This window comes from Roseimaritima sediminicola (assembly GCF_009618275.1).
GTDB classification, from domain to species: domain Bacteria; phylum Planctomycetota; class Planctomycetia; order Pirellulales; family Pirellulaceae; genus Roseimaritima; species Roseimaritima sediminicola.
Genome location: NZ_WIAD01000037.1, coordinates 1 through 57,671, shown reverse-complemented (window position 1 = coordinate 57,671; position 57,671 = coordinate 1). Strand labels below are relative to the sequence as shown.

Sequence of the window (57,671 nt, the reverse complement as noted above, 5' to 3'; positions counted from 1 at the left end):
GAACATGCCCATCAACGTGGCCACGCCGGTCACCGATGGCGAGCACCTGTTCGTGTCCTCGTTCTACGATGGCGCCATGATGATTCGCCTGGACAGCGACCGTCCGGCTGCGACGAGGATGTGGCACCGCATCGGTCGCGACGAGCAGAACACCGACGCGCTGCACTGCATGATCAGCTCGCCGTTTCTGCAAGGCGACTACGTCTACGGCACGGACAGCTACGGCGAGCTGCGGTGTTTGGAGATCGCCACGGGAGATCGGGTCTGGGAAAGCGACGCCGTGGTACCGCGAGCTCGCTGGGCGACGGTCCATACGATCCACGACGGTTCGCGGCTGATCATGCTGAACGACCAGGGCGAACTGATCTTCGGGCGGGTCTCGCCCAGCGGTTACAGCGAAGTGGCTCGCACGCAGTTGTTGTCACCGACCAAGATCCAGCTGCCGCGCCGCGGCGGCGTCACCTGGTCGCACCCCGCGATCGCCGACGGCGTGATCTACGCCCGCAACGACGAACAACTCATCGCCGCCTCGCTGCAAGAAGACTAGCCTCGCAGTGGCATAGGCTTCCAGCCTGTGAAGACCGGCGCCCGTGACTCCACGAAGGCGACGCTCCGAAGAAAGGCTCTGCTGCGTTCTGAAACCATTCGGTTTTTGGAACGAAGTTTGCATCACGGTCATTCGAGGGCTTTGTCAGGCCCGAGGGCTTGGCCAAGCCCTTGCGACGACTCGAGCTATCTTCCTTCCAGACTACCATCGCAGAGCTATGCAGTTTTTAAAGCGGACTTTCAGTGACTTTGCCGAGGACAACTGCACCACGCTTGCCGCGGCGCTTGCCTACTACACGGCCTTTGCCCTGCCGCCGCTGCTGTTTCTGCTGCTGACGGTGCTGACCCTTGGTATGTCGACCGTCTACGACAGCAAGCAGGCCGAAGAGCGGGCTGAGCAGACGATCGAAAAACAGGCCGCCGCAATGATCGGCAACCAAGAGATCAGCGACGAGATCGCCGGTATCCTTGACAATCAACAGCAATCCGGCGGCGCATGGTGGAAGTCGCTGGTCAGCCTGGCCGGGATGATCGTCGGTGCGACCGGGGTGGTCGCGGCTCTGCAGGCGTCCTTGAACCAAGCGTGGGAAGTCAAACCTGACCCGGAACAGTCCGGCATCATGACGGTAATTTGGAAGCGGATTTTTTCCCTGGGGATGATCTTGGGACTCGCGTTCCTGCTGATCATCTCCCTGGTTGTCTCCACCGTTCTGACCGGGGTCGGCGATCAAATCGGTTCGATGATCGGCATGTCTGGTGTGACCGCCAAGATAATTAATTTCGTCGTCCAGGCGTTGGTTGTATTCGTCGTCTTCGCAGCGATTTTTAAATTCATGCCGGACGCCAAGGTCCAGTGGCGGGACGTTGGCGTGGGAGCGGCCATCACGATGGTGCTGTTCCTGGTCGGCCGTTACGCGATGCAGTGGTACTTTCAATTCGCCGAGCCCGGTGCCCAGCTCGGTTCGGCCGCCGCGTCATTGGCCGTGCTGTTGGTCTGGGTCTACTACACGTCGCTGATCGTGTTGCTCGGGGCCGAAGCCACGCAGACCTACGCGGCCATGTACGGCTCGGGCATCGAGCCCGAAGACCACGCGGTTCGCGTGGAAGAGAAGATCGATCGTCAAGGCTCGGCGACGACCAGCTGAGCAGGCCGGAGTTTTTCGGCATGGCAACCGTGGAGGCAGCAGCCACGGTTGCCGTGTTGAACCGGGGCGAACGCCCAAACGGCTAAGGAATAGAAACACCCCACGGCCCCAGGAAACACCAAGTGACACTACAACAAATCGACCTTCGCGAATTGTCCGAGATCCGGGGCAACGGTCGCGATGTCCTGACCGCTTACTTTCGCGGCGCCGACGGACTGTCCCAGCTGTCTCACCGCGAGAAACAGATTCGAGATCTGGTCGACGACGCGCTGGAACTGGAAAACTTTGAAGCCAGTCTCTCGAACCTCCGCTCGCTGCTCGAAGACAACGACGTCTCCGACGCGGTCGGCGTCTGCGCGATCAGCAGCGCCGTGCTGGACATCTGCCGAATGTATCCGATCGCGATGGAAGTCCCCAATCGTCTGACCTTCGGGCCCGCGCCCTTCATCCGGCCGCTGGCCGAACTGCAGGACGAGTACGAGACGTTCTTGTTGCTCGCCTGCGACAACGATCGAACGCGCATTTTCACCGTCACGAACGAAGCCGCCGAAGCCGAGTCGGCGATCAAAGGCGGCATCAAAAATCACGTTCGCAAAGGCGGCTGGTCGCAGCAGCGCTACGAACGACGGCGTGACAACCAGCTGGAGCATTACGGGGACGAGGTTGCCGGAGAGCTCGAGTCGTTGATTCGTGAACTCGATATCCGCCGCATTGTGTTGGCCGGTTCGGAAGAGACCATGCAAGCGATCGAAAGCCAACTCCCGGAGCGCATCGGAGAGTTGGTCGTGGGGCGAGAAGCCTTCGATCTCGACCGACCCGAAGATGAGTTGGTCGAAGTCGCCTACGAAGATTATTTCGCTCAAGAACGACGCGACGAGAAGGATCTGTGGAAACGCATTCAGGGCGCCGCCCTGTCCGACGGACGCGGTTGCTTGGGGCCAAAAGAAACGCTTGCCGCCGCGAAGATCGGCCGCGTGGAAACGGCCATCGCCAGTCGTGACCTGCGAACCCAAGCTACCAAGTGTCGGCAATGCGAGGACGTTACCGGAGAATCGGTCGACAAGTGCCCTGGTTGCGGTTCCGGCGACGTGTTCGACGTCGACTACATCGACACCTTGGCTCGGCACTTGGAACTGACCAGCGCCGCGCTCGACTTTGTCGACCCGATCGAGCCCCTGTCGAAGGCGGGTCACGTCGCAGCGCTATTGCGGTATTGATTGGGTTTACACATCGCTTGCAACGCCATCGACGGCCGGGCCACGTTCATCCGCAGGGCAGGTCGCGCCTACCCCCCGAACTGGCTGAGGGTGTTGAAGTCGTCCCAGTTGGGACTAGTATGGGGCCTTGAAAACCGTTATGCGGTCCCTCCGGGCGGGGCATTTTCTTTCGCCCACTTTCCTCCTCAATCGTTCCCACCTTCACTTAGGGGCTTTCAGCGATGTACAGAAGAACTGAGTTCCGGCGTGGCTTTACGCTGGTCGAATTGTTGGTCGTGATCGCGATCATCGGTGTGCTTGTGGGGCTGCTGTTGCCGGCGGTGCAAGCGGCCCGTGAAGCGGCGCGGCGGATGCAATGTTCGAACAACTTCAAGCAGATGGGGCTGGCCCTGCACAACTACCACGATACGCACGGGTCGTTGGTCTATCGCAAGGGCGGCACCTCGGTGAATCGCGGCCGGCGCAGCGGTTTCATCTCCTTGCTGCCTTTCCTGGAAGCGAACAACCAGTGGCAACAGGTTCGCAACGGCACCCCTGCCGAAGGTCCTGAAGGCTGGAAGGGATGGGCCCCCTGGAACACCTCGCCGGATTTCGTCCGCTGTCCTTCCGATTCGGGAATTCAAAGCGGCGGCCGCCGCAACTCCATCGGCTTCGTCATGGGTGACCAGATGAAGAACATTCGTGACGACAGTTCGGCTCGCGGGATGTTCCAAGCCGGCAACAAAGGCGTCAGCTTCCGCGAGGTCACCGACGGCTTGTCCAACACGTTGATGATGAGCGAACGGCTGTGCAACGAAGGCATGCCAAGTGGTCAAAACCCGATTGCCGTCGGTCCCCGCCAAGTGGAAATCAAGCGTGGCTTGGCGACGCCGATCGCCGGGGTCACCGACGCACCGAACCTTTGTTACACCGTGGTTTCCGGAAACTATTTCGCCGACGGAACCACCGTGAACTGCCGCTGGGGACGCTACTGGCAGGACGGCCAGCCGGCCTACATCGGGATCAACACCGTCCTGCCTCCCAACGGTCCGGCGTGTGCCGAGAACGGCTCCTGGGGCGACCAGGACGAGATCATTCTACCGCCATCCAGTCGCCACCCCGGCGGCGTCAATGGTGTCATGGCCGACGGCTCGGTTCGCTTCATCACCGAAACGATCGACACCGGCAACCTGGGCATCGGTCAACCCGACCAAGGGCCCAGCGTCTACGGCGCCTGGGGAGCCATGGGGTCCAAGTCGGGCGGCGAAGTGACTCCGTAGGCGACCCGCTGCCTCCGGTCCGGTTTTCGGTTGCAGTCCGGTTCTCGGTATTTCACACCTCAGACGCGCTTGCCACGGGTAGTCGCGTCTGAGTCTGCTTTTGCTCCGCCACAATTACCCCAACTCATATCTTTCATAGGTTCACCATGCGCTCGCGAAATCCTTTGGCGTTTCATCCTTTGTCGTTCCGGTCCCTGTGTGCGGCTTCCACGCTCGGCTTGGCGCTGCTGGCCCAGGTCGGTTGTGGCGGCCCCGGCAACCCGCCAACCTATCCCGTGATCGGGACGCTTACTCAGGATGGCAAACCGGTCGCCGATGCGACCGTCTCGTTCGTTTCGCTCGATACGAACCAAAGCTCGGTCGGCAGAACCGATGCCTCGGGCAACTTCCAACTGACCACTTTCGAATCCAACGACGGCGCGGTCCCCGGCGAGTACAAGGTGCGAGTCTTCAAGTTCGAACCGACTGAGGAACTCGTGGCGACCGAGGTCGTCAGTTCCGTCGGTGATGACGAGATGGAAGAGATGCCCAGCGACTACACCGATCCGGGAGCGAGCCGCGAACCGGCGGCACCGAAGAACCTCCTGCCGGAGATCTACAACAGTGTCGAGCGGACGCCGCTGAAGGCGACCGTTACCGAAGGCGATAACAAGATCGACCTGAGCCTCGACGCCCGCTAGTTGCGAGCGCGAAGGCACGGCAAGCTGGCAGGATCTGGCAGGTGCTCGCGGTCGCGATGCCTGTGGCAGAGTACAATCTTGCCGAATCAACATCGACTTTCCGCAGGAGCCAAGCATGAAGAACGATTCCCCAAGCCCTCAGGCCACTGGCAAGACGTCGCTCTCTCGGCGTCAATTGCTCAAGAGCACCACCGCAGCCGCTGCGGTAGGTGCGATCGCTTGCCCGGCGTTTGTCCGCGGCGCTTCGCTGAACAGTCGCTTGCAGGTCGCCAGCATCGGTGTCGGTGCGATGGGCGGCCGGACGATGGACAGTGTCGCGTCCCACGGGCAGGTTCAGATCACCGCCCTGTGCGACGTCGATTCGAATTATCTCGGTGCGGCGGCGAAGAAGTATCCGGACGCCTCCCAGCATCGCGACTGGCGGGAAATGCTGGCCGAACGCGCCGACAAGTTCGATGCGGTCACGATCGGGACTCCCGATCACATGCACGCCGCCCCGGCCGTTACGGCGATCCGCGACCACAAGCACGTGTACTTGCAAAAGCCGATGGCGACCACGCTGCACGAGTGCCGGGTGATCACCGAGGAAGCGGCCAAGGCCGGCGTCGTCACCCAGCTGGGTAATCAAGGTCGCTCCAGCGTGCAGAACCGGCACACCGTCGAACTGCTCCGCAGCGGCGTGATCGGCAAGATCAAAGAGGTGATCCTGTGGGAGAACAAGCCGCTCAGCTGGTGGCCGAAGAATACGGACATCCGCGGCGCGGGCGATCCCGTGCCCAAATCCTTGGACTGGGATCTGTGGCTGGGCGTGCAGACGCCGCGGCCCTATTTTGCCAACACTTACCATCCCCAAACCTGGCGGGCCTGGTACGGGTTCGGCGTCGGCGAGATGGGCGACATGGGCTGCCACCATTTCGACACCAGTTTCGATGCCTTGAAGCTGACCGCGCCGCTTCGCGTCCGGCAGGTGACTCCGATTACCACCGGCCCGCTGTGGGGCAAGCGGCGGAAGGTCGAACTGATCTTTCCCGGCACCGACATGACGGCCGGCGAAACGGTCAAACTGACCTGGCACGATGGCGACCTGCGGCCCGATGCGAGCCGGATCCCGTTGCCGGCCGGAGTCGACCAGTTGCCCGAATCGGGAACGTGCTGGATCGGTGAACGCGGCACGATCTTCAAAAACTATCGCGGCGGTTCGCCCGTGGTGATCAGTGCGGAGCATCCCTCGGTGACCCCAGACGCCAGTCATTTGCCAAAGCAGGACCACTACCACGACTGGGTCGATGCGATCCTCCAGGGGCGGCAGCCCTGTGGCGGGTTCGCCCACGGCGGCCCCTTGACCGAGGCGGTGTTGGTCGGGGCGATGGCCGATCGAGTCGGCACGGACTGGCTGCACTGGGACCGCGAGCAGTTGCGGTTCGAGGGCAGCCCCGAAGCCAACGCTCTGGTCCGCCGCACTTACCGCGAGGGCTGGGGCGTGCCCGGTTTGGGCTGAACCGGCCGCCGCCTGGTGTACGGCCGGAAACAACCGACGCGGTCAACCGCCGGTTCGCGTTTCCCCAAACCAACAAAAGCACCGGAGGGTCGGCAGGAGAGCGAAGCCTCTATTGTCAGGCTTGCCTCAAACCGACTTGAAGCGATGCGCGCTTTGGGGCAAGCGGATGTCAGGATTGGCCTCCGCCAAAGCGGCGTACAGTTTGGTGCGACTGTAGTTGTAGTTCTTCAGAAGCTGAATGCTTTCGCCCGACTGCATGTGCATCTTGATGGTGCTGATTCCGGTGGGCGCGGAGTGCGTTTGGCGGATCTCGAGGATCTCGTCCACCGGCACCGAGAAGGAAGTGCTCGGGAACAGCGGGTCCACGATCTCGAAGCGGTCCGCGGTAATGGAAATTCGAAACGCCTCGTTTTGAATCCACAAGCGTGCGGCCATCCCCAACAGGCCTAGCGCAACGACCGGCACCGCGAGGTTCATCCAGAAGAATAGTTGTTCGGTCGCGTCGGTCGGTTCGAGCAATAGACGAGCGGCCGCATACATCCCGAACAGCAGGACCACGTTGAACAGTAACGTGAGCGCGGTCCGGCGCTGTTTTCTTTCGTAACGATAAAGGAAGCGCATCGAAGCATCAGCTCGTGAGGAAGGATCCAACAGCGGGTGCCATGATAGCATCTTCTCCCGCCGCGAAGGATTCGAAACACCCGCGCGGCGCGCGGCCCTGTCCGTCCTGGCTTCGTCGCCCATAGCAACATCGCCCGCCTCCTTCAAAACATTTCGCAGCCCCAGAGCCGAACGAGTCCCAGAGCCGAACGAGTCCCAGAGCCGAACGAGTCCCAGAGCCGAACGGGCCCCAGAGGATACGAAGGCGCGCCGGTTTAGAGCATCCACACCATCCAGATCGCCGTAGCGACAGTGCCGAGGACCAACGCCCAGCCGAGGCGTTTAAGATGCTTGGCGTGGGGCGGGTCGATCAGTAGATACCAGGTTATCAACAACATCGGCAGCGTGACGATCGGGATTGCAAAGCCGCTCAGTGTTGACCCCACGACCAACAGGGAAAGCAGCGTCACGACGGTCCAGGGCAGCGTGCGACGGTGCCGCTTTTGGGCCGCGATCACGCCGCGAACGGCTTGATTCGTCGCGGTGAATCCGAGCAACCAAGTGCCCCAGGCTTCCAACACGGTCGCGAGCGGCAGCGAGCTGGCTAGCAGAATCGGGACAAAGGGCGCCGATAACGCCAGCAATCCCCACAACTGTCCGCCCAGCGTGCGGTGGTGCCCGGCCGCGGCGAGGACAAAACCGACGACCGCTGCGGCGCCGCAACCGACCAATGCCCAGCGTACCGGCGCGTCGCTGGCCGCAACCGCAAGGACTCCGCTGGTCAGCGTGACGCCGAGCATCCAGCCGAGTTGTCGCAGCGCAGCGGGTGTCGTCCGCTGGGCCCGCGAGCCCCGATGGCCGAACGCCACCAACAGCGGTTCGTGGGCCAGGAAGCCGGTGATCGTCGCCACGGCGATCGACAGACCCGCCAGCGTGAGTCCCGCCGGTGTTTGGCCTGCGATCATCAAGGCGGTGATCAAAGGGATGCCGACAACCGCATACGCCCCATGTTCTTTCGGTTGCAACTTGACCTTCGCTGCGACGTGGGCGAGGTTTGGCGAGTGGGCGGTGGCGGAGCTCATGGCGAGACAACCCGTGCATTGGATGGTGGGGACAGGGATGGTGGGGACGGCGGTCGTGAAGACATTGTCGTCGGCGGTGTCGGGGTCGATTGATGTAGGCCGGCAAGCACTCTCGCGGCCGCCTGTTTGCCGCTGGCAATGCATCCTGGCACGCCCACTCCCGTCAAGGAACTGCCGGCCAGAGCCAGCGTCGGATGCGCGTCCAACCGTTCTGTGATCTCGGCGATGCGTCGTGTGTGGCCGACATGGTATTGCGGCATCGCATGCAACTGCCGGGTCAAGTGACGCATGATCGGATCACCGTCGATGTCCAGCAGGTCGGCGACTTCCCAGTGCGCCAGTTCCAGCAGTTGTTCGTCGGGCATGCGAAGCAAGCTCTGCTGCATCGCGCCGCCGATGAACACGCGCATCAACACCGTGTCGCCGGGCGCGCGACCTTCGTACTTTTCGCTGGAAAAACTGCAGGAGAGGATAAAACGTCGTTCCACATGCGGGACCACAAAGCCAAACGCGTTCAAGGGAGCTTTGATTTGGTCTCGCCGGAAAGCCAGCGAAACGACCGCACAGCTGGCGTACTCGATGCTGGCCAGCTGGTCCGCCAAGCGGGGGTCCAGCCGTCGCAGCATCGGGGCGGCATGACGCGCCGGCGAGGCGATCACCACGGCATCGGCCACCCGGCGGCGGCCACCGCGGTCTTCCAAGCACCACCCTCGATGGGTCCTCGTCAGCTTTGTGATCGGCGTATTCAGGTGGACGGACTCGGCCGGCAGGCTGTCCCGGGGCGCGTCGATCAAACGCGACATCCCGCCTCGGAGCGTCATGAATTGGCTGTACCGGGCACCGCCGTGCTTCTGCGGGCCACTGGCTTGGGTTCGGCGAGAGGCTCGCATCCCGCGAATCAGGCTGCCGTACTTGCGTTCCATTTCCAGGAACCGTGGCATCGTCGCCGCGACGCTCAGCCGCGTTGGATCGGCGGTGTAGATCCCGGCACAGGTCCAGAGCGGTCGGCGAGGTCGTGATGAAGTTGTCGGCGGCCCCTTCGATTAAAAAACCGTTCTGCTCGGTCGTTTTGATCACCCCGCCCAGCCGGTCGCCGTATTCGAACAATTGGACATCGAGGTTCGGGTCGAGCTTGCGAAGTTCATGAGCGGTGGCGAGGCCGGAGATGCCGCCGCCGATAACGGCTACGCGTCTAGTGTGGTGGCAGGAGGACATGGTGGGGATCCCTGAAACGCGGGAGGAAGGTATTGACAGTCGGGCTCTTCAGCCATCGGGTTGCCGGTCACGCCGAAGGCTCGGGCCCGCGAACCGCCGCAGACGCTGCGGAATTGGCACACGCCTCATTTGCCTTGCAGTTGGTCGCTGTCGCGGAGCATTTTGAAGGTGGCGGAATGTTGGTAAACATCGACGACGCTTTGTTCGGGAAACTTTCCGCAGTGAATCGGTAGGAAACCCGTCGGAAAGATCTCGCCGGTGTGACTGACGAACATCACGCCTTTGCCGTCGTTGACACCGGCCGGGAGGAACCCCCGCGGCGCCGCTTCGGCACGCTTGGGCGTGTTCTGGATCACGTGCCGCCGGTAGTGCGGCGCTTCGGTCGTCTTGACCATGAACGGCTGCGAAGCGGCTTGCCGGTGCAACCTCGCGAAGGCCGCCTCGCACTCGTCGGCGTTCAGCCGCGCCATTCGGGTCGCCCGGCCCACGGGGATCAGAAAGAACACCGACCAGAGCACGATGCCCAGTTCGCCGAAACGCTCGCCCATCCGCTCGATCTGGTCGACGTTGGCGGGTGAAAGCGTGGTGTTGATCTGCGTTTCGACGCCCAGTTCTCGAGCGATTTTCAGCACCGCAATGCTGTGATCAAAACTGCCCGCGACGACCGCGTACCGAACCAGTTCGTAGATATCGTCGCGCTTCAAGGGATCGCCGCCCGTCAAAATCAACATCGGCGGCTCCGGAAAGGCACCCAGTTGGTCGATCAAGCGTTTGGATTCGGCGGTGCTCAGCTCCCCCGGTGCGGGACGCTTCTGAGCGCACGCCCGGCAATGTTGACAGACCAGGTCGCACGCCCGGGTCAGCTCGTAAAACAACAGCATCGGGCTGTGGTCGAAGGACTTCCGCGAGCGCACGTGCGACGGGCGGGTTGCGGGACGCGAACGCGGGTCAGCCAGCATGGGGGATGTCCTCGGAAAGAAACCGGTAGCCTGGACAGGTCCGCAACTCTATACCTGGGTGTATAGGTTTTGTCGGCCCGGTTACGTGCGGCGAATTGTCCCACGGGCGGCTTAGCGGATGGTCCCCAGAGTGGCTGAGAAAACCGACAGTCCGGCCAACCGCCGGTTCGCGTCCCCTCCGAACCCAAGTCCGTGCGATTCGATTCTCTGCCCACCGCGGCGAACCCATCGCCGACTTGAAGAGATCGGGACCGAGGCAACAAAGCGCCGGCTCGTTGATCGCTACCTTCCGTAGGCCAAAAATCAGCCGTCCCTACCGCGATGCCCGGCGAAGCCCTTTCCTCTAGAACCGCCGAACCTCGCTCCGCCGCGGCTTGTTTCAGAGTCCTCGATTCGCATCTCCACGATCTCGAATTCACCAATCGCGGTGATACTGACCTCTACCGTAGTAGCGGAATTGCTTTCTTCGCATTCTCGGCGAGTATCGCATCGTTTTGCCAACTCTCAAGAATTGGCAACGCTTTCTGTTTCGAAGCGTTCACAAGTCCAAGCGGGAGATATTCACGCCCACGACCATGACAAGGATCGTTCGCGAGTTCGATGACCTTGTCCACGTTCTCGCTTGTGCTAGCCTCAACTAAAGCGGCACCGAGTAGCCACTTCATTTCGGATTCACTATCGTCTGTCGATCTAAACAAGTCGGCAATTTGACCGAACGCAACACCCTTTGAATCTGGTGTTGTAAGCGCTCTGATAATTGACTGCATGATTGGTCGGCTGTAATTCTTGCTTAGGTGCCTAACTAAAACGGGAATTGCCTGTGGATAACGTGACTCGGTATTCACGAGATCAGAAATGGAACGTGGTGGTCCGACATACTTCTGTCCCGGGATGCAATCCAAGCGCACTTGCATTCCGGTCTCGCGAAGCTCGCTCAAAAGTTCCGCTTCTTCCTCTCGCAGTTGCAACTCCGTTTTGGCCCTATCGCGTTCCTTCTCGTCCAGCTTTTTTTGGTACGCCGCATCGTTCGCTAATTCGGCCATAAGCTCAGCGGCAGTCATTAATTTTTTCGTCATTCTAAATCCCCGACAAAGTAAAGGCCCTCCGGGTTTGTTGTGGGAAAGCCAAGGATAGTGGATTTTCGGAGGCACCCGCGGTGGTGTCCGAATGATTTGCCTGTGGTGTCTTCATCCATTACGTTGAAGTTGCCGCGAGAAACGGAAGCAAGCTCTGCGGGGACGCGGGCACGGCCAGGGATATCGCGGTCGAGGTGCGCCCAGTGGTGTCTCAGGCTGGCGGCAAGCATTACCTGCCGCCAGCGTTTTTGATCCGTTAGACCACACCCTTCGGACACCACCGATATGCCTAAGAAAATCCCGCAGTTGGGATGAACCCACGAGAATCCCGGATGGACCATCAAAGAGGCCGACCCCTTTGATCCAGCGGAGCCACCCGGGCCTTGCGGCCATGCGAAAGGTCCATCGAGTCGCTATCAGCTGGGAAAGAAGATCGCGACGGTGGGCTGCAACGAATGCACGTCGGGTGCTGTGGCTGCGCCGGTCTGCGGACTAGGAACCAGGAGTAGGCTGTCTGCTGGACAGCAGGGCGTGGACATGCAGCGGCACCCAAACAAACCACACCGCAACAATCACTCGGGCCGCAGAACCAGCCCGACGGGCGGCTTAGCTCCTGGCGGCGGTGTCAACCGCCGGGTCTCTCGGCGGAGGGCTGTCGCCTTCCGCTGCGCAGCGGCTGCGTTGCCGGCTCCCCGCCGAGTGTTGGATTTGCTAGTCTATGCGGCACCGGCCCAGGTGGTGGAATTGGCAGACACAGGGGACTTAAAATCCCCCGGACGATTACGTCCTTGCGGGTTCGAGTCCCGCCCTGGGTACTGGATGCACTAGCCACCGGACGTCTTGCCTGCCTGGACGTGCTGGGTACCGCACGATGGGAACACAGACTTTGTCGTCGTCTTCTTCTTGGATTCGCTGGGCTCAACTCATTCGCCTGCCGGCCACGTTTACGATCATCGCGGACGTCTCGGCCGCTTTCTTGTTGGTCGCCGGCACGGCCGAGCCCTGGCCGCGCTTTGTCGTCGTGGTGTTGGCTGGGATCCTGTTGTATTCGGCCGGGATGGTCTTGAACGACGTCTTCGACGTGGAGAAGGACCGGGTGGAGCGGCCCAAGCGGCCGCTGCCGGCCGGCGATATTTCGGTCGCTGCCGCCTCGCGGGCCGGCTGGGGCTTGCTGCTCGGCGGCGTGGTGCTGGCCGGGATCAGCGGCTTGATTCCGGCCGAAGGGTATGTGGCGTCTTGGCGCCCGGCGGCGGTGGCCGTGGTCTTGGCCGCGATGATCGTGGCCTACGACGGACCGCTGAAGCGCACGGTCGTCGCGCCGCTGTTGATGGGCGGTTGCCGCGTGTTAAGCTTCCTGCTCGGAGCGAGCGCGGCCATTGCCGGACCGGTTGTGGACCTGGCTGGTTTCGCCCCGCCGCACGTGTGGGCGTTTGCCGCCGGGATGGGCGTGTACATCATGGGCGTCACGACGATGGCGCGGCACGAAGCCGACACCGACGAGCAGCGCCGCGGTGCGACGCTGCCGGTCGGGCTGGTTGTGGCGATGGGCGGAGCGGTGTTGTTGGCGCTGGCACCCACGCAGGCGGTGGGCGATCCGCGGTGGTTCATCTCGCCCGACCGCGGCTTTCCGCTGCTGATCGGATTGATCGCCCTGTCGGTGCTGTCGCGCGGGGTGCGGGCGATCTTTGATCCTCAGCCCTGGTCCGTGCCGCTGTTGATCCGCAGTGCCGTGCTGACGGTGATCCCCTTTTCGGCCGCCATCGCGCTGCTGGCCGCCGGACCGGCTTGGGCGCTGGCGATCTTTCTGTTGGTCGTTCCGGCCATGATCCTGGGCGCTCGGCTGCGGGTCAGCTAGACGGCGCGCGGCAACCGGGGCGTTCGCCCAAACGGCTCAGGGGGTCCAAACTCTGGCGAGTTCGGCTACGGCGCGTGGCTCTCACAGGCTGGAAGCCTATGCCACTGTCCACAGGCTGGAAGCCTATGTCACTGTTCACAGGCTGGAAGCCTATGCCACTGTCCACAGGCTGGAAGCCTATGCCACTGTCCACAGGCTGGAAGCCTATGCCACTGTTCACAGGCTGGAAGCCTATGCCACTGCTCACAGGCTGGAAGCCTATGCCACTGTTCACAGGCTGGAAGCCTATGCCACTGGCTCAAGCGACTGATGGCCGGTTCGTCAAGGCTTTGGCGGCGCGAATTTCGCTTTTTTCGCTCCTAGTCGCTGGACCCTCCCACCGGACACTGCGTATGATTCGGCAGTGAGCAAGCGGAGTGTACCGGCCAGTCCGGGCGTGTCGATTGCAGCCATGCTGTCGGACGTAGGTGTCGCGGACGGCGGAGCTTTTTTTGTGTGGCAAGCTGGTGCGATTCCACCGCCGAGGACCGGGAACGAGCGTTTAAATCGCTAGCAAAGTCACGAGAAATGACCTAGCAGGCTGACATCGGCCGTCCGGAATTCCGAAATACCCTTTCGGTGACGGACGTTTGTGGGTCGCTCTCGCCCTGTGCAGGGTGGCGGCGACTCGAAAGCGAAGGGTCTCGAACGACTGTGGTGGCGTTATCGATTTATGTCTTATTGCCTGATTGTTTTCACAGTCCTTCGCGATCGTTCCTACAATAGTGGTCAGGACGACCACTGCATCCCGCGTTCCGCTCATCGCACAGGCTTCGGCTTGTCGGTGACACCGTTTTGAATACTTGAAGACTCCGCGGCGGCCGGTCACCCCGGTCGGTTCGGAGAAAGACCTTTTGAACAACCCACGATTGGCTCGATTTTCGAGGACAAGGATGCCCCGAACCCGCAACTTCCGATGGCTCCGGTTGTCACCTGCTGACTGGCTCAGCGGTGATGCCTCCACCGGGGTGGACGCTGCGGGAAGCATTCGAGCTGTGGACCTTCCCAGTCCGTTGTCGAATCCGACTTACGACGTAATGATCGAGCTTGGCTCAGGGCCGCGTCCGCGTCGCGTTTGACATATACAGCAAGGAGCCGTGCATGCCTTCCAAAGAGACTCCCAGCGCCCGCCGTGGTAGCGGAACGACTAAGAAGAACGCTTTCTGTTCGTTTTGTCGTAAAAGCTATCGAGACGTCGGACCCCTCGTCGAGGGGCCGGGCGACGTCTATATCTGCGGTGAGTGCATCGAACTGTGCCAGTCGATCCTGGACCAGGAGCAGCGTCGTCGCGGCCCGAGCAAGTCGTTGTTCGGAGACATCGCTTCGCCGCGAGACATCGTCGAACACCTCGACCAGTACGTGATCGGTCAGGAAACGGCCAAGAAAGTGTTGGCGGTGGCCGTCCACAACCACTACAAACGGCTGAACAACGAGTGGGAAGGGTCCCAGGACGTCGAAATCGAGAAGAGCAATATCCTGTTGGTCGGCCCGACCGGTAGCGGGAAAACCCTGCTGGCTCGGTCCATGGCGCGGATGTTGAACGTGCCCTTTGCCATCGGCGATGCGACCACGCTGACCGAAGCCGGATACGTGGGCGAAGACGTCGAGAACCTGCTGCTGAAGCTGCTGCACGCGGCCGATTTCGATCTCGAAGCCGCTCAGCGCGGGATCCTGTACATCGACGAAGTCGACAAGATCGGCAAGACCAGCAACAACGTCTCGATCACCCGGGACGTCTCCGGCGAGGGCGTCCAGCAGAGCCTGCTGAAGATGCTCGAGGGAACCGTCGCGAATGTTCCGCCCCAGGGTGGACGCAAGCATCCCGAGCAGCAGTACATCCAGATGGATACCAGCAATATCCTGTTCATCTGCGGTGGTACCTTTACCGGCATCGAGGACATCATCCGCAAACGCCTGGGCGACCGCAAACTGGGCTTCGGCGGCGGTGCGAGCATGTGCGACGATTCGGACGTCAGCACGCTGTTGAGCCAGGTGCGCAGCGACGACATCCTGGAATTCGGCTTGATTCCCGAACTGGTCGGCCGTCTGCCGGTGGTCAGCAACCTGCTGCCGTTGGACGCTGCCGGACTGGTCCAGGTGATGCGGGAACCCAAGAACGCGCTGACCAAGCAGTATCAGGCCCTGTTCCGGATGGAGAAGTGCGAGCTGGAGTTCACCGACGGAGCCCTTTACAAGGTGGCCCAGAAAGCCATCGACAAAGGCGTCGGAGCGCGTGGTCTGCGGGGCATCCTGGAAGAGATCATGCTGGACATCATGTACGAGTTGCCCGATCAACCCGAGGGCACCGTGTACACGATCGACGAAACGATCGTCGCCGGAAACCGCAAACTGTTTCCGATGAGCAAGAGCGCTTGATCGAAGTAGCTCGGCTGTCCCAGCCGAGAGTCGCATCGAAATCCAGAACAGCTCGGCTCTCACCAGCCGGGCTGTTTTCGTTTGGTTACCACGCGATGCACAAGCTTCCGTCCAAACGTCTCGTGCGCGGTTTGAAAAGACGCCGGTTTCTAGCCGTGTGGCGCTTAGGCGACGGCCCGGCGGCGTGTCCGCAGTTTCCGTAGGGGGTTCCGGAAGAGCCCCGATAAGCCGAGGAAGGATAGGATGCCAATCGACGTCGGCTCGGGAACCGCTGTGGCGCTACCTGCTCTCGCAACGTGAATCGGGGCAGGCTTAGTGCTGATCAACGAAGCATCCTTTTCATTCGCCGCCATTTGTTGATCTCTAACGCTGAGGGTATCCCCAAATCCTAGTGATAGGTCTCCCGCGCCAAGCGTCGTGAAGATTTCGAGCCGGCCCACTAATAAGATTTCGGAAGCGTTCGTCGGAATACTCGCCGGTTCCGTTTCACCGAATTTTGAAAACATCGCAGCACTGATGTTTAGAGCTTCGGTATTGGGAGCGGTGGCCTCCACCGATTTACTACTCAAGCCCGAAGTGAGGAAGAATGGGTTCAACGCCGCCTGCTTATTCACCGCAAGATCCGACGCATTGTCTACTTCACCAAACCAGAAGTCCGTGCCCGCGGTTCCCAAGTCCGAGCCAAGCACGATGTCGATCGAGTAATCGCTGAGTTGATCGCCACCGGTGGGGGACGTTAAGAGGATGTCCACCAACAGCGGGGTGCCCGGCGTGTACTCGGTAGTGTTCGGCTCCATGGACAACACAAAGCCGGCCGAAGCGTTTTGGGCGATCCCCAGGGAACTGAGGCTGAACAGCAGAACGTAGAGCGCGCGTCGCATACCGATTCCTTTCTACCAGACTGAGAATTGAATTCATTTCATTTGGCTGCGGAAAGCTTTAGGTGGGGAGGGTGTCTTTGTTCACCCCCGTTCTTACCGGCCAACCTTGGGGGTATGTTAGGGTGTGCTTGGACGGGTGTCAATCTGATAAGTCCAGCGGTTCTGGGAGAGGCCAGCGGTTTTGGGAGAGGTAATGCTGGCGGGGTCGGAATACGCAAAGCGAAGCAGCGATCGCTCGCCCGGCGGTTGCTCGGCCGTATAATCGGAGCTGTGCGCTTCGCCCCTTTTCCTTTGCCCTCATGCCGATGGGCCCCATGTCGACGGACCCCTCGATTCACGACGCGACGACGCGGTCGATCGGTAGCGATGCGGCGGCTTCGCCACCGCACAATACGCCCGACGCCGCTCGCCCTCATGTCGCCTCTGGCGAATCGATTGCATGCGATTCTCCTGGGCAACCACCGGCGGGTTCTTCGGGCCGCACGCTGGGCGAGTTCCGCTTGGTGTGCAAGGTAGGGCAGGGGGCGCAGGGCAGCGTTTACTTGGCCGAAGATCTTTCGCTGGCGCGGTTCGTGGCTCTGAAGGTCTCGCGGGCTCGCGGCAAAGAAGGGCAGGTGTTGGCGCGGCTGAATCATCCGCACATCGTCCGCGTCTACCGCGAACAGATTCTCGGCGAAGACAAACTGTTGGCGATGCAGTTCGTGCCGGGCCAAAACCTGCTGGGCTGGATCCGCTGGTTGGCCGCCGAGGGCCGCGAGTCGGGGTCCAGCGAAGCGTTCCAGCGGTGGGCGGCCGATGTTCGCATCCCCGAGCCCTTTGCCGACGCTCGCGTGGCCGACGAACCGGCGGCCCGTCAGGTGCCTGCTGGAGATCATGCTCGGACCGCCGTGTGGTTGATTCATACTGTGGCCCTGGCCCTGCATCACGCGCATCGCCGTGGCGTGCTGCATCACGATATCAAGCCGGCCAACATCATGATCGATACCGCGGGCAATCCGCTGTTGACCGATTTCAATGTGGCTTCGCTGAGCGATGAGGTGCGGCGGACGAGCGTGGGAGGCACGGTTCCCTATATGGCGCCGGAGCACCTGCTGACGCTGCAGGCCTGCATGGGCGAGTCTGCGCGGCCCGAGTCTGCGAGGCCCGAGTCTGTGCGGCCTGGGGGCGATGCGATCGATGTGCGCTCGGACGTGTATTCTCTGGCCGTGGTCCTGTATGAATTGCTTTGCGGTCAAGTTCACTGGCAACCCATCCGGCGCGGTTCGTCGTCGCAGCAAGTCGCCCAGTTGTTGGCCGACCGGCAGTTGTCCGGGCCGCCGCCGCTGAAAGCCATTGCCGGGGTCACACCGGCGCTGGCGGCCATCGTCGACAAAGCTCTTCAGCCGGACCCGAACCGCCGCTACCAGGATGCCGACGCCCTGGCGACAGATCTTCACCGGTGGCTCGAGGGACGCCCGAATCGCTACGCCGCAAACCCTAGTCTCGCCGAGCGCGCGCTGCAGCTGGGTCGACGTCGCCGCCGGACGCTGGCGGTGATCGGAGCGGCGGTGGTGGCCGTCCTGCTGCTCTCAGCCACCGTGCTGTGGCGCGAGTCCGCACGGCTGCAGCAGTGCCAAGTGTTGGCCGATCAAGCCGAAGCCCAGCTGGACGAGGGCCGCGCATCGCGGGCAGCCGAGCGTCTGGGGCGCGCCGAGTCGCTGCTGTCCCAGGTCGTGTGGCTGCCGTACTGGTCCGAGGATGCCAAGCGGCGGGCGACCAGCCGGTTGGCCGAAGTGTCCACCCAAATCCACCAGCTGGAACTGCAGCAGTTCCGCGGGCAATTCGGGCAGATCCGCTTGGCGACCCAGCGCTCCGCCGGCCCGACCGACGGGTCGGGCTTGATCGAGAACGCGCTGCGGACCTACGGCGTGCTCGAGCACCCCGAGTGGCAGGATCGGCCGCCCTTCGCCTCGCTCGACGAGACTGACCGCCGGGCCGTCGCCGAGAACATCAGCGAGTTGCTGTTGGTCTCGGTACTGCAGTCGGCCTCGCGCCGGCATCCCAGCGAGCGGCAGCTGGAAACGGTTTTGGAGCGTTTTCCCCGCGAGCACCGGTCGCTGGCGATCGTCCGTTCGCTCTCTTCGATTCGCACGCGCGAGACGGCCGCGGCCAGCGGGGCCTGGGACGTGGAGCAGTTCGAACTGCCGGTGGCGGAGGAGGTAAGCGATCCGTTCGAGGCGTATCTGGTGGGAGTGGTTTGTACGCTGCAGGACGACTACGAGGCGGCGTATTGGTGGTTCGATCGGGCGGTGTCGCTGCGGCCGCCGGGGACGCCACCGCGGTTCTGGGCCCACTACTGGACGGCCATGGCCTGCCAGCAACTGGGCTTATCCGACGAGGCGCTGATTCACTACGGCATCTGCGTGGGGCTGCGTCCGGACTTCTCCTGGCCCGCCTACAACCTGTCGCTGGTCTGTTTGGAGCATGACCAACGACCCTTGGCCAAACAGTTTCTGCGACACGCGATCGAACTGGATCCGCGGTTCGAACCGGCTTATCTGGCCCTGGCCGGGATACTGGTTCAGGAGCGCGACTACGACGCCGCTGCGGCGGTCTACGACCAGGCTTATGCTTTTGCGCCGGACAGCCCCGATCTGCTGGAACTGCGCCGCCGCATCGAAAGTCGACGGTCTGCCGCTACAGGCCCAGCGTCTCGGCCAGCAGCGTCTCGTTAGCGAAAATTCGGTCGTGAGCGACCCGGCGGCGGCGCGGCCGGTGGCTGCGCAGCACGGCCATGGCCGACAGGCTCAAGCCCGTCACCAACACGCTCCAGGGTAGCAGCCGGGTGAGCAGTCCGTTGTGGGGGTCGCGATCCGCTTGGTCGCTCTGCCGGTCCAGTTGCAACTCCTGAAAGATGTCAAAGCCGTTCAGCATGCTCAGCCGGTCGACCGGGTTACCCACGAAGACATCGATCCATTCGTTCAGTGGCAGCTGGCTGGCGCGGCCCGCTTTGGTTACTTGAACCATCACCTGCGAGAGCCAACGCGGCGGGTCCGTTTCCGATCCGGCCGCCTGTCCATCCGCTTCGCCATTGGGCGAAGATGACCGGTACGCCTGAACCGCATCCAGCAGTTCGCAGCGATCGCCTGACTGGGCGGTGATCGCGCTGGCGACAGTCAGAGCGGGGACGGGGCAGGCCGCGGACGGAAACAGCGGAGGCAGTGCATCGATGGGCCGTAGATCGCCGGCCCGCGGCGGCAGTTCGGTCTGGGACCAAGGATCCTCCGTGTCCTCGCTGGTGATCCCGTCGAGGGCATCGTAGACGCCAGCGGCTTTGGTGGCCCCGTCGTCCAGGTCTGCCGCCACGACAGCCGCAGCTTCGGCTCCGGGTTCCAGTAATTCGGCTACGGCCAACTGGCGGACGGTAAAGTCGAGGGATTCCTCGTTGCGCGCGAGCGAATAGCGCGTCGCCACGCTCTGGGTAAGCGGCACCGCCTGCAGTGAACCGCTGCCGATGGTCAGAACCTCCGAGCCGACCCGTTCGGACTCCATCGTCGGATGCTCCGGCGCGGCGGGCTCGCCAGCGAGGTCGCCGAAGCTGCTGAAGCTGCCGAAGCTGCCGATGTCGGCGAAGCTGCTGAAGTCGGCGAAGTCGCTGACACTGTCGATCGCTTGCGTGTGGCGAGTCAACCGACCTGGATCAAAGCTGGTGATCACGAACTCCGCCGCCGACTGTCCGGGTGCCGCCTCCCAACGGGTGACCACCGCCAACTCCGCCACCGGACGATCGTTCACGAACAGCCGCTGGCGATGTTGGACCGTCACGTCATCGGGGTAACTGGAATCGAACGCGGTCAGAATCGCTTCGTCGGCCGGGGCGATCGAACCGGCCGGTTGGTCGGCCAGGACGGGCACCAAAGTGACGTCCGCAGAACCCCAATCCGCCGCCAAAAGAACGCGACGTTCCAACGATTCCAGTCGCGGACGAAAGTGGGCCAAAGATCGATGCGCACTCGAGCGACGGACAGAATGTCCCCTCATCGTGGACCTCCTTGCTGCACAGCCGGCTTCTAGGAAACCAATCACCAACGACGAACTAAAAACTAGAAAACTAGAAAAAGCGTCAAACCTTCCTGTGGAATGCGAATCTACCACAGTTGTGCGAGCTGGCTAGTCAAAAAACAACGCTTTCAAACAGTCGGAGTTGCTAGCAAAATAGCAGGGTCGCCTTTCGCTCCGCCGAAAGTTGCGGGGCGGTGTTGAGACGACTTTCGCGGAGCGAAAGGCGACGCTCGATAACTTTCGCGGAGCGAAAGGCGACGCTCGATAACTTTCGCGGAGCGAAAGGCGACACTCGAATACTTTCGCGGAGCGAAAGGCGACACTCGATAACTTTCGCGGAGCGAAAGGCGACACTACCGGTCGGCGGCGGGAAAGGTGACAATGGTCCCGGTCGGGTGAACGGCTTCGACCAGTTTTGATAACGAGATTTCCTTAGAGAGGTTTGGCGTGCATTTTAAACGTGTGATTCGCAGCGTGACGGTCCGGCGGGTGGCGGTCGCCTTTGTGTTGGGTGCCTCCCTACCGCTGGCCGCCCAAGAACCGTCTTCCGAACCCCCTGCTTCGACGCCCTCCATGAAAACGTTTGACTATCCCGAATCGCTCCGCCAAGACGTCACGGACGACTACCACGGTACCGACGTGGCCGATCCCTATCGCTGGCTGGAAGACACCGAAAGCGAGGCGACCGCGCGCTGGGTCGAGGCTCAGAACCGGCTGACCAATTCCTACCTGGAACAATTGCCGCAGCGGGCTGGGCTGGAGCAACGGCTGGAGCAGCTGTGGAACTACGAACGCTTTGGCATGCCGGTGCACCGCGGCGACACGTTCTTCTATACCCACAACGATGGGTTGCAGGATCAGAGCGTGCTGTACAAGGCGGATTCCTTGGACGCGGATCGGCAGGTGCTGTTGAACCCGAATCGGTTGAGTGAGGATGGCACGGTCGCGCTGGCCGCCTGGCGTCCCACCGATGACGGGCGGCTGGTTGCCTACGCCACGGCCGATGGCGGCAGCGATTGGCGGACCTACCGCGTTCGCGATGTCGCCAGCGGCGAAGACCTGCCCGACGTGATCGAGTGGGTCAAGTTCAGCGGGGTGGCTTGGAACGAAGACGCCAGCGGGTTCTTCTACGGCCGCTACGAGGCTCCGGCCGAAGGCGAGGAATTAACCGGTACGAATTACAACCAGACGTTGTACTTCCACGCAATCGGCACTTCGCAAGACGAAGACGTGATGGTCTACCGCCGGCCCGACCACAAGGAATGGGGATTCCAGCCGGAGGTCAGCGAGGATGGCCGGTGGTTGGTGATCAATAACTGGAAGGGCAGCGAACCGCAGAACCAGATCTTCTTGAAAGACCTCTCGCGCGAGGAGGCGGCTGTCGAACCGTTGATCGAGGGGTTTGATGCCGAGTACTCGTTCATCGCCAGCGATGGCACGACCCTGTACTTTCTGACCGATCACGAGGCCCCACGCCGGCGGGTCATCGCGATCGATGCCCAGCAGCCCCAACGTGAGCATTGGCGGGAGGTCATCCCCGAACAGGAGCACGTGCTGGAATCGGTGAACCTGTTGGGGAAGCGTTTCTTCACCGTGGGGCTCGACGGAGCGGTCGGAGTGGCGCAGATCCACGCGCTCGACGGCACGCTGATCAAACCCGTGCCGCTGCCCGGCCTGGGAACGGTGGGCGGTTTCGGCGGCCGTCGCGATGCGAAACAAACGTTCTTTACCTTTACCAATTACGTCACCCCGCCTTCGATCTATCGTTTTGATTTGCAAGACGATTCGATCGAGCTGTGGCGCAAACCCGAAGTCGACTTTCCCAGCGACCAGTACGAGACCACGCAGGGTTTTGCAACGAGCGCCGATGGCACGCGCGTGCCGGTGTTGATCACCGCTCGCAAAGGCCTCCGCCGCGACGGCACGAACAAGACGTTGTTGTACGCCTACGGCGGTTTTAATATTTCGATCACGCCCCAGTTTTCGCCGGCGGTCGCGGGTTGGTTGGACGCCGGCGGTGTGTACGTGGTGGCGACGCTGCGGGGCGGTGGAGAATTTGGCCGGCAGTGGCATGAAGCCGGGATGCAGGAAAAGAAACAGAACGTCTTTGACGATTTTATTGCGGCCGCCGAGTACTTGATCGCCGAGAAAGTTACCCGCTCGGAGAGTCTGGGGATCTACGGTCGCAGCAACGGCGGATTATTGGTCGGTGCCGTGATGACCCAGCGACCGGACCTGTTCGGTGCATGCCTGCCGGCGGTGGGCGTGATGGACATGCTGCGCTTCCATAAGTTCACGATCGGTTGGGCTTGGGTGACCGAGTTCGGCAGCAGCGACGACCCCGAGCAATTCCAGACGTTGCTGAAGTATTCGCCGCTGCACAACCTTCGGCCCGGCACGTGTTATCCCGCCACGCTGGTGACGACCGCCGATCGCGACGACCGCGTGGTGCCGGGGCACAGCTTTAAGTTCGCCGCCGCCCTGCAGGCCGCGCAGTCCTGTCAGCAACCGGCGCTGATCCGAATCGAGACCCGAGCCGGCCACGGTGCCGGTACGCCGGTCAGCAAGTTCATCGAGCAGTACGCCGACATGTGGGCCTTCCTGCTGGCCAACCTGCGTTAGACCAGTGGCTTAGGCTGCCAGCCTGTGAGTTGCCTTTCGCTCCGTCGAAAGTCGCCCGCGATGCCTACAGCAACTTTCGCGGAGCGAAAGGCGACACTGGCGCCGGCCGCAGCAACTTTCGCGGAGCGAAAGGCGACACTGGCGCCGACTGCAACAACTTTCGCGGCGCGAAAGGCGACACTGGCGCCGGCCGCAGCAACTTTCGCGGAGCGAAAGGCGACACTGGCGCCGGCCGCAGTGACTTTCGCGGAGCGAAAGGCGACACTGGCGACACTGGCGACACTTATCCGTCCTGTTCCAGCCACAGCAGTTGGTGCTCGCGGGTCGTCACCCGCCGCAGACTCAGCAGGACCGCGCCGACGGTGCCCATGGCCACGGCGGCGGCGATCAGGAACATGATCACGATTTGATACCGGACCGCGTCCAGCGGCTCCGCGCCGGCCAGCAATTGTCCGGTCATCATTCCGGGCAGGCTGACGATGCCGGCGACGGTCATCGTGTTCAGAATCGGAATCATCCCGGTTCGGATCGCGTCGCCCGTAATGGGGGCGACGGCTTCGAACCGGCTGGCGCCCAAGACCAGACGGCCCTCGATTTCGCTACGCCGCTGTTGGGTGCCGACGACGAACCGTTCCATTCCCAGCGAGATCCCGGTCAGGGCGTTGCCCAGGATCATGCCCAGCAGGGGAATCGCATACTGCGGATGCCACCAGGGCTCCGGCGTGATCACCAGCTGCAGGGCGAGGACGGTCACGAACCATCCGCTGAAGGCGACCGAAACGATTGCCGCCCCTTGTTTGCCTGGGAAACCGATGTGAGTGCGGCTGGCGGCTGCGCGGCCGGCGATCACGGTCATGATCAGGATCAGCGCGGCGACAGCGGGCCAGGAATCGATCGCAAAGATCGTGTTCAGCAGATAGCCGATCAGCAGCAACTGGACGGTCATCCGCAGCGACGCGACCAGCAAGCGTTTTCCCAGTCTCAGTTGCAGGACCAGCGAGATCGCGCCGTTGATCAGGATCAAAGCGGCCGCCACGGCGACCTGCCACCACGCCAACGAGATGTATTCGGTTTGCATTCGCGTCCTGCTAGATGATCTTTCCGGCTTGCAGCCGCCAGTGGACGGTGGCGATCCGCTGTTGCTGGGCCCGGTCGTGGGTCACCCAGATGGTACTGCGCTCGGGGCGGTCGGCAAGCCACTCGGCGATCCAGCGCTGAGCCACTTCGGTCATCTCCCGGTCCATGGCCGAAGTGGGTTCGTCCAGCAACAACACCCAAGGCTCCAGCAACAGCGCCCGCAGCAGTGCCACCAGCTGCCTTTCGCCACCGCTGAGCCGCCGAGCGGGTTGATCCAGAAAGGTTTTCCCACGGCCGCAGACGCGAAGGTGTTCCAGGGCTCGCGAGCGTGAGAAACGATGGCCCGCCGCCCGGTGGTGTCGCCACGCGTAGGGCAGCCGCAATTGATCCTCAACCGTGCCGGAATCCATAACCGGGTGCTGTAGCAACAGGATCACCGCCGCGCGGTAGGCCGGGATCGCGGACGCATCGAGCGGTTGGCCGTTCCACGTCAGGCGGCCACCGTCGAGCGGGTCGAGGCAGGCCAGCACGCGAAGCAGCACCGATTTGCCGGCTCCGCTGGGCCCCGATAGAGCCACTCTCTGGCCGGCACCCAACCTCAGGTCGACGTCGCGGAGCAAGGCTCGCGGCGGCGATCCGGCCACGCGCCGCAGTCGATGACCGCGCAGTTCGACCGGCGGGGCACTAACGGTGGGAGCAGGCATGGTGACGCCCGTTACAGCTGGTTGGGCCAGTCCACATCGACGCGGCTTTGCAGACGAGCGGCGATCTTTTGATTGCCGCCCAGTGAAGCGCCGAGCCGCTTTAACATGTCCGGCAGGGGAATGTCCTGGGCTTCATGAATCAGAGCCGGTTGTGTACCAGGAAGCACGACACTTGTCACGGGGCCACCGCTGATCCGTTCCAGCCGCGGTTTGAGCTCGCGTTGTTGCTCTTGCGAACCGACGACCAACAGTAATCGCTGTTTGCCTCCCAGGTCCAACAGCGCTGGCCGGGCGGTCTGCAGGGCGGCGGCCAGTGGTTCGTCTTTCTGGGCCGATACGGATTCGCTGGCGTGTGGACTCGCGTCTGGCTCGGCGGCGCGGTGCTGACGGCTGGCCTTCTGGACGGTTCGCAGCAATGACTGCGCATCCGGCGCTTGCTGTACTTCCAGCAGGGGCAAGCACAGCAGGTTTGCCGCGAGCGTATCGTGCAGTTGGTCGACGTCCGCCTGCAACCGTTCTCGTTTCTCGTCGGTTCGTGGAGTCAAGGGGCATGGCGTCAGCGGATCGTCTCCCCCGGGCGAGCCCAGCCGCTGGGCCGCTTGTTCGAGCGTTTCCATCTGGGCGGCCAGTTGCTGAGCAAACTCGCTCAGTCCTTCGGCCACCAGGGCCATCCGGTTCGCCATGCCTTGTTGGGCGGCCTTGTGCAGCATCGCGTCCATCCGGCGGGCCGCGTATTCCATCAGGACTTCCATTTCCGCGGTGCTTTGCGGTTCGCCTTCGGGCAAGCCCGCCGGCGGGGCTGGCCGCGGCGCGACGATGCGAACATTCTCGGCTTCGGCCCGCATCCGCTGGGCCAGACGCTGGACGGTTTCGGCGGCGGTGCACAGATCGATGCGGCGATCTCGCAGGCGAACGGCCAGCTCCTGACGCAGAGCGATCAGGCGAGCGTCGGCCTGTTGGCGATGCGCACGGCCGCCTCGCAACTCTTCCAGATGCGGCGCCAGTTGAAGCTGTAACTTTTCATCGCTTAAAAGCGTTGTGATCGGCCACCGGGCCAGCAGCTTTAACAGCGCCACGCGACGGGCGGCCGCGTCGATCGGCCACTGCTGCCACTGCTGTTGTTCGAAGGAGTCGGTCAGGAAGCCGCACGTGGGTACCAGGCGTTCCAGGATCGAAGGAACCAACGCCCGAGCTTCGTGGATCCGGCCGGTCCACATGCGGAGCAGGTCCGTGACCACCAGCGGGCGGAGTGCGGCGTCGTCCGGGCCGGCGTGAGGCGAAAGTTTCACGATGCCCAGCGAGCGGATGGCCGGTTGTGTGATGCCGATTGTCGCGGGTTTTGCCGGTTTTGCCGGTTTTGCCGGCTCGGCCGGTTCGGAGTTTTCCGGGTTTTCGTGGCGGGCGGCGGCCAACAGGTTTCGCATGCCCTGGCTGCTGTACCAGATGTATTCGGCGATCGTCGCTGCGGCCCAGTCGTTGCCGTCGGTGCGTTCGTCGCCCGCCAAAACGTAGCTGGTTCGCAGCGGCGAGCGGGCCGCCGGAACGCTGGGCCAACCGGCCCCCTGGTCACCGGGATAGCCGTTTTCGGGGCGCAGGTAGAAGGCCAATTCGTTCAGCGCTGCTGCGGCATCGGCGTTGCCCAAGGCGTTGCGGGAAGGCGGTCCGGTCGTACTGCCGGCCATCAACGGAATCACTTCGCTTTGTTCCAAACCGGACTGATCCAGCAGGTGTCTCAGCAGGTAGGCGATGTCCAGCAACATGCCGCTGCCGGTGCCGCCGGTCAGTGATCCGGTCAGGTACACCGTGGGCGGTTCCGGCGAATCGGCCGCCGTCTGAGCGATGGCTTCGGCCAGGGCGGTTCGGATGGCTTGCCCATGATCGACCATCGCCAGGCGGCCCAGGGGACGCATGCCCTCGGTGCTGCGGCTGCGCGGAACGTTGTAGATCCAGCGACGGCTGATACTGCGAAGGTGATCCGTGCCGGCCTGGCGATACTGTGCGGGCGAGCGCAGGGGTGCATAGACGGTGCGGCACGGCGAACGACCATCGGGTCCTTCCAGCGAACGCAGCAGGTGCAGTTTCTCTTGGTCGGTGTCGATCAGGATCGAATCGATCCGCTCGGCCGGTTCGCGTTCGCAACCGCGGATACGCTGATGCAACTCCAGCAAGACGTCGGCCCCCAGCCCACCGACGGCGACCACCAGCGCGCCCGCCCTACACGTATCGTTGACGACCGAGGTGGACAGTCCCGGCAGGTGCTCCACCGGGGCGCTGGCCGGTCCGCCGGCGGGTTCGAACATCCCGGTTTGCGTATCGCTTCCGATCGGTTGGGGACGGCCGGAGGGGCGTACACGAACATCCTTGCCGCGGGCGCTGGCCAGGGCTTCGACCAGTTCGCGGCAGCCGGCGTAACGTCGCTGGGGGTCTTTCTCCAGAGCGCGCGCGAGGATCGGTCGGTCGCAGGGCGGCAGGGAATCCAGATCGGGCGTGCTGTGGATGTGCTGGGTCGCGAGCTGCGCGATCGTGCGTCCGCTGAAGGGGCGTTTGCCGGTCAGCAGTTCCTGGTACATCACGGCCAACGAATACTGGTCGCTGTGCCGACTGGGCCGCCCATCGAAAACTTCTGGCGGTGCATAGACCGGCGTCAGCCCGCCGATCATCGAACAAGCTTCGTCGCGGAGATCCTTCAATAAGCCGAAGTCGGCGACTTTGACGTGGCCTCCCACCAACAGCAGGTTGCCGGGTTTGATATCCAGGTGTTGCAGCTGGAATTTTTCGTGCAGGTAATCCAGCGCATCGGCGGTGTCCCGCAGATACGACAGCAGGGCGGCCCGGGGAATGCCGCAGGAACCGCGTTCGATCTGCCGGTTGTAGACGTCCTCCAGCGAACCATCGGCCAGCTCCGACACGATGACCAAGCGATCCTCGACGAACTCGTACCGTTCCAGGGTCAGCAGAAACGGATGATTGACGCCCGTCATATGCTCCAGCGAGCGTAGTTCTCGGCCGGCACGCTTTTCATCGCGGGCGCCGAAGACGAACTTGATGGCTTTCAGAAACCCGCCCGGCGCAATCGCGCTCCAGACTTCGCCGAACCCTCCTTTGCCGATGGGCTCCTGCAGCACATAGCCGGCGATCGGTTCGTAACCGGCGCACAACGTATGGATGCCCTGGCCAGAGGCTTCGGGCGTTCTCACGCGTCCGGCCTTGGGCTGCGTGGGCGGGGCGGCAGCGACGCGGGGCAGGGCGGCCGGCGAATTGCGGTCGGCGTCGCGCGGCGGGGGTAGCAAAGGCGAAGCGGGGGCGTCCGCCGACGGCAGCGACGGCGAACTAAGCGGTGGCCGATTGGGGGTGGTCATGGAAGAGAAACCCTACAGTTCGCTGAAGTAACTCAGGCAGGCTTTGTCGAGAAATTCGGGACGCAACTGTGGCGACAGCTTGCGGTACTTGCAGAAATTGTTGACCTGCGTCAGCAGATCCCGCGGGTGGCAGCGCCGCAGCGGACGACCTTCCTGGCGGTAGCGGGCGAGGAGATGTTCGGCCGCTTGACTGCCGTGGGAGAATCCAAACGACTCAGCTACGGCTTTGGTGATACCGCGAAATTCTTCTTCCGACGGATCGTCCACAAAAATCTTGTAGGGAACGCGGCGCAGGAACGCCTCGTCGACCAATTGATCGGGATTCAGGTTTGTCGAGAAAATAATTAATTGTTCGAACGGCGTTTGAATCTTCTTGCCGGTGGGCAACGTCAGGAAATCGTGACGGCTTTCCAGTGGCACGATCCAGCGGTTCAACAGCTCCTCGGGCTGGATTCGCTGGCGGCCAAAGTCGTCGATCAACAAACAGCCACAGTTGCTTTTCAGCTGCAACGGCGCTTCGCAGACGTTGCTGCGTTTGTCATGCCGCACCTCCAGGTTGTCCATCACCAACTCGCCTCCGACAACCACCGTCGGACGTTGGATGCGGAGCCAGCGACGGTCCCACTCCTGAGCCAGCACGGTGCCTTCGTCGACCGGCACGGGAGCTTCGCGGTGGAAGGCGTCGTCCTGCAGTTTGATCAGGTTGCCGTCGTCGAGGATCGCATGCGGGATCCAGATCTCCTGGCCCAGGCACTGGGTCAGGCAGCGGGCGATGGTCGTTTTGCCGTTGCCCGGTGGTCCGTACAGAAACAGTCCGGAGTTGCTGTTGATGGCCGGGCCGAGTTGATCCAGCAATTCGTCCTGGTAGGAAATGCGCTGCAGGGCATGTTGCAGTTGGTCGCGATCGATCGGGTCCAAGCCGGCGGCCTGCGCTTCGACGCTGAGCACGTAATCGGCCAGCGGCACCGGTGCCGGTCCGGTGTAGGAGCACTGCTGCATATGGACCTGAGCGGCGCGTTGCCCGTTTTCGGTCAGCGAATAGTAGTAGTCGTTGAAGGGGGCCGGACGCACGTGCGTGACCAGTTTGCGGGTCCGCAGTCGTTCCAGCAGCGGTTCGATCACGCGAAACGGCAGCCCCGTGCGTTCGCTGATCGTACGACCGCTCAGCGTCCCGATGGTCAACACGGTTTTCAGGATCAGCGCCTCGATAAACGATTCGCTCAATCCCGTTTCGCTCAGGTCCCGAGGCGTTACCGGCCAGAACGTGTCGTCGGACAGCAGGCCATGCAGGAGGCCGGATTCGATCGTATGGGTGTCTCGCAGCGCGGCAGACATAACTGGACAGTTCCGATTGTGGTTTTTCGAAGGTGACCGTGCGACACCTTGCGTGCCGCACCATAAGATCCTCGCTTTCTGGAAAAACTCCGTTGAACCCTAGCTCACAGTTCACGCCGCCCATCGTCTCGGGGGGGAAGGTCCGAAGAAAAAGGTGGCGTGAGGGCAAAAAAGCGACGCTTTTGGCGGAGCCTGCCCCCCACACTTGCTATCGGTGTCCTAGATTTGGGTGATCCGTGTTCTGGCGAGATCCTTTGGTCCTTTTGCTTAACGGCTATGTTGATCCCCAATCATGACCTGGTCTTCCTCCCCATCAGCCACCGACTCGATCCGCTGTAGCACCGTGGCCAGTCAAGACGTGTGGTTTCTCTCTGGTGCCACCCGCAGCGAAGAGGATGTTCGTCATATTCCCGTCGACGAAAATCCCTTTGTGGTCGGTCGTAAACCGGGCGTGACGCTGTCGCTGCACTTCCAAACGGTCAGCGGGCATCATGCGTCGCTGTGGGTGGAGAATGGCGAATTGTTCGTCAAGGATTTGGACAGCACCAACGGCACGTACGTCAACGGAACCCGCATCGATCGGCCGACCCCGGTTTGTGAAGAGGATCTCGTCCATTTTGCCGAAGCGCCGTTTCGCGTCCGTCGCCAAAGCGCGACGGGATTGAATTCCGGCACGATCGCCGAGAACGTATGCGACCAGGCGCTGGCGCTGGTTCAGTTCGATCGGCTGATGAGTCAGCGATTGGTCGTGCCGCATTTTCAATTGATTCTCGACCCCCGCAGCCATAAGCAGGTCGGGTTCGAAGTCCTGGGACGCGGACGGGTGTTCGGACTGGAATCGGTCGGGGCGATGTTTCAAGCGGCCGAACAGCTGAGCCTGGAAGTGGAACTGAGCCGGTTGCTGCGCTGGGAGGGGGTGCGCGTGGGACGCGACCTTCCCGAAAGACCCACCCTGTTCGTCAATACACACCCCAAAGAAATGATCGGCGAGGGTTTGGTCGAGTCGCTGGGCAAGCTCCGCGAGATGGCCGGCAACACGCCGCTGGTGCTGGAGATCCACGAAGCGGCCGTGACCGAACCGGCGATGATAAAGCACCTGCACAGCCGCTTGCAGGATTTGAATATCCAACTGGCCTACGACGACTTCGGTGCCGGGCAAGCGCGGCTGTCGGAATTAATCGAAGCGCGACCCGACTGCCTCAAGTTCGACATCTCGCTGGTCCGCGGGATCGATCAAGCCGACCCGCATCGTTATCAGATGCTCAAGACGTTGGTGCGGATGGTGCGTGACCTGGACATCCTGGCCCTGGCCGAAGGGATTGAAACGGCCGAGGAGGCGGAGGCCTGCCTCGACATCGGCTTCGACCTCGCCCAAGGTTTCTATTACGGCCGCCCCGCGCCGGCCTAGTGTCGCCTTTCGCTCCGCCGAAAGTAGCAGAGTCGCCTTTCGCTCCGCCGAAAGTAACAGAGTCGCCTTTCGCTCCGCCGAAAGTAGTAGTGTCGCCTTTCGCTCCGCCGAAAGTAACAGAGTCGCCACCGTTTGATCGCTGGAGTCCAGGCTTTAGCCGCTCCGAGGTACTGCATCCAAAAGTGCCGACTGCAATCGCCTAAAGGCTAGACTCCAGCGCCATCGCCGGACTCGCACCTACCCCAGGGTGAACAGCATCACGGCCAGAGCCACGGCGGCGATCAGACCGATCAGGGTCGAACCCAGCACGTACAGCACGATCGCGCCGGTGTTGGAGCGGCCCGTCATGCCGTTGTACTTTGCACCGCAGTGTTGACCGTATTCTATTTTTCCAGCTGTCCCTGTTCCAGTCGCACGATCCGGTCGGCCAGGGCGAGGGCTTCCGGGGCGTGATGCGTCACGTGTATGACGGTGATTTCGGTTTCTTGCTTTAACTGGACCAGCACCGCTTGCAGGTCCCGGCGGGCGGTTTCGTCCAGGCCGCTGAGCGGTTCATCCATCAGCAACACGCGGGGTTTGAAGGAGAGGGCCCGGCCGAGCGCCACGCGTTGAGCTTCGCCGCCGCTGAGCCCTCCCGGAGTCCGGTCCAGCAGTTCCTCGAGGCCCAACAACCGCGCCAGTTCGGCCGTCCGAGCCTCGCGGTGATGGCGGTCGACACGGCGCAGCCGGAGGGCAAAGTGCAGATGTTCGCGAACGGTCATCGCCGGAAACAAGGCTCGGTCCTGCGGCACGTAACCGAGCCGGCGGTCGCCCGGCTGCCAATCCGTAACGTCGGTTTCGTCCACGTAAATCCTGCCGCGTTCGATGCGCCGCAGGCCGCAGATCGCTTCCAGAATCGTCGTCTTGCCCGCTCCGCTCTTGCCCATCAAGGCCACGTATTGGCCACCGGCGACCCTCAGCCGGAGGTCGGCCAGCCGAAAACTACCTGAGCGGATACTGACGTCGCGAAGTTCGATCATGCCACTGGACAAAGCCACGATGAAGGGCGGATGAAGTTCCGCGGTTTAAAGCTCGTTGATTGTAGGCCAGCACTTAAACATCCGGCGAGCCGTCGGTATAAACTTGAAGGCGACGATTTCTCCGCCCTCCCTCCCTCCCACCCTCCTGCGTTGGTTCTGCATGCGATATCTAGCCGTTTTTCTGGTCCCGCTCTGTCTGCTGGGTGTTGGTTCGGTGGCCACCGCCCATCCGCCTACCGCCGCTGACAACGCTTCCGCCGACCACGATCACGACCACGGTCACGATCATCCTCACCCGCCGGGCGAGGCGCCCTTTACTACCCGCGTGCAGGCGCGCGTTCTGCCGTTGGCCAAGCAGGAAGACGTCTTTCATTTCGTCGTCTACGGCGACCGCACCGGCGGCCCTCCCGAAGGCTTGCGCGTTCTGGAGCAAGCCGTTCGCGATACGAACCTGCTGGATCCCGATCTGGTGATGACCGTGGGCGACTTGATTCAGGGCTACAACACCAGCGAAGAATGGCTGCCGCAAATGAAAGCTTACAAAGCGGTCATGAACGGTTTGAACATGCGTTGGTTCCCCGTAGCCGGAAACCACGACGTGTATTGGCGCGGCCCGGGACCGGCTCCCGAAGGCCAGCACGAGAGCAATTACGAAAAGCACTTCGGGCCGCTGTGGTACTCGTTTCGGCACAAGAACGCCGGCTTCATCGTCCTGTACAGCGACGAAGGCGACCCGGCGACCAACCAGAAAGGATTCAACAGCGGCAAGCTGCAAACGATGAGCGACGAACAGCTGGAGTTCCTGCAGCAGGCTCTCGAGCAATTGGCCGACCAACAACACGTGTTCGTGTTCCTGCATCATCCCCGCTGGATCGGTCGCGGCTATGCCGGTGGCAACTGGGATGTGGTGCATGAAAAATTGAAAGCCGCCGGCAATGTCAGTGCCGTGTTTGCCGGACACATCCACCGGATGCGCTTCGACGGCGCCAAGGACGGGATCGCCTACTACACCCTGGCGACCACCGGGGGGCACCTTTCGGCCGAGATTCCCGACGCGGGCTACCTGCATCATTTGAATCTGGTCACCGTGCGTCCGGACAGTTACAGCGTGTCGGCCCTGCCCATCGGTGCCGTGATCGACCCCAAGGAGTTCACCCCCGAGTTTCGTGAACAGATCGCCAAAGCTCGCTCGATCGTGCCCACCGAGACGGCCAACGATCTGATGTTGAATCTGGATGGTTCGGTCAGCGGCCAGACGATCCTGCAGCTTCACAATCCCTGCGAGCGTCGCGTCGAGGGCACGTTGTCGCTGGCGGCCGGTCGCAATTGGTCCTCATCGCTGGATCACTACCACTTTGAAATCGAACCGGGCCAAGCGATCACGGTGCCGGTGCAGGTGCGGCGGCAAGCGATCGACAGCCGCGATGTGTCCCTGCCGCGCGTGCGGGTCGACCTGGAATACGTCGGTCAATCGGCGCGGATCCGGTTGCCCGAAACCGAAACCCCGCTGGGCCTGCAATTGGCTGGCGTCCCGGCAGATTATTTTTCCGCCGAGGTGAATCAGTGTCTGCGAGTCGACGGAGACGCCTCGGCCGTTCGTGTGCCTTCGAAAGGCTTGAAGATCCCCACCGGTCCGCTGACGCTGGAGGCCTGGGTACGGCCGAGCGATTTGACCGGCAATCGAGCCATCGTCGCTAAGACGCAGCAGTCGGAGTTCGCGATCTTTATGAACGAAGGGGTACCCAAGTTTGATATTCACGTGGGCGGTTCGTACGTTTCGGCGGCCGCCGGCGCGCCGCTGGTCAAGGATCGCTGGACGCATTTGGCGGGCGTATTCGACGGCCAGCAGGTGGCGTTCTACGTCGATGGCAAACAGGTGGCGACGACGCCGGCCAAAGGCAAACGCCGGACCAACGACCTGCCGCTGTACGTCGGTGCCGATCCCGACGGCGGTGGCCAGCCGACGCGGAGCTTTGCCGGAGCGATCGACGAGGTGCGTCTGTCGGCCGCGGCGGTCTATTCCGGCGACTTCGAACCGGCCCGGCGACTTGCGCCGCAGTCGGATACGCGTTTGCTGTTGCACCTGAACCGCAGCATCGGACCGTTCGTGCTGGACCACAGCTCCACGGCCCACCACGGCTTGCTAGGCCGCGGAGCGACGCTGGTGCCGGTAGCGGAGTAGCCGACGTCGCCAGACTTTGGGGGCGCTGGAGTCCAGGCTTCAGCCGCCCGGTGTGCCGGCCGCAAATCGCCTAAAGGCTAGACTCCAGCGCTGGAGTCCAGGCTTCAGCCGCCCGGGCGCGCCGGTGCGCAAGCGCAAACCTCCGCCCCGTCCAAACTCTGGCGAGTTCAGCTACGACAATGGATGCGAACGGGGTCCGCGACCCTCTACGCTCGAATGGCGTCGACCATTTGGTGGTCTCGAGGTTTCTGGCCCAGCCGCGTGGGCACGTCCAGGGCCGCCAACATCGTGTTGTACACGTCGATCCCTTCGGCTTTGACGTCCAGCGTCCGGCCGGTTTTCAGCCGTCCGCCGGCACCGCTCACGGCGTGGAACACACCGGAAAGCTCTCGTTTGACGTCGTTGTGGCGGCCGTCGCCGGATTCGGTGGAAATCGTGATCAGCGAGTTTTCCAGAATCGATTTGCCGTTGGCTTCGATCGTTTCGTCCAGCCGCCGGAGGAAGTACGCGACCTCGCGCATCTTCATGTGGGCGTGGGCGCGGAGAGCTTCGTTCTTCTTCTTGGGGTTGAACTTATGCCACCACTCGTGGCTGCAGCCCGCGCTGCCCGAGGCGTTCAACTGGGCGGCGTCGTCGAACCGGTAGACCAAGCGATCGTCGTAGCGGTAGTCGCCGGTCAGACGGATGCGTTCTCCCGCGGCCAGGAAGGTCAGGGATCCGAAACGCACGCGATCCATCTGGATGGCCAGAGCGTACAGGTCGGCCATCAACCGCCATTCGGTGACCAGTTGCTCCAGGGTGATGTCGATGCCTTCACCGCCGGGGTCGGCGATGCCACCGTGGGCGACCGTGCTCTGCGGCGGCAGGGGCGGAGCATCCTCGAGAACGTGGGGCATCTCGAAGGCCCGCTGTTCGAATTCGCGGATGCGGTCCAGGTGGTCGGCCACCCGCGACCGCGAGGCTTGTCCCAGTGGCGAGCGGCCGCCGGTGTAGAAACGGTACTGGTCGACCACCGCGTCCAGGACGCTGCGCCGCAGGCGTTGTTCGCGGGCGTCGCCGCCGGCCCCTTCCACGGCCACTTGGCCGAACACCCGGTCGAACAGATCTCGCGGCTTCTCCTGCATGGTCGCGGCGACCGTCCCGTCGGCGTTGTAGGAATGCACGTAGCGGCTGACGCGGCTGCGGCGAAAGAAGGTACCACCGACGAGGGTCGAAACCATTCCGGCGGGGAGGCCCTGGGGGTAGTGCGCGTGCCGGACCACCTGGTCGATCGACGGCCCGCCGGCTTTGGCTTCGCCACTGGGCGGTTCGGCGGTGAACGCTCCGCTGGCCCCATCAAAGTGCGCGTTGATCCCCGATTCGTCGCAGCGAACCTGGTCGACGTTCTGCAAAAACAGCAGCTTGTCCCGCAGCGGCTTCAGCGGTTCCAACACGCCATCAAAACCTTCGCTCTGTAGCGGCGCCGGAATGCCTAGGCCGAAGAACACGTTGAAGGCTCGCACCGGCACCTGCTGGCTGGCCACGGCCTTGGCCGGAGCCGCCACGGCGCTCGACAGCAGCATCTCCTCCAACAGCGGCAAACCGATAACGCTGGCACCGATGCCACGCAGCATCGTTCGACGATGAAAACGAACGCGAGCCATGAATACAGTTCCTAGGGACGGGTTTTTCGAACCAAATCACTTAACACAATCGCACGGATCACATCGCGGTAGCTGCCGCCGGCCGCTTGCGAACTTTCACACACCTGCTGCATCACCGGGGCATCGGCGGCCGTCAGCGGCCGGCCGACGGCAAACTGCGCCAGCTTCCAGCACAGCGTGTCCTGCACCCGGTCACTGGCCGCGAGCAACTGGGCCAGCTGCTGTGTGGTTTCGTAGGCCTGTGGCTGGCCGCTGCCGGGGATCTGAACCGCGCCGTCTTCGCGCAGCGGGTTGCCGTGTTCGTCTTCGGTGTGGAAGGTGCCCAGGCCGTCGTAGCGTTCCAAGCCATAGGCCAGCGGTTCAAAGCGTTTGTGACATCCACCGCAGGCCGTGTTGGCGACCCGCTGCATGGCGATTTTGCGCTGGGTCAGTCCTTTCTGGGTGGGCACCGGAGTGGTGTCGACGCAGGGCGGCGGGTCGTTCACCACGCCGCGCAGCAAGTCGTGCAGCAAGAACAATCCGCGCGAGACCATCGACGCTTCGTCGCCGCCGACGGTCAATACGCTGCCGTGCGTCAGCAGGCCGCCGCGCGTCGGGTCGTCGCTCAGATCCACGCGGTACCACTGGCGATCCTGTGCCGCGCCCGGCGGCGGTTCGATCTTTTCACGGCGGCCTTGCAATCGGTAGTGCTCGGCCAACGCGCCGGTGACATAGGTTTCTTGGGCATTCAATAATTCGGCCAGGGGACGGTCCTCCTGCCACGCCACCCGATGAAACAAGGCCAGCGTTTCCTCACGCATGTCCTGGGCCAGACCGGGATCCCAGTTGGGAAACCGGGCGGCGCTCGGTTGCAGGTTGCCCAACCGGTTCAGGTTCAACCACTGCGTGGCGAACTGCTCTGCTCGCTGGGCCGCCCGCGGATCCTTCAACATCCGGTCGACGTGAGCGGCGACTTGCTCGGGATTCAGCTTGCCATCGCGAGCGGCCCGAAACAGTTTCTCATCCGGCGGGCCGCCCCACAGGATGTAACTGATCCGAACGGCCAGTTCGTGATCGCTGACGGTCCACGATCCTTCGGCCGGTTGATGTTCGATGCGATAGATAAAACGCGGCGACTGGAGCATCGCTTCGAGCATGAACCGCACGGCTTCGGTGAAGTCACCGCCGCTGCTGGCCACGGTGGTGGAAATGCCGCGGTACAGGTCGACCTCGTGCGGCTCCAGCGGACCTCGCAGGACCCAGCGCCCCATGTCCTCGGACAATTTTCGCATATTGTCGTCGATCAGTTTCCGGCTGTTCGTAAACCGTTTGGCAAAGGCATCGACGTCCATCTTGGCCACGATCTGCTGGGCCAGTGTGGCGTAGGCTTCGACGTGCTTGAGGTCCACGTTCAGGTTATAGGCCGTATTGGCAAAGCCGTCGGCACGCAGGTCCGGGGGCAACATCGCGGTGGCTTCGCGGGCGATGTCCACGCCCACAGAATCGGCCACCGTGCGAATGTACTCATCGACCGTCAAACGCTGGACCCACAACTGGTCGGTGCGTCCGTCGTGAAGGTACAACGCGGGATCGATGACATCGATCGACCACTGGGCACCGCTGGCGATCCATTGTTTCAGGGCCTGTTTGTCGTCGGGCGACAGCGGGGGGCGTTCGTGAGGCATGTCGTCGCTTTCGACGGCCAACCACACCGAACTCTCTTCGGGTTTGCCGGGCACGATGGCCGGCCCACTGTCTCCGCCCGTCGCCGCGGCGATTTGTTGCGATAGGTCCAGCCCGCCTTGTCGATTGGCCGGATCGTGGCATTCCAAGCAATTTTTGGCCAGCACTCTGGCGACCGTTCGATCGAAAGCTTGCAAGGATCGGTTCTCGGTTTGCTGCTCGGGCGAGGGTAGGTCGGGACCCGCCTGGAATCGGCCGGCCACTTCATCCGGCGGGAGGGCTCGGTTGTAAAGCGCCAGAAAGCGGATCGCGCCCTGCCAAGCTCGTCCGCCGCCCGCTTCGTCGCCGATCATCAGGTGATAGGATTCGTCCCAGCCGGCTAGCGTGCGACCGACATCGGCGGAAGCGACCTGCACGCCGTCGAGGTACATTCGCGAGCGGCCGCCGCGGTCGTGGGTGTACAAGACGTGCGTCCAGTCCCGTCGCACCGTGCCGTCCGGTGAGGACAGCGAGGGGACGCCGTTGCGGCCGGTTTTGCTGGTCCGCATTCGGACGTCGAACCGTTTGCCGTCCTGGCCCAGGGTGAGGTTGCGGTTGCTGGTGTCGCCCGAGAGCGTGACGATCCGGGCCGGACCGGTTTGATCGAGCCGGGCCGTGCGCAGCCAGGCTTCGATTGTCAACTCGCCGGACTTCTTGACGGCGCGGACAAACGCCCGCGGCGGCGCCGTGGAGCGAATCTGCGTCGGGGCCTGCAGTTGCCACGCCGCATCCCCGCTGCGAACGTCACGGGGCCGAGCCGCTTTGAGATCCAGTTTCTCGCCGTTCGGCGCCCCGTTGGCGATCACCGGTCCGGAAGCGGTGCGGAAATCGTACAGCAGCTGCAGGCCGGCGGGAACCGAATCCGCGGCGCCGGCGGACCGGGCTTCGGCTCGAGGGTTCGCCGCCAGCGAAACAGGGCTCGCCACCAGCGAAAGAAGCAAACAGAACGTCGCGGCCGAAGAATACCAACACCAAAACGAGGTTCGCATGGTCGCTGCTAACCACTGGTAAGAAGGAGGGAGGCCCCGGCGGATGTGGAGGCAAGGCCACATCGGTCGGTGGTAGGGGGCCCTTCATTGTAGAGCAGTTGGCAGCGGGAAGTGCAAGGAAAACTTGCCGATCAATGCTGGCAGGCTTCCAGTTCTTCCCAGCGGGCGTAGGCGGCGGCGAGTTCCGCTTCCAGCTGCGACACGCGTTGTTGGTTGTCGGCTTGCACCTCGCCGGGTTGTTTGTAGTAGTCCGGCTCGGCCATCGCGGCGTGCAAGCGAGCGATCTCGGCCTCGAGCTGTTCGATCTGCTCGGGCAGTTTTTCCAGCTCGTGCTTCTCTTTAAAACTCAGCCGCCGCGGCTGATCCGGCGCGGCCGACGATTTTGCGGTTTGCCCGCCGGCGGCCGGTTTGGCGGTCCGCTTGCTCGACTGTGTGGCGGCGGCCTTGTCCGCCGCTTCAGCCTGCCGCTGACGGACGACCCGCTGCCAATCGTCGTAACCGCCGACGTACTCATTCACGCCGTCGTCTTCAAACACGATCGTGCTGGTGACGACGTTGTTCAAAAAGGTTCGGTCGTGGCTGACCAACAGGACCGTACCGTTGAACTGCGAGACCTGTTCTTCGAGCATCTCGAGCGTTTCGCTGTCCAGGTCGTTGGTCGGTTCGTCCAGCACGATCACGTTGGCCGGTTTGGTCATCAGTTTGGCCAGCAGCACGCGATTGCGTTCGCCCCCGCTCAGAAACCGCACCGGCGTTCGGGCTCGCTCGGGCGTGAACAGAAAATCCTGCAGGTATCCGATCACGTGCTTGGTGGTTTCGCCGATCCGCACGCGGTCGCTGCCGTCGGCGACGTTGTCTTGGACAGAGCGTTCGGGGTCCAATTGGTCACGCAACTGATCAAAGTACGCGATCCGCACGTTGGAGCCGGTGCGGACCGAGCCGGACTGTGGTTGGAGCTGGCCGAGAATTAATTTCAGCAGCGTCGTTTTGCCGACTCCGTTGGGACCGATGATGCCGACCTTGTCGCCGCGCATCAGCGTCGTCGAAAAGTCCTCGACGATTCGTCGGTCGCCGTACGCAAAGGAGATGTTTTTGACTTCGGCGACCAACGCGCCGCTGCGCATCGCTTCCTGGATCTGTAGTTTGGCCGTGCCCTCGGTCTTGCGCCGCTCGCTGCGCTCGACACGCATGGCTTTCAGTGCGCGGACGCGTCCTTCGTTGCGGGTTCGCCGAGCCTTGATGCCCTGGCGAATCCAGGCTTCCTCTTCGGCCAGCCGTTTATCGAACAAGGCGTTCTGTTTTTCTTCGGCTGCCAAAGCGGCTTCTTTGCGCTGTAGGAACGTCTGGTAGTCGCAGGACCAATCGAACAGTTTGCCGCGGTCGATTTCCCAGATCCGGTTGGCCAGCCGCTGCAGGAAAGAACGGTCGTGGGTGATGAACAGCAGCGTGCCGTCCCAGCGATCGAGGAAGTTTTCCAGCCACAGGATCGACGCGATGTCGAGATGGTTCGTCGGCTCGTCCAGCAGCAACAGGTGCGGCTGGGCCACCAGGGCTTGAGCGAGCAGTACCCGACGCTTCATGCCACTGGAAAGCGTTTCGAAGCTGCCCGCCGGATCCAGTTCCATCTCGGCCAGCACGCGTTCCAAACGATGCTCCTGTTGCCAGGGTTCGCTCGTGTCGTCCTCGTCCAAGCCGGCGGCGACGACATCATGGATCGAACCGGTTAATTCTCGCGGTACATCCTGAACCAGGCGGGCCACGCGGGTTCCGGCTTCGAAAAGGATTTTGCCGCCGTCGGGCTCGAGCTCGCCGGCCAACAACTTCATCAGGGTCGTCTTGCCGGCGCCGTTGCGTCCGAGCAGGCCGATGCGTTGGCCGGATTCAATCTTCGCGGAGACCTCGTCCAGCAACGGTGGGCCGCGGAATCCGATCGATAATTCTTCGAGGGTGACCAGGGGCATAGTGTTCCGAGCGCGCTAGGGCGACCGTTGGCGGAGCGGGAAAACGTTGGGGGAGCGGGAAAACGTTGGCGGAGCGGGAAAACGCACGCGAACGATTTTGGGCTACGCTGCGGTCAGTGGCGAGGGGGGTCGCCGGCAGGGGCAGTGGCTACAATGAGCGGGGGTGCAGGGGTGGCTGGATGAAGGGGGCGATTTTTTCGCCCTCCCCTCCCAGCCCCCTCCGCCGCTCGCTGGACGACAGCTTCGCCCCCTCCCGCCAGTCCCAATCATCGATGCCCAAGTCGACGCTAACTCTGTACGCCTGCGAGGTCGCTTTGGACGACCGTTATCGTCTGCTACAGCGGGTCTGGATCGGCTTCTGGCTGGTGCTGATGGCGGTCACTTGGCGGCTGTGGTTGCCGCCCGACGGGTTTCCGGCCGTTCCCCTGCTGCCGGTTTCCAGCGTCCCGCCGGCGGTCGAATGGACGATGCTGGCCGTCGTCGTCGCCGCGATCGCCCTGGCCGCTGTGGTCCCTCGCGTTCGCTGGCAGAGTGCTGGTTGGATTGCCTTTTTGGCGGCAGGAATCGGTCTGGTGCTGCTGAACCAACACCGCTTGCAACCCTGGTTCTATCAAGCTCTGTTGCTGGCGGTGCTGTGGGCCAGCACGGATTCGCGCCGAGGTTTGGCGATGATGCGATTGCTGGCCGTGGCGATTTATTTTTATTCGGCCGTGGGCAAGTTCGATTTTCAATTCCTGCACACCGTCGGGCAGCAGTTCTTGCAGACCGCTGGCGGTCTTGGCGGGGTGGCCGTCGGCCAGTGGTCCGAGGGCCAGCGGTTGTGGGCGGCGGCGGTGTTTCCGGCGGTGGAGCTGCTGGTGGCGATTTTGTTGTGCTTTCGCATCACCCGTCTGGTGGCCGTGGGAGTGGGCGTGGCGATGCATGTGGCCACCATCGGGTTGCTCGGCCCCTGGGGATTGGCCCATCAGAGTGGCGTGTTGGTCTGGAACGCGGCGATGATCGCTCAATTAGTTCTATTGTTCACGCCCACACGAACGCGCCCTCGCGCTCGCGAGGGCGATGACGAAACCGGTTCGGCGCGCCGCTCGCGACGGCTGCTGCCCGCGGCGTTGGGCCTGATGGTAACGTGTCTGGCCCTTGTGCTGCCGTTGCTGGAACGTGCCGGATACTGGGATCACTGGCCGTCCTGGGCGCTGTACTCCCCGCACAATAGCCGCGTGACGCTGCAGGTGCATGCTTCGGCCGTGCAGCGTCTGCCGGAACGGTTGCAGGCCTTTCTGACTGCGCCCGGCGAGGACGGGTGGCAGAACCTGGATCTGGATCGCTGGAGCATCGAGGCGTTGGGCGTGCCGGATTATCCCCAGTCGCGGTTCCAGTTTGCGGTCGCGCGCCAAGTCCTTCGCTGCCACAGTTTGGGCCGTGGTGGCCGGATCGTGATTCAGGGCGTGGCCGACCGCTGGGCGGGGCAGCGGGAAACCGCTCGGGTCAGCACGCCGATGCAGATCGATGCCGCCGCCGATCGATTCCTGTTGAATACCCGCCCCCGCCCCTGCCCGCCCGAAACGTAGCCGGCATTCGGGACGCCTCGCCGGGTTCGCGGAATCTCTCTGCCGCAAATCGATTACACTGCTACTCTGTTCGCTCCGCCGCTGACGCCCCCCCACTCACTACGCTCACATCATTTCTTTCGCATAAGGATCGACGGATGTCTCGATTGTTCGCTATGGGCTGTCTGGCCTTCGCGGTAATGGTCACCGCAAACGCCCACGCCGACGACGACAGCCAACTAAACCTCCAGGTCAGTGGTCCGATTCAGATCGAGGAGGACTTTGAATCGGGTGCTTCACGCTGGTCGCCAACCGACGAGAAGAAGTGGAAGATCACCAAGATTGAAACAGACGACGGCGGCGTGAATCACGTTTACCATCTGCTGGGCAAAAGCGACTACACGCCGCCGCATCGCAGCCCGCACAGCATCTCGCTGCTGAGAGGCGTGATCGTGGGCGACTTTGAATTGACCGCTCGCGTGAAAACCCTGCAAACGTCGCGAGCCCATCGGGACATGTGTCTGTTCTTTGGTTACCAGAACCCAGGCCAGTTCTATTACGTGCATCTGGGGGAACGGACCGACGATCACGCCAATCAGGTTTTCGTCGTCGACGATGCCGCCCGCGTCAAGATCAGCGACAAGACCAATCCGGGTACCCCGTGGAAAGACGACACCTGGCATACGGTCAAAGTCGTCCGCCGCATCGCCGACGGAACCATCGAGATTTATTTCGACGATATGGATACGCCACACATGGTGGCCAAGGACAAGCGTTTTCAGTGGGGACAGATCGGCTTGGGCTCGTTCGATGATCTGGGCATGTGGGACGACGTCCGCCTGCAAGGCCAGTTGGCCGATCAGATTATCTTTGAGGGTCGATAGCGATGGCCGATGCGGATCAGGGGCCTGCCGGCGAAGGGCTGCCGCGACAACACGGCCCGTGGCGGATCCTCCACTCGCGCGAGGTCTATCGCGATCCCTGGGTGCGACTGCGGCAGGATGATGTCCGCCGTCCCGATGGTCATCCCGGCAGTTACGTGGTCGTGCATCTGAAGCCCGGCGTCTGCGTGTTGGCGATGGATGCGGACCGTCACGTCTACCTGACTCGCGAGTTTCATTACGGCGTCGGCCGAGTAACGCTGGAAGCGGTCAGCGGCGGAGTCGAACCGGGCGAGGCCGCCGAACCGACCGCTCGCCGTGAACTGGGCGAAGAACTGGGTATCACGGCCGGGCGGTTGACGGCGCTGGGAACCACCGATCCGTTTACCGCCAACGTGGTTTCACCGACCGCGTTGTTTCTGGCCGAAGACCTGACGTTTGGCCAGCCCGACCCGGAAGGCACCGAGCAGATCGAGTGCGTGAAGATGCCGCTGGACGAAGCGGTGCGGCGGGTGATGGAAGGCGAGATCACGCACGCGCCAAGTTGTCTGGTGATTCTGAAGACGGCGTTCACCCAGTCCCGTAAATGAAGTCGCCAGACGTTGGGGCGTGCTGGAGTCCAGGCTCTAGCCGCTTTCGGTGACAGGTCTGAATCGCCTGAAGGCTCGACTCCAGCGCTCGTAGCTGAAGTCGATCCAAACTCTGGCGACGATCAGCTACGGTGCCGTTCACAACTCCAGCAGTCGGCGAGCGTTTCCGCCGCAGTAGGCATCGATCGTTGCCGGGTCCGTGCCCATACTCTGCAGGTTCTCGATCATCATCGGCATCGTGGCGGCCGAACCGGCCAACTGGCCGCTGTCGTCGAAGCGCGGGGGGCCGTTGGGCGCGACCGAAACGATTCGTCCGGCCAACGGGAACCGTCCCGGTCCCAGGCCCGCCGCGGCGATCGCATCGGTCGTCATCACCACGTGCTGGCGGGGTATCAGCCGCAAATAGTTTTGCAGTGCAAACAGCGGGATGTGGTGGCCGTCGGCGATCAAACCGATGTGCAGGTGGTCGGCCAGCGAGAGTACGCGCTGGACGATGTTGTCGTGCCGGGGCAAGGTCACCGGACAGCCGTTGCCCAGGTGCGTAAACATCCGCAGGCCGGAGTCGATGCCCCGCTTTAGGTCGTCGAGGGACGGGTCGCAGTGGCCGGCCGAAACGATCACGCCCTGGTCGGCCAGGTAGCGCGTCGTCGCGGCCCCCTCGTCGCATTCGGGGGCCAGCGTGAAAATCCGGACCAAGCCCTCGGCGGCCTCCAGCAGACGTTTGGCGAGGTCGACCTTGGCCGGGCCGGTCGCTTCGCTGCTGTGCGCCCCGATATAGCCCTGAGCCGGGTTTAGGAACGGTCCCTCGACGTGCACGCCGGCGACCATTTCGGTGGCCAGCGCGTCCTCGCGGACGATGCTCGCCAGGGTCGCCAGCCGTCGCTGCAGGCAATCGACCGGAGCGGTGATCAGGGTCGGCAGAAAGGACGCCACGCCGTCGCGGCGCAGGCTCTCGCAAGCCCCGTGAAACGATTCGGCGGTCAGGTCGTCGCCGTTAAAATCCACGCCGGCGTAACCGTTAACCTGGATATCGACAAAGCCGCTCACGACGCCGCCTGCCGAGTGCTCTCGCTCAGCTTCGACGCGGCTGGCGGGTCCAGCAGCAACGTGCAATTGGGGTGTTGCTGGAGGATCGAAGCGGGCACGTCGGGCGTGACCGGGCCTTCGACCGCCGCCTGCACCGCATCGGCTTTACGCGTATCCGGCACGCTGCACAGGATCGCTCGGCTCTTCATGATCTGCTGCACCGACATGCTGATCGCGTGCGTGGGCACTTCGTCCAGCGATCCGAACCAGCCTTCGCCGACCTGCTGTTGCCGGCACAGCCGGTCCAGTTCGACGATGATGTAGGGATCGGTGGCATCGAAGTTGGCCGGAGGGTCATTGAACGCCAGGTGCGCATTCTCGCCGATCCCGACCAGCGCGACGTCGACCGGTTGGCTGGATAATTCCTGGCCGATGCGGCGGACGTTCTCTTCCGGCGTGCCGCCGGCGTCGAGGAATTGGAACGAACCCAGAGGCACCTTCTGGACCAGGCGTTCGTCCAGGTAGCGACAGAATGACGCAGGGTGCGAGCGGTCGATTCCGATGTATTCGTCCAGATGAAAGCCGTCGACCAACTGCCAATCGATGTCGGGTTGCTGGGTCAGATGGTCCAGGACCGTAAACTGCGAGGCGCCCGTGGCCACGATCATCCGCGCACGACGGTTGTCGCTGATCGCGTCGCGAAGGATTTGTGCCGCTTTTTCGGCCGCGCGACGCCCCATTTCTTCGATGTCGGCAGCAATCTCGATCCGCATAGTGTACCTTGTGGCAAATAGATTTCGGGGCTTGGAAACTACGACGCTACAGAGTTTGGCATTGGCCGATGCAGAACGCAACAACCACACAGACGACGAAACGCTCTCTCGGGGATTGGCTGCGGTCCATTGGACCTGCGGTCGTTGTGGCCGCCGTGGTCCTGGGACCCGGTACGATCACCATCGCCTCACGTGTCGGGGTGCGACACGGCTACACCATTGGCTGGTTGGTGCTGACCACGTCCGCCCTGATGGCAATGATGACGGTGGCCGCGCTGTACGCCGGCGTGTCCCACCCCCGCACGCCCGGGCGACGACTGCGGCAACGATTCGGTTATTGGCCCACGGTCGCGATCGGCGTGGTCCTGTTTTTGATCGTCGCGTTGTTTCAGTCCGGTAACAACCGCGCCCTGCTGTTGGCCGCAGAGTACTTTGCGCCGACGTTGAAAGATTCGCCGTGGACCTCGGTCGGGTTTCTGGTGGCTTTCAATCTGGGCATCGTCGTATTCTTCTTGGCCGCCCGCGACGTGTACCGCATCATCGAAGCGGCGATGCTCAGCATGGTCGGTTTGATGATCGCGTGTTTTCTGGTCAACGCCTTTGCCGGCGGCGTTCGCCCCGGCGCCGCGGTGTCGGGTTTGGTGCCGACGGGGTCGTCGATTCGAGCGGTGTCGGAACAGTTGACCGGTGACATTCGTGCCCTGATGGCCACGACGTTTTCGGTGGCCGGCGCGTTCTACCAGTGTTATCTGGTGCGGGAGCGTCGCTGGACGGTCGGTGAGCTGCGTTTTCGGTCGGTCGACAGCTGTGTGGGAATCGCCACGCTGGGTGTGTTGACGATGTTGATCATGTGGACCGCGGCGGCCGCTCTGCACGGCAAGATCGCTCCGGAAATGGTGACCGGCATCGACACCCTGGCCGACAGCCTGCGCCCGACCTTCGGCCGCGTCGCGACCGGCGTGTTCGCCACCGGGATTCTGGCCGGAGCCGTTTCGTCCTTTGTCGGTAACGCCTTGATCGGCGGCACCGTATTCTCGGACTGCCTGGGCTTGGGCAGCCGGGCTTCGCACGTGGGGCCCCGCCGCTTGACGGTGTTGGCCTTGGTCTTTGGCGCGGCCATCGCCTCCTGGTCGGTGTTCGCCATCGAGAGCAACGTCAACTTCATCGTGATCGCACAAGGCTTGACCGCCCTGGGCTTGCCGGTCATGGCCCTGGCTCTGCTGTGGTTGCTGATCGATGGCGGCCGCGCCCCCAAGTGGCTGGTCGCCGGAACGATCGTCGGCGTGCTGGTCACGTTCGCGCTGGCCGCCGCAACGGTGCAGAAGCTGACCGCGCCCAAACCCGCCCCCGAGGCGCCGGTCGAGGAGGTATCAACCGTAGTGGACGAAGCAATGAGTCCCGAACCTCAACCGTAATGGACGAAGCAACGAGTCCTCAGCGTTCAGGGACTCGTCGCCTCGTCCACTACGGACTCGTCGCCTCGTCCACTACTCTACGGCCCCGCCGACACCGTCACGCGTCCCTCCGAATCGATGCGGGTTCGCAGCGCTCCTTCCAGCGCCGTCACGTGTACGTCGGCGCCGTTGCGGCCCAGCGTCTCCAGCACCGCCGGCTGGCCCGCTCGGCGGCTGCCGCTGACGATCACCGTTCGCGGCCGAGCCCAGTCCAGCAGCGGCCGCGGATCCTGTTGCAGCGAGCCATGGTGTGGCGCCATCAGGATCCCTCCGCCCGGCGGCCGCGGATGTTCGAGTAGGCGTTCGGTGCCGGGCGATTCCAGGTCGCCGGGCAACAGCAAGACTCGCCCGGCATGCTGCAGTCCCAGGACCAGGCTATTCGCATTGTCGCTGCCGGCCATCCGCTGCGGCGGCGGATGGTAGATCGTTGTCGATGAGGGCGACTTGGCCAGCGCCAGCGTCTGGCCGGCGTGCTGCACGATCACCTCCACGCCTGCGTCGGCGATCGCCACGCGCAGAGGGTGCAGCCCTGGTTCATCGGTTTCTAACATCCCCGGCGGCGTGATCACGCGTCGCACGCCAAAGCGCCGCAGTAATCCCGGCAGCGCGTTGTAATGATCCGCGTCGGCGTGCGACAGCACCACCGCGTCCAGCCGCCAGATGCCGTAGTGCCACAGCACGCTCTGGATCGGCCGACTGCTGAACGCCGGATCGCCCAGCCGTCCGCAGTCGTACAACCACACTGTGCCGTCGTCCTGGCGGATCAATACGCTCGTCCCGTGACCGACGTCGATGAACGTCGCTTCCAGAGTGCCCGTGGGGACCGGATGCTGGACGCCGCTGCAGTACAGGGTCGCCAGCGGCAGAGCGACCAACATCCAGACGCCCAGCCACGACAGCAGCAAGCCCACGCGCGGCCAGCGGCGCGGCAAAAGCAGCCCCCCGGCCAGGACGCCGTAGAAGCCGGCCACCCACGGCCCCGGCGGCGAGGGCAGCCAGCGGTGGCCGCCGGGCACCGTCGCGATCGTTTCGATGATCCACAGCATGCACGTCAAACTGCCGTGGCAGACTGCCGCAGGTAGGGTGGCCAGCGGGTCTAGTGCCAAGCCGCACGCCACGGTTGCCAAACCAGAAATCAACGCGACCATCAGCGGCAGACCGAGCAGGACGTTCGCCAGGATCGATACCGGACTGAGGATGTGGAAATGAAACCAGACCAGCGGGGCGGTGATCGCCCAAACCCAAAAGCTGAACCAGAGGGCCAAGCGGATGCGTCTCAGTGCCGTCAGGACGCCGCGTCGCAGCCAACCCAGCCGCGCGTCCAGCAGTCGGTCCAGCGGGTCGGCGGCTTGTCCCCTCGCTGCCATGGCCGACACGCCGCGGCTGGCCAGAATCAACGTACCTACGGCCAGGAACGACAGGTGCACGCCGACGGCCGAAAGGTTGGCAGGGTCCCACCACAACAACCCCAGAGCGGCCAGAGCCAGGGCGTTCAGGGGATGCACCAGTCGGCCTGACCACGCCCCCAGCAGCAACGCTCCGACCAACAACGCCGCGCGCATCACCGGCGGACGTCCTCCGGTAACCGCTGCATACACCACACAAATGACGAACACGCCCAGGTACTGCTTGTTCTGGGACAGATTGGTGGCGGCAAGCAACCAGGCCGCCGCCAGGGCCACGATGCCCAGGTGCAGGCCGCTGACCGACAACAGGTGGGCCGTGCCCGTTTCCAGCAGCAGTTCCCGAGTCGATCGCGCCACCGCTTCGCGCCGTCCCAGCACCAACGCGGCCGCCAGCGTACGGGTCGAGGGTGGCAGATGTTGGGCAAGGATCTGCTCGCCACGATTGCTCAGCCGCGCGAACGGACGACGCACGTCGGTAGCGGTTTCCAGGCGATGCACCTGAGACGGCGAGTCGACCAGCAGGTGGGCGTGCCGACCGGCAGCCAGTTGCCGCGCCCGTAGGTCCGGTTCGCCGGGGTTACGGGGGCCTTCAATCGGTTGCAGTTTGCCCATCACTCGCAGGCGATCGCCCGGCAGGATATACGGTGTCTCGGCGTCCACGATTACTTTCACACCGCCCTCGACGGGCACCCATCGGGTTCCGGCGCGGAGCTCGGTCACGCGGGCATCGAACATCGACTGCCACGCCTCCGCGCGGCCCTGCAGGCGAGCCAGCGTATTGGGGCGCCGCTCGACCATGCTGGTTACCGTCGCCCGGAGGACAACCGGCTGGGGATCCGGCCGCAGAAAGGTCGGTAGCGTCGCGTGGTCGTGCTGTTCATAACGGGCCGCAGCGTGGATGGAGAAGGCGGCCGCCAGAGAGCCCATCGCCGCCAGCCATCCCACGCGCGGGTGCCCCGCTCGGCGATGCAGGACCCACAACAAAGCGGCCGCGGAAGCGGCTAGAATGGTGAACCGCGGTGACCATAACCCACCTTGGATCCCCGCCGCCGCCGCCATCGCCAGTGTGATCATGGGATGCCGCCGCAGCAGATGCCGATCGGCTCGATCGGAATCGGCCAACCGCTGCGAGGGTCTCACCGGGCCGCTGGTTTGTGTTTGGTTGCCCCACATGCCTGTATGGTATCGCATTCTCGCCCCTCGGAGTCCTGCCCATGTTGCTGCGATTGATCCCGTCCGTTTGGACGCTTTTGGTTCCTTTGATGCTTGGCTTGGCCGCGCCGGCCCCTTGGCTCACGCCGGCGCGAGCGGAACTGCGCGTGGGGGCGGCCGTGACCGATGTGACGCCGCCCGAGTTGCCCGTCTTGGTCAACGGCGGAATGCTCAGCCGCAGCTCCGATAAAGTGAAAACGCCTGTGTCCGCGCGAGCCATCGTCGTCGAAAATGACGGCCGACGCGTGGCCATCGTCGTCGTGGACAGCTGCATGATGCCGCGGCCGTTGCTCGACGACGCCAAACATCTGGCGGCCAAGCGGACGCAGATCAAACCGGAAGACATGCTGATCAGCGCCACGCACACCCACACCGCGCCCTCCTGCATGGGCGCCCTCGGTACCGACGCCGATCCCGCTTACGTGTCCTACCTGCGGGAACGCTTGGCGGTCGCGATCGCCGCAGCCGAAGCTCGCTTGCAGCCCGCCCGCGTCGGCTTCGCTTCGACCGATGCCGCCGCCTACACCGCGATCCGCCGCTGGGTGCGGCGCAGCGACCGCGTGGCCGATGACCCGTTCGGAAACCCCACGGTGCGGGCCAACATGCACGCGGCCAACAACTGGGACGACGTCACGGGCCCCTCCGGACCGGAGGACCCCGAGCTGTCGTTGATCGCCTTCCAAAGCCCCGAGGGTCGACCCCTGGCCGTGCTGGCGAACTTTTCCATGCACTACTTCGGTGACAGCGGCATCAGCGCCGATTATTTCGGCTTGTTCTGCGAACGGCTGCAGCAGCGACTGGCCGGTGCGGACTCCGGCAGCGACGCGGTCTCGGGCGGCGGTATTGGCTCGGGGATCTCCGGAGAGGAAGCGGCGCCGGTGGCCATCATGTCCCACGGCTGCAGCGGCGACATCTGGCGGCGCGACTACACGCTGCCGCCGGAGCAGCGACCCGAGTGGACCATCGACGAGTATGCCGATCGGATGGTCGACTTGGCCTGGGACGCGTATCAAACGATCGACTACGACGGCGATGCGGACGTGGAGATGGCCGAGCGACGTCTGCAGCTGAAGTACCGCGTGCCGGACAAGCAGCGTTTGCAGTGGGCCCAGGGAATCGTCGAGGAGATGGGCGACCGGGCCCCGGAAAACACCACCGAGGTGTACGCTCGCGAACAGGTGCTGCTCGACCAGCTGCAGGACACCGAGGTCGTCGTCCAGGCCCTGCGGATCGGCGACATCGCGATCGCCACCACGCCCAACGAGACCTACGCGCTGACCGGTTGGAAGCTGAAATTGCAAAGCCCCGCCAAGCACACGATCGTGATCGAATTGGCCAACGGCGGCGACGGCTACATCCCGCCGCCCGAGCAACACCTGCTGGGTGGCTACAACACCTGGGCCGCGCGTTCGGCCGGCTTGGAAGTGACGGCGGAACCAAAAATTGCCGCCGCCGCTCTGGCCTTGATCGAACAGGTCACCGGCCAGCCGCGCCAGAAGCCGCAGTGGCCTGAGACGCCCGAGGTTCAGCAGACGCTCGAGCACCGGCCGCTGGCGTATTACCGGATGCACGAGTTCAAGGGGCCGCGGGCGGTCGACGCCAGTGCCAACCGCCGCGACGCGATCTACGAACCCGGCGTGGTCTTCTTTCTGGAAGGACCCGGCTTGTCGGAGACCGCTGAAACGTCGGTCCGCGAGCGGAACCGCGCGGCGCACTTCGCCGGTGGCCGGCTGCACACCCGGTTTGATGATCTGGGCGATACCTACAGCGTCGCGATGTGGTTCTGGAACGGCATGCCCCACGAGGGCCGTGAGACGACCGGATGGTTGTTCTCCCGCGACCATCCCGACGCCGTCTCCCCGCACGGCGACCATCTGGGCATCGGCGGCACCGCGACCACGCCCGGCCGCCTGGTCTACCAGTACGGCAACGACGATTCGGCGGTCGAAGTGGGCAGCACGCCGCTGGAACGTTGGACTTGGAATCGGGTTGTGTTCGTGCGCGACGGACAAAGCGTGCGGGTGTACTTGAACGACGGTGACGAACCCGAGATCAGCGTGACGCTGGATGACCGGCCCGCGCCGCAGTCCGGGCAGCTGTTCATCGGCGGCCGCAGCGACAACCGTTTCAATTTCGAAGGCCGGATCGACGAAGTCGCCATCTTCAACAAAGCGCTGAATCGGTAGCATCCGCCGTGGCATAGGCTTCCAGCCTGTGAGAGTAGCACGGCCGTCCCGGCCGTCGAGGTGCGCAATCCTCGGCTGAGGACAGCCGAGCTACTCTGTGTGGCATAGGCTTCCAGCCTGTGAAAGCAGCACGGCCGTCCCGGCCGTTGAGGTGCGCAATCCTCGGCTGAGGACAGCCGAGCTACTCTGGGTGGCACAGGCTTCCAGCCTGTGAGAGTAGCACTTCCGGAATCGCGGAGCGATGGTATGTGGTAGCCCCGGGCGCGAGCCCGGGGAAACGCAACCAAACCGCCGCAAAAGCCCTGGAAGGGCGACGGGAATGCCTCCCTGCCGGCTGTGGTATAGTGCGAGAGAGCGATGTTCGTATCGTCCCCGCCTGGAGAGCATTCAAATGACGCACAGTAGTCGTCGCCGGTTCTTGGCGAATGTCGGCAGTGGCATGTTGGTAGGCAGCCTGGGCACCGGTTTGGCCGGCGATCTGGGCATCCACACGGCCTGGGCGGAGGAGACGAACGATCGCTTGACGTTCGGCGAACTCGAGCCCCTGGTCGCGCTGATGCAGGAGACACCGCTAGAGAAATTGCAGCCCGCACTGCTGGCCCAGCTCGACGGCGGCACCGATTTGGCAACCCTGGTGGCCGCCGGCTCGTTGGCCAACGCTCGGACCTTTGGCGGTCATGACTACGTGGGCTTTCACACCTTCATGGCCCTGACCCCGGCGCTGGAGATGGCGGCCGAGTTGCCTTCCGATCGCCGACCCTTGCCGGTCTTAAAAGTGCTGTACCGTAATACCGCGCGGATTCAACAGTTCGGCGGCACGGGCAGCGAAGTGCTCAAGCAGCTCGACGATCACCAGCACGAGGGCGAGCGCGTCAGCGCGGAGGCTCTGCAGGCCATGACGCGGCAGGCCGATCAGGAGGGGGCGGAGCGGATCATGGCTGCTCTGCAGGAAGCGCCGCCCGCAGACGTCTTCAACCGTGTGCAGCACAGCGTGCAGGACGAAGCCGACGTGCATCGCGTGGTCTTGGCGTGGCGGGCCTGGGCGGCGATCGGCGTTGTCGGCGAGCAGCACGCCGGGACGCTGCTGCGGCAGTCGGTACGCTACTGCGTGCGGGACTCCCAGCGGCGGATCCGCGACGGCCGGCCCGATCCTCGGTTGTGGTCGTTGCTGCCACGATTGCTGGACCAATATAAATTGCTCAGCCGTCCCGTGGGGAATCGTCGCGGCGACGATGCCTGGGTCGAGGAACTGGCTTGGACGTTCTTTCAGAGCGATCGCGAGCAGGCGGCCGATGCGGCGGCTCAGGCTCTGGCCGAGGGCTATGCGCCCGATCAAGTCGGCGAAGCCATGTCGGTGGCGGCCAACCTGTTGCTGCTGCACGATCCGGGACGAGCCAAAGATGGCGACGGCGACAAGGTTAAGGGTTCGGTTCACGGCGCGTCGGTGGGCGTCCACGCTTCCGATGCCGCCAACGCTTGGCGCAACATCGCGCGGGTCAGCAACCCGCGAAACACGATCGCCAGCTTGTTGGTGGGAGCCTACCACACGGCCGGGCAGAGTCCTCGCGTGCGGCGCCAGCCGTGGCCGCTGAAGATGGACGCGGTCGAGCGAGTGGACGACAAGCAGAAACTGTTGCAGCAAACCGAACGAGCGGTCCGCGATCGCGACCAAGCGTTGGCGGGAGCGGCGGTCCAGCGCTACGCCGATCTCGGCGGATCGCCGCGAGCCGTTTCGGATGTGTTGTTGAAGTTCGCGACCAGCGAAGACGGCGCGCTGCACGCAGAAAAGTACTACCGCACGGCGACCGAAGAGTTCGCTCAAACGCGGCCGAGCCTACGGTGGCGACAGCTCGTGGCCCTGGCCCGCGTTTCGGCCAGCGAATACGGCACCGCCGCCCCCGGCTACCGCGAAGCCTGCGAACTTTTGAACGTCCCCGTCTGAACACGCCACTAAACAATCCCCGTAGCCGAAAAACGCCAGAGTCTAGAAACCAGCATGTCGTCTGTCGAAAAATTCACGCCTCGTTACACCATCGACCAATATGCCCAGTGGCAGGGCGACTGGGAATTATGGGAAGGTGTCGCGATCGCGATGACGCCGAGCCCCTTTGGCGTTCATCAAGGCGTGGTGACTCGGTTGAGTCGCGTGTTGGGAAACGCGATCGAAGCCGCAGCGTGTGACGCGGAGCCACTGGTGGAGCTGGATTGGATCATCAGCAACGACACGGTGGTCCGTCCCGACGTGCTGGTGGTGTGCGGGCGTCCGCCCGAGCGGCATTTGGAACAGACGCCGACGTTGGTGGCCGAAGTCTTGTCTGATTCGACCCGACAGAATGATTTGCACTACAAGCGGCAGCTGTACCGGCGCCAGGGCGTCGGCGTGTACTTGATCGTGGACCCCGCGACGCGAGCGATTCAAGTCGACCGTCGCCAGAGCGACGGTGGCTACCGCAGCGACACTGCCGGCAGCAAGCTCGACCTGCAGTTATGCGAGGACTGCGAGATCGAGCTCTCCACCGACGCGTTTTTCCACCGCTGACGCCTCGGCCCGCGGTTTGCCAGGGCAGGGCAGAGCGTTAGAATTCGACGTGTCTTGGACGCCTGACGCGGCAACGGACTCGCGTCTCTCTCCGTCCGCTCGTGCGTAGTGTTCGCTCGATAGCTTGAACGATTTGCAGCCTGAACGCGATTGACGGTAGCTCGAATGGATAATGCTCGATCGGCTCTATGCAGCCTTTTGGTCTCTGTGGTTCTTGTCAGTTCAGTTCTGGATGCGCAGGACCCTGGGCTGGGTTCTAATGTGCCTGCGTTATCTCCGGAGGTAACCTCGAGCGGTGCGTATACAGTGGCTACCTTGAGTGGCACGGACGATGGTGTCGACCTGCACACGACATTTGTCGACTGGACCACAAAGGACGTTTTTCTGCTTTCTGTAAACAAAAGCCAGAGTCCCAAAAGCTGTGTTGCGTTCGGGCACGCTTTCGATATGAACAGGTCAGAGACCGATCCGGTTCCCGTGTCGTTCACGTTTGAAGCACACGGCCCAATTGTGGGGCATGTTTATTGGGCTCAGAAAGGCCGACCGGAAGAAGTCAACGACTATAGCTTGCCGCTACCGAGGGTAATTCAGGGAGTTGCTAAAACGGACCTGCAGATTAATCGCAGTTATATGCAGGAGTTACTGGTGTGCGAGACCGGTGGCTTCTTTGTGTCGTATCGTATGCCGGCCGAATCAGCTGCATTTGGCTACCCGATTCGAGCTTGTTTCGCTTTTTCGGATTCTGGTCCGCGACAGTGGTATACATGCATCAATGGTTCGGGTTTGAAGCACGCACGCGTACAGCATCCTGGCAAGGATTTCGATCCGGTGCTGCCCGACGCAAAGCAAGTCACGAAAGATACCTGCCGACGGCTTTACGTGGACAATCAGTATAAGCAATGGTCGGGCACTTATAGTGACCTCGTCTATCGCACGGTTGCAAGCACCGAAAAAATCAGTGCAAAGACGCTCTCTGCTGAAGAGTCGCATGCAAGGGAGCGAGTCTTCTATCAGTTGATGCGACGTATTCGGGATCAGGTTGACCGTCATTTAAATGATGGGACATCGTTGTTCCTAGACCCGTTCGTTCGAGGCATGGTTCTTGAACAAGCGTTATGGCGTCCAGACCGCAGTCCTGCGACCGTGACGCACTTGCTGTCGCGTGTTTTGCGGGATTTGGAATCGAGCAGTGGTGATTCGTCCTTGTCCTACTCCCTGTTTTGCGCTTATGCAGATCTAGGCTTTGCGCCGAACGAAACCAGTCACGCGATGTTTATGCAATCTGCACAAGGTCAAGCGTTCGCGACTCGCGACGCTGCAGCAATTCTTGCTCGTTGGCGCTGGCCAACAGAACAGCGGCATGTCGATACCACGGTAGAATTTATTAAGACTGCCAAGCACATTACCGACAAACTGAACTGTGTCGAGACATTAATATTGATGGACGAGCTCGACCTTGTTCCAGCCGATCTGCTCCAGCGGTGGTTTGCCGAAATCAAAGGAGGTCCGGACAAGATTCGCCGCCCGCTCAACCTTCTGATGCAGAACGCAGCAGGTCGGCGATATTTGGCGGATAAGTTCCTTGCCCTGCCTGACGATGCCCCGCTGCGCGAACCGATCCGGGACCTCTTTGCCAACGAATTGACACATGTTCGAGAATCCGAGGACTACCGGTTCTGGACAAAAGAGGAATGCGACCGCCTCGAATCCGACCTGCAACTCGAGCTCACGGGCAACGAGAAGCGATAGCGAAACCGGGCGACTAGTGATAGACCGCTACGAATGGAAATACTGTGTCCTGGACGGATGCCATGTGTGGAGACGGCCTCGGTCGGAATCGCAGAGCGATGGCATGCGGTAGCCCCGGGCGCGAGCCCGGGGAAACGCTCACCGACGCTCACCGACGCGTTTTTCCGCCGCTGACGCCACGGCGTGCGGTTTGCCAGGGCAGGGCGGAGCGTTAGAATTCGGCTTGTCTCGGACGCCTGACGCGGCAGCGGAATCGACCCCGTTATCGCGCCCGGCAAGTCCTTGCGGGCCAGTAGCTCAGTTGGTTAGAGCAGGGCACTCATAATGCCTGCCGGGTCTGCGGAGAAAAATTAGAAACGTGGCTTTCTTAGCGTTTTGGGGTTCCAGGTTGTCCTGCTAGCCTAGGGGAAGCGGCGTGAACGGCCCATAACGGTTGTGGGAGTTGTGGAAATTCCGAGTGCACCTCGGGTGGGCTTTTCGGTGAGGAAATTCGCTCGTGTTAGCCGGCTTGAAGGATTCTTGGCTCGGTGTCGTGTGCTAGTTTGCCTGCGTCAGTCTGTGTTCACGTTCATAGGCTCCGGGAAGCGTCTCGTCCGCTTGCTCCTCTACCATTTACGAATGCGATACGGACATTACGGTGAACTCGTCGTGCAGGATAGTCCCCGTGCTGACTGCGGTCGCAGCGTTCGCTGCATGGTTCAGGGCTGTTGACTAAAGCAGATTGTTAAACAGTTTGCGCCGTTTCCTCATTCGATTGCGTTTTAAAGCGCCTGGCTGGCACTCAAGGTGGGGTCGGCGAGTCAAGTTTGATTTCAGCCCGCATTCCTGATAGGCCGGCGATCTGTCCGGTAGCGGCCGGTCCGTGGCGGCGAAGCAGGCGGGATGGCTCCCCCAAGGCAGCTCGTTAAGCCAATCCTGGTCGGTGGTTCTTCGTCGGGACGACTTCTTGGGGCGGATGGTCACGCTCTGTGGACGTCTTTTGCATTGACACGTCCGGGATGCTGGGCGCAACCAGCCTCTGCAGTTCGTTCGTAGGGCAAGCAGCCGCTGCTCGATCACTTCGTTTTCCAGTTGTGCAGGCAGTCGTAAGTAACGCAGCGCCTGCAATTGCGAGTCTTCGTCGTAGCGCGCCCCGCCCCACCCAGACGAGATGGGAAGGACAGATTCTGCAAAAGCGATTTCTGAAAGGCTTGACAAACGAAACCAAGCTGCCACACTTTCCCGCTACCGGTCATTGCGAAGGACAGTAATAGCATTTAAAAGCGTAGGGCAGCTGATGGGGCACAAAAAACTTGGCAAGCGCGTCTCGCCGGACATCTAATGCAACGTCGAGAGTCCGCTGCCACACGAGGAGTTGTGAGACGTCTTCGTTTTCAAAGTCTTCGGCCGCGGATGATGCTGGCAGGAGATCTGCACGGCGTGGATTCGGGCCCGGCTGAGTACACAGGGCTGGATCGTGCGCTCGAGTCATCTGTTAGGTTTGGGGATGTCAACAGCGATGGCAGCACTACGCCGCTGGATGTCCTGGCCATCATCAATGAGGTCAACCGGGCGCAGGGGGCTCAGTTTTTGCCCGGGGATCCATTGGACGTGAATGTTGATGGTTTCGTCAGCAGCGAGGACGCGCGTGCGGTTATGGCTGCCTTGGACGCGGCCGCGCGCGCTCGGCTTGCCGATTCCGTGGTGTCTGGGCAAAGTTACAGCGGTTCGGGGGACGGGGTAGGGTCGGAGTCAAGTCAGGAGTCAGTGGCCGCCTCATCGAGCTACAGTCCGTCGCCAAGCTACAGTCCGTCGCCGAGCTACAGTCCGTCGCCGAGCTACAGTCCGTCGCCGAGCTAC

Annotated in this window: 39 protein-coding genes, 1 tRNA gene and 1 pseudogene (1 of these 41 running past the window's edge); 22 read left to right on the top strand and 19 right to left on the bottom strand. The window is 62.9% G+C overall.

From position 1 onward, the window contains the following. The 6 genes from GE027_RS16490 to GE027_RS16465 form a co-directional block, all read left to right on the top strand. On the top strand, window positions 1–547 hold the 3' end of the coding sequence (locus tag GE027_RS16490; RefSeq protein WP_153558312.1) for a PQQ-binding-like beta-propeller repeat protein. 761 nt of this gene lie to the left of the window's left edge; the window shows 547 of its 1,308 coding nt (coding positions 762–1,308); its start codon lies off the left edge, out of view; it ends in the stop codon at window positions 545–547. 217 nt (window positions 548–764) lie between these two features. Next, window positions 765–1,691, top strand: coding sequence for a YihY/virulence factor BrkB family protein (locus tag GE027_RS16485; RefSeq protein ID WP_153558311.1), 927 nt, complete (start codon window positions 765–767; stop codon window positions 1,689–1,691). Between the two features lie 122 nt (window positions 1,692–1,813). Continuing rightward, window positions 1,814–2,908, top strand: coding sequence for a baeRF10 domain-containing protein (locus tag GE027_RS16480; RefSeq protein ID WP_153558310.1), 1,095 nt, complete (start codon window positions 1,814–1,816; stop codon window positions 2,906–2,908). A gap of 221 nt (window positions 2,909–3,129) precedes the next feature. Beyond that, a complete protein-coding gene (locus GE027_RS16475; protein WP_153558309.1) occupies window positions 3,130–4,167 on the top strand; it encodes a DUF1559 domain-containing protein in 1,038 nt (345 codons plus the stop codon). A 146-nt stretch (window positions 4,168–4,313) separates the two neighbouring features. Next, the gene (locus tag GE027_RS16470; RefSeq protein WP_153558308.1) at window positions 4,314–4,847 is read left to right on the top strand and encodes a carboxypeptidase-like regulatory domain-containing protein; all 534 of its coding nucleotides are present in this window, start codon (window positions 4,314–4,316) and stop codon (window positions 4,845–4,847) included. A gap of 115 nt (window positions 4,848–4,962) precedes the next feature. Beyond that, on the top strand, window positions 4,963–6,345 hold the full coding sequence (locus GE027_RS16465; protein ID WP_153558307.1) for a Gfo/Idh/MocA family protein: 1,383 nt from the start codon (window positions 4,963–4,965) through the stop codon (window positions 6,343–6,345). 126 nt (window positions 6,346–6,471) lie between these two features. Here the strand turns inward: GE027_RS16465 and GE027_RS16460 are convergent, their stop codons facing one another. The 6 genes and pseudogenes from GE027_RS16460 to GE027_RS16440 all read right to left on the bottom strand — a co-directional run bounded on the left by GE027_RS16460 (window position 6,472) and on the right by GE027_RS16440 (window position 11,277). Beyond that, complete coding sequence (locus tag GE027_RS16460; RefSeq protein ID WP_237607589.1) at window positions 6,472–7,089, bottom strand: hypothetical protein; 618 nt, start codon at window positions 7,087–7,089, stop codon at window positions 6,472–6,474. 131 nt (window positions 7,090–7,220) lie between these two features. Beyond that, complete coding sequence (locus GE027_RS16455; RefSeq protein WP_153558306.1) at window positions 7,221–8,027, bottom strand: YwiC-like family protein; 807 nt, start codon at window positions 8,025–8,027, stop codon at window positions 7,221–7,223. Then, window positions 8,024–8,986: a protoporphyrinogen oxidase gene (hemG, locus tag GE027_RS16450; RefSeq protein WP_237607590.1), complete on the bottom strand. Its 963-nt coding sequence runs from the start codon at window positions 8,984–8,986 to the stop codon at window positions 8,024–8,026. The genes GE027_RS16455 and hemG overlap by 4 nt, the downstream gene beginning before the upstream one ends. Before the next feature lie 40 nt (window positions 8,987–9,026). Continuing rightward, window positions 9,027–9,242: pseudogene (locus GE027_RS23455) on the bottom strand (FAD-dependent oxidoreductase); the annotation flags it as partial. A 125-nt stretch (window positions 9,243–9,367) separates the two neighbouring features. Next, entirely contained in the window at window positions 9,368–10,201 is an 834-nt protein-coding gene (locus GE027_RS16445; protein ID WP_237607588.1) for a 4Fe-4S cluster-binding domain-containing protein, read from the bottom strand. A gap of 440 nt (window positions 10,202–10,641) precedes the next feature. After that, window positions 10,642–11,277 carry a hypothetical protein gene (locus tag GE027_RS16440; RefSeq protein WP_153558305.1) on the bottom strand — a complete coding sequence of 212 codons (636 nt, stop codon included), beginning with the start codon at window positions 11,275–11,277 and terminating at the stop codon, window positions 10,642–10,644. A gap of 729 nt (window positions 11,278–12,006) precedes the next feature. Between GE027_RS16440 and GE027_RS16435 the strand changes: the two genes are divergently transcribed. From GE027_RS16435 to clpX, 3 genes are all read left to right on the top strand, one after another. Continuing rightward, window positions 12,007–12,092, top strand: a tRNA-Leu gene (locus GE027_RS16435). 56 nt (window positions 12,093–12,148) lie between these two features. Beyond that, on the top strand, window positions 12,149–13,132 hold the full coding sequence (locus GE027_RS16430) for a UbiA family prenyltransferase (protein ID WP_153558304.1): 984 nt from the start codon (window positions 12,149–12,151) through the stop codon (window positions 13,130–13,132). Window positions 13,133–14,272: 1,140 nt separating this feature from the next. Beyond that, window positions 14,273–15,547, top strand: coding sequence for an ATP-dependent Clp protease ATP-binding subunit ClpX (gene clpX / locus GE027_RS16425; protein ID WP_153558303.1), 1,275 nt, complete (start codon window positions 14,273–14,275; stop codon window positions 15,545–15,547). Window positions 15,548–15,711: 164 nt separating this feature from the next. Here the strand turns inward: clpX and GE027_RS16420 are convergent, their stop codons facing one another. Next, complete coding sequence (locus GE027_RS16420) at window positions 15,712–16,428, bottom strand: hypothetical protein (RefSeq protein WP_153558302.1); 717 nt, start codon at window positions 16,426–16,428, stop codon at window positions 15,712–15,714. A gap of 314 nt (window positions 16,429–16,742) precedes the next feature. Between GE027_RS16420 and GE027_RS16415 the strand changes: the two genes are divergently transcribed. Next, window positions 16,743–19,142, top strand: a complete 2,400-nt coding sequence (locus GE027_RS16415; RefSeq protein WP_162006770.1) for a serine/threonine-protein kinase — start codon at window positions 16,743–16,745, stop codon at window positions 19,140–19,142. On the opposite strand, the gene GE027_RS16410 is transcribed toward GE027_RS16415, so the two are convergent. Next, window positions 19,105–20,448, bottom strand: coding sequence for a hypothetical protein (locus tag GE027_RS16410; RefSeq protein ID WP_153558300.1), 1,344 nt, complete (start codon window positions 20,446–20,448; stop codon window positions 19,105–19,107). The two genes, GE027_RS16415 and GE027_RS16410, sit on opposite strands and share 38 nt — an antisense overlap. A gap of 594 nt (window positions 20,449–21,042) precedes the next feature. Between GE027_RS16410 and GE027_RS16405 the strand changes: the two genes are divergently transcribed. Further along, window positions 21,043–23,091: a prolyl oligopeptidase family serine peptidase gene (locus GE027_RS16405; protein ID WP_153558315.1), complete on the top strand. Its 2,049-nt coding sequence runs from the start codon at window positions 21,043–21,045 to the stop codon at window positions 23,089–23,091. A 283-nt stretch (window positions 23,092–23,374) separates the two neighbouring features. Here the strand turns inward: GE027_RS16405 and GE027_RS16400 are convergent, their stop codons facing one another. Genes GE027_RS16400 through GE027_RS16385 form a run of 4 tightly spaced genes read right to left on the bottom strand, consistent with a single transcriptional unit; the run spans window position 23,375 to window position 29,566 of the window. Further along, window positions 23,375–24,169 (bottom strand): ABC transporter permease, encoded by a 795-nt coding sequence (locus GE027_RS16400; protein WP_153558299.1) that lies wholly within the window; start codon window positions 24,167–24,169, stop codon window positions 23,375–23,377. 10 nt (window positions 24,170–24,179) lie between these two features. Continuing rightward, window positions 24,180–24,872, bottom strand: a complete 693-nt coding sequence (locus GE027_RS16395) for an ABC transporter ATP-binding protein (RefSeq protein ID WP_153558298.1) — start codon at window positions 24,870–24,872, stop codon at window positions 24,180–24,182. An 11-nt stretch (window positions 24,873–24,883) separates the two neighbouring features. Continuing rightward, window positions 24,884–28,231, bottom strand: coding sequence for a protein kinase domain-containing protein (locus GE027_RS16390; RefSeq protein ID WP_153558297.1), 3,348 nt, complete (start codon window positions 28,229–28,231; stop codon window positions 24,884–24,886). A gap of 12 nt (window positions 28,232–28,243) precedes the next feature. Continuing rightward, window positions 28,244–29,566, bottom strand: a complete 1,323-nt coding sequence (locus GE027_RS16385; RefSeq protein WP_153558296.1) for an AAA family ATPase — start codon at window positions 29,564–29,566, stop codon at window positions 28,244–28,246. A gap of 292 nt (window positions 29,567–29,858) precedes the next feature. Here GE027_RS16385 and GE027_RS16380 point away from each other — a divergent pair, with 292 nt between their 5' ends. Continuing rightward, complete coding sequence (locus GE027_RS16380; protein WP_153558295.1) at window positions 29,859–30,974, top strand: EAL domain-containing protein; 1,116 nt, start codon at window positions 29,859–29,861, stop codon at window positions 30,972–30,974. Between the two features lie 383 nt (window positions 30,975–31,357). On the opposite strand, the gene GE027_RS16375 is transcribed toward GE027_RS16380, so the two are convergent. Then, a complete protein-coding gene (locus tag GE027_RS16375) occupies window positions 31,358–32,011 on the bottom strand; it encodes an ABC transporter ATP-binding protein (RefSeq protein ID WP_237607587.1) in 654 nt (217 codons plus the stop codon). Window positions 32,012–32,153: 142 nt separating this feature from the next. Here GE027_RS16375 and GE027_RS16370 point away from each other — a divergent pair, with 142 nt between their 5' ends. Beyond that, complete coding sequence (locus tag GE027_RS16370; protein WP_153558294.1) at window positions 32,154–34,175, top strand: LamG-like jellyroll fold domain-containing protein; 2,022 nt, start codon at window positions 32,154–32,156, stop codon at window positions 34,173–34,175. A gap of 206 nt (window positions 34,176–34,381) precedes the next feature. Here GE027_RS16370 and GE027_RS16365 read toward each other — a convergent pair whose 3' ends face one another. From GE027_RS16365 to GE027_RS16355, 3 genes are all read right to left on the bottom strand, one after another. Further along, on the bottom strand, window positions 34,382–35,818 hold the full coding sequence (locus GE027_RS16365; RefSeq protein WP_153558293.1) for a DUF1552 domain-containing protein: 1,437 nt from the start codon (window positions 35,816–35,818) through the stop codon (window positions 34,382–34,384). 11 nt (window positions 35,819–35,829) lie between these two features. Then, window positions 35,830–38,508, bottom strand: a complete 2,679-nt coding sequence (locus GE027_RS16360; RefSeq protein ID WP_162006769.1) for a DUF1592 domain-containing protein — start codon at window positions 38,506–38,508, stop codon at window positions 35,830–35,832. A gap of 131 nt (window positions 38,509–38,639) precedes the next feature. Next, window positions 38,640–40,463: an ATP-binding cassette domain-containing protein gene (locus tag GE027_RS16355; protein WP_153558313.1), complete on the bottom strand. Its 1,824-nt coding sequence runs from the start codon at window positions 40,461–40,463 to the stop codon at window positions 38,640–38,642. Window positions 40,464–40,741: 278 nt separating this feature from the next. Between GE027_RS16355 and GE027_RS16350 the strand changes: the two genes are divergently transcribed. The 3 genes from GE027_RS16350 to GE027_RS16340 all read left to right on the top strand — a co-directional run bounded on the left by GE027_RS16350 (window position 40,742) and on the right by GE027_RS16340 (window position 43,487). Beyond that, entirely contained in the window at window positions 40,742–42,037 is a 1,296-nt protein-coding gene (locus GE027_RS16350; protein WP_153558291.1) for a hypothetical protein, read from the top strand. A 137-nt stretch (window positions 42,038–42,174) separates the two neighbouring features. Beyond that, window positions 42,175–42,900, top strand: coding sequence for a hypothetical protein (locus tag GE027_RS16345; protein ID WP_153558290.1), 726 nt, complete (start codon window positions 42,175–42,177; stop codon window positions 42,898–42,900). 2 nt (window positions 42,901–42,902) lie between these two features. Further along, window positions 42,903–43,487 (top strand): NUDIX domain-containing protein, encoded by a 585-nt coding sequence (locus GE027_RS16340; protein ID WP_153558289.1) that lies wholly within the window; start codon window positions 42,903–42,905, stop codon window positions 43,485–43,487. A gap of 138 nt (window positions 43,488–43,625) precedes the next feature. Here GE027_RS16340 and GE027_RS16335 read toward each other — a convergent pair whose 3' ends face one another. Next, complete coding sequence (locus GE027_RS16335; protein WP_153558288.1) at window positions 43,626–44,534, bottom strand: N-acetylglucosamine-6-phosphate deacetylase; 909 nt, start codon at window positions 44,532–44,534, stop codon at window positions 43,626–43,628. Then, window positions 44,531–45,286, bottom strand: coding sequence for a glucosamine-6-phosphate deaminase (locus tag GE027_RS16330; protein WP_153558287.1), 756 nt, complete (start codon window positions 45,284–45,286; stop codon window positions 44,531–44,533). Before GE027_RS16330 ends, GE027_RS16335 begins: the two co-directional genes overlap by 4 nt. A gap of 68 nt (window positions 45,287–45,354) precedes the next feature. Between GE027_RS16330 and GE027_RS16325 the strand changes: the two genes are divergently transcribed. Continuing rightward, complete coding sequence (locus GE027_RS16325) at window positions 45,355–46,701, top strand: NRAMP family divalent metal transporter (RefSeq protein WP_153558286.1); 1,347 nt, start codon at window positions 45,355–45,357, stop codon at window positions 46,699–46,701. Window positions 46,702–46,778: 77 nt separating this feature from the next. Here the strand turns inward: GE027_RS16325 and GE027_RS16320 are convergent, their stop codons facing one another. Continuing rightward, window positions 46,779–49,337, bottom strand: a complete 2,559-nt coding sequence (locus GE027_RS16320) for a ComEC/Rec2 family competence protein (RefSeq protein ID WP_153558285.1) — start codon at window positions 49,335–49,337, stop codon at window positions 46,779–46,781. Between the two features lie 23 nt (window positions 49,338–49,360). Between GE027_RS16320 and GE027_RS16315 the strand changes: the two genes are divergently transcribed. The 5 genes from GE027_RS16315 to GE027_RS23775 form a co-directional block, all read left to right on the top strand. Then, window positions 49,361–51,544 (top strand): LamG-like jellyroll fold domain-containing protein, encoded by a 2,184-nt coding sequence (locus GE027_RS16315; protein ID WP_153558284.1) that lies wholly within the window; start codon window positions 49,361–49,363, stop codon window positions 51,542–51,544. Window positions 51,545–51,935: 391 nt separating this feature from the next. Next, on the top strand, window positions 51,936–53,486 hold the full coding sequence (locus GE027_RS16310) for a hypothetical protein (RefSeq protein WP_153558283.1): 1,551 nt from the start codon (window positions 51,936–51,938) through the stop codon (window positions 53,484–53,486). A 54-nt stretch (window positions 53,487–53,540) separates the two neighbouring features. Beyond that, window positions 53,541–54,083, top strand: coding sequence for a Uma2 family endonuclease (locus GE027_RS16305; protein ID WP_153558282.1), 543 nt, complete (start codon window positions 53,541–53,543; stop codon window positions 54,081–54,083). Window positions 54,084–54,389: 306 nt separating this feature from the next. Continuing rightward, the gene (locus GE027_RS16300) at window positions 54,390–55,832 is read left to right on the top strand and encodes a hypothetical protein (RefSeq protein WP_153558281.1); all 1,443 of its coding nucleotides are present in this window, start codon (window positions 54,390–54,392) and stop codon (window positions 55,830–55,832) included. Between the two features lie 1,320 nt (window positions 55,833–57,152). After that, window positions 57,153–57,671: dockerin type I domain-containing protein (locus tag GE027_RS23775; RefSeq protein ID WP_390621603.1), on the top strand; the 519-nt coding region annotated here is incomplete at its 3' end.

What these genes read in the sequence shown, in the direction of transcription:
- GE027_RS16345 (WP_153558290.1), top strand. Translation starts at nt 42,175, where the DNA reads ATGTCTCGATTGTTCGCTATGGGCTGTCTGGCCTTCGCGGTAATGGTC.
- clpX (WP_153558303.1), top strand. Translation starts at nt 14,273, where the DNA reads ATGCCTTCCAAAGAGACTCCCAGCGCCCGCCGTGGTAGCGGAACGACT.
- GE027_RS16445 (WP_237607588.1), bottom strand. Translation starts at nt 10,201, where the DNA reads ATGCTGGCTGACCCGCGTTCGCGTCCCGCAACCCGCCCGTCGCACGTG.
- GE027_RS16385 (WP_153558296.1), bottom strand. Translation starts at nt 29,566, where the DNA reads ATGTCTGCCGCGCTGCGAGACACCCATACGATCGAATCCGGCCTCCTG.
- GE027_RS16340 (WP_153558289.1), top strand. Translation starts at nt 42,903, where the DNA reads ATGGCCGATGCGGATCAGGGGCCTGCCGGCGAAGGGCTGCCGCGACAA.
- GE027_RS16360 (WP_162006769.1), bottom strand. Translation starts at nt 38,508, where the DNA reads ATGCGAACCTCGTTTTGGTGTTGGTATTCTTCGGCCGCGACGTTCTGT.
- GE027_RS16455 (WP_153558306.1), bottom strand. Translation starts at nt 8,027, where the DNA reads ATGAGCTCCGCCACCGCCCACTCGCCAAACCTCGCCCACGTCGCAGCG.
- GE027_RS16315 (WP_153558284.1), top strand. Translation starts at nt 49,361, where the DNA reads ATGTTGCTGCGATTGATCCCGTCCGTTTGGACGCTTTTGGTTCCTTTG.
- GE027_RS16330 (WP_153558287.1), bottom strand. Translation starts at nt 45,286, where the DNA reads ATGCGGATCGAGATTGCTGCCGACATCGAAGAAATGGGGCGTCGCGCG.
- GE027_RS16390 (WP_153558297.1), bottom strand. Translation starts at nt 28,231, where the DNA reads ATGACCACCCCCAATCGGCCACCGCTTAGTTCGCCGTCGCTGCCGTCG.
- GE027_RS16310 (WP_153558283.1), top strand. Translation starts at nt 51,936, where the DNA reads ATGACGCACAGTAGTCGTCGCCGGTTCTTGGCGAATGTCGGCAGTGGC.
- GE027_RS16415 (WP_162006770.1), top strand. Translation starts at nt 16,743, where the DNA reads ATGTCGACGGACCCCTCGATTCACGACGCGACGACGCGGTCGATCGGT.
- GE027_RS16370 (WP_153558294.1), top strand. Translation starts at nt 32,154, where the DNA reads ATGCGATATCTAGCCGTTTTTCTGGTCCCGCTCTGTCTGCTGGGTGTT.
- GE027_RS16320 (WP_153558285.1), bottom strand. Translation starts at nt 49,337, where the DNA reads ATGCGATACCATACAGGCATGTGGGGCAACCAAACACAAACCAGCGGC.
- GE027_RS16465 (WP_153558307.1), top strand. Translation starts at nt 4,963, where the DNA reads ATGAAGAACGATTCCCCAAGCCCTCAGGCCACTGGCAAGACGTCGCTC.
- GE027_RS16475 (WP_153558309.1), top strand. Translation starts at nt 3,130, where the DNA reads ATGTACAGAAGAACTGAGTTCCGGCGTGGCTTTACGCTGGTCGAATTG.
- GE027_RS16440 (WP_153558305.1), bottom strand. Translation starts at nt 11,277, where the DNA reads ATGACGAAAAAATTAATGACTGCCGCTGAGCTTATGGCCGAATTAGCG.
- GE027_RS16410 (WP_153558300.1), bottom strand. Translation starts at nt 20,448, where the DNA reads ATGAGGGGACATTCTGTCCGTCGCTCGAGTGCGCATCGATCTTTGGCC.
- GE027_RS16460 (WP_237607589.1), bottom strand. Translation starts at nt 7,089, where the DNA reads ATGGGCGACGAAGCCAGGACGGACAGGGCCGCGCGCCGCGCGGGTGTT.
- GE027_RS16470 (WP_153558308.1), top strand. Translation starts at nt 4,314, where the DNA reads ATGCGCTCGCGAAATCCTTTGGCGTTTCATCCTTTGTCGTTCCGGTCC.
- GE027_RS16365 (WP_153558293.1), bottom strand. Translation starts at nt 35,818, where the DNA reads ATGGCTCGCGTTCGTTTTCATCGTCGAACGATGCTGCGTGGCATCGGT.
- GE027_RS16325 (WP_153558286.1), top strand. Translation starts at nt 45,355, where the DNA reads ATGCAGAACGCAACAACCACACAGACGACGAAACGCTCTCTCGGGGAT.
- GE027_RS16305 (WP_153558282.1), top strand. Translation starts at nt 53,541, where the DNA reads ATGTCGTCTGTCGAAAAATTCACGCCTCGTTACACCATCGACCAATAT.
- GE027_RS16350 (WP_153558291.1), top strand. Translation starts at nt 40,742, where the DNA reads ATGCCCAAGTCGACGCTAACTCTGTACGCCTGCGAGGTCGCTTTGGAC.
- GE027_RS16380 (WP_153558295.1), top strand. Translation starts at nt 29,859, where the DNA reads ATGACCTGGTCTTCCTCCCCATCAGCCACCGACTCGATCCGCTGTAGC.
- GE027_RS16485 (WP_153558311.1), top strand. Translation starts at nt 765, where the DNA reads ATGCAGTTTTTAAAGCGGACTTTCAGTGACTTTGCCGAGGACAACTGC.
- GE027_RS16400 (WP_153558299.1), bottom strand. Translation starts at nt 24,169, where the DNA reads ATGCAAACCGAATACATCTCGTTGGCGTGGTGGCAGGTCGCCGTGGCG.
- GE027_RS16395 (WP_153558298.1), bottom strand. Translation starts at nt 24,872, where the DNA reads ATGCCTGCTCCCACCGTTAGTGCCCCGCCGGTCGAACTGCGCGGTCAT.
- GE027_RS16420 (WP_153558302.1), bottom strand. Translation starts at nt 16,428, where the DNA reads ATGCGACGCGCGCTCTACGTTCTGCTGTTCAGCCTCAGTTCCCTGGGG.
- GE027_RS16430 (WP_153558304.1), top strand. Translation starts at nt 12,149, where the DNA reads ATGGGAACACAGACTTTGTCGTCGTCTTCTTCTTGGATTCGCTGGGCT.
- GE027_RS16405 (WP_153558315.1), top strand. Translation starts at nt 21,043, where the DNA reads ATGAAAACGTTTGACTATCCCGAATCGCTCCGCCAAGACGTCACGGAC.